The organism is [Limnothrix rosea] IAM M-220 (assembly GCF_001904615.1).
GTDB lineage: Bacteria > Cyanobacteriota > Cyanobacteriia > Cyanobacteriales > MRBY01 > MRBY01.
This window is the reverse complement of sequence record NZ_MRBY01000029.1, coordinates 1-49514: the sequence shown is the minus strand read 5'-3', so window position 1 is coordinate 49514 and position 49514 is coordinate 1. Positions and strand designations below refer to the sequence as shown.

At 45.2% G+C, this 49514-nt stretch carries 46 protein-coding genes and 3 pseudogenes; 29 read left to right on the top strand and 20 right to left on the bottom strand.

Features of this window, described 5'->3' with window-relative positions:
• The first annotated feature begins 988 nt into the window (after nt 1-988).
• Complete coding sequence (locus NIES208_RS12070) at nt 989-1372, top strand: hypothetical protein (protein ID WP_075893081.1); 384 nt, start codon at nt 989-991, stop codon at nt 1370-1372.
• 66 nt (nt 1373-1438) lie between these two features.
• Here NIES208_RS12070 and lspA read toward each other — a convergent pair whose 3' ends face one another.
• Genes lspA through bioB form a run of 3 tightly spaced genes read right to left on the bottom strand, consistent with a single transcriptional unit; the run spans nt 1439 to nt 3722 of the window.
• Nucleotides 1439-1933: a signal peptidase II gene (lspA, locus tag NIES208_RS12065; protein ID WP_075893079.1), complete on the bottom strand. Its 495-nt coding sequence runs from the start codon at nt 1931-1933 to the stop codon at nt 1439-1441.
• Nucleotides 1934-1967: 34 nt separating this feature from the next.
• Entirely contained in the window at nt 1968-2600 is a 633-nt protein-coding gene (locus tag NIES208_RS12060; RefSeq protein ID WP_075893077.1) for a biotin transporter BioY, read from the bottom strand.
• 27 nt (nt 2601-2627) lie between these two features.
• On the bottom strand, nt 2628-3722 hold the full coding sequence (bioB, locus tag NIES208_RS12055) for a biotin synthase BioB (protein ID WP_075893075.1): 1095 nt from the start codon (nt 3720-3722) through the stop codon (nt 2628-2630).
• A 174-nt stretch (nt 3723-3896) separates the two neighbouring features.
• On the opposite strand from bioB, the gene NIES208_RS12050 reads away from it, so the two are divergent.
• The 5 genes from NIES208_RS12050 to NIES208_RS12030 all read left to right on the top strand — a co-directional run bounded on the left by NIES208_RS12050 (nt 3897) and on the right by NIES208_RS12030 (nt 7407).
• Nucleotides 3897-4376, top strand: a complete 480-nt coding sequence (locus NIES208_RS12050; protein WP_075893073.1) for a DUF4079 domain-containing protein — start codon at nt 3897-3899, stop codon at nt 4374-4376.
• Between the two features lie 503 nt (nt 4377-4879).
• Nucleotides 4880-5206, top strand: a complete 327-nt coding sequence (locus NIES208_RS12045; protein WP_075893071.1) for a sll1863 family stress response protein — start codon at nt 4880-4882, stop codon at nt 5204-5206.
• A gap of 50 nt (nt 5207-5256) precedes the next feature.
• Nucleotides 5257-6081: a ChaB family protein gene (locus NIES208_RS12040; RefSeq protein WP_084176619.1), complete on the top strand. Its 825-nt coding sequence runs from the start codon at nt 5257-5259 to the stop codon at nt 6079-6081.
• Between the two features lie 149 nt (nt 6082-6230).
• On the top strand, nt 6231-6734 hold the full coding sequence (locus tag NIES208_RS12035; protein WP_171971761.1) for a Dps family protein: 504 nt from the start codon (nt 6231-6233) through the stop codon (nt 6732-6734).
• Nucleotides 6735-6888: 154 nt separating this feature from the next.
• Nucleotides 6889-7407 (top strand): Dps family protein, encoded by a 519-nt coding sequence (locus tag NIES208_RS12030; RefSeq protein WP_075893069.1) that lies wholly within the window; start codon nt 6889-6891, stop codon nt 7405-7407.
• A gap of 268 nt (nt 7408-7675) precedes the next feature.
• On the opposite strand, the gene NIES208_RS12025 is transcribed toward NIES208_RS12030, so the two are convergent.
• On the bottom strand, nt 7676-8089 hold the full coding sequence (locus NIES208_RS12025; RefSeq protein WP_075893068.1) for a CAAD domain-containing protein: 414 nt from the start codon (nt 8087-8089) through the stop codon (nt 7676-7678).
• A gap of 458 nt (nt 8090-8547) precedes the next feature.
• On the opposite strand from NIES208_RS12025, the gene NIES208_RS12020 reads away from it, so the two are divergent.
• Together NIES208_RS12020 and NIES208_RS12015 are read left to right on the top strand one after the other, a co-directional pair.
• Nucleotides 8548-10473, top strand: coding sequence for a hypothetical protein (locus NIES208_RS12020; RefSeq protein ID WP_225875303.1), 1926 nt, complete (start codon nt 8548-8550; stop codon nt 10471-10473).
• A 44-nt stretch (nt 10474-10517) separates the two neighbouring features.
• Nucleotides 10518-12203, top strand: a complete 1686-nt coding sequence (locus NIES208_RS12015; RefSeq protein WP_075893064.1) for a helicase HerA domain-containing protein — start codon at nt 10518-10520, stop codon at nt 12201-12203.
• Between the two features lie 12 nt (nt 12204-12215).
• Here the strand turns inward: NIES208_RS12015 and NIES208_RS12010 are convergent, their stop codons facing one another.
• Both NIES208_RS12010 and NIES208_RS12005 read right to left on the bottom strand, forming a co-directional pair.
• Complete coding sequence (locus tag NIES208_RS12010; RefSeq protein WP_075893062.1) at nt 12216-12485, bottom strand: Txe/YoeB family addiction module toxin; 270 nt, start codon at nt 12483-12485, stop codon at nt 12216-12218.
• Nucleotides 12466-12741, bottom strand: a complete 276-nt coding sequence (locus NIES208_RS12005; protein ID WP_235641383.1) for a type II toxin-antitoxin system Phd/YefM family antitoxin — start codon at nt 12739-12741, stop codon at nt 12466-12468. The genes NIES208_RS12010 and NIES208_RS12005 overlap by 20 nt, the downstream gene beginning before the upstream one ends.
• Nucleotides 12742-12855: 114 nt before the next feature.
• Here NIES208_RS12005 and NIES208_RS19685 point away from each other — a divergent pair.
• Both NIES208_RS19685 and NIES208_RS12000 read left to right on the top strand, forming a co-directional pair.
• Nucleotides 12856-13062: pseudogene (locus tag NIES208_RS19685) on the top strand (ATPase); the annotation flags it as partial.
• An 80-nt stretch (nt 13063-13142) separates the two neighbouring features.
• The gene (locus NIES208_RS12000) at nt 13143-13643 is read left to right on the top strand and encodes a hypothetical protein (RefSeq protein WP_075893058.1); all 501 of its coding nucleotides are present in this window, start codon (nt 13143-13145) and stop codon (nt 13641-13643) included.
• Between the two features lie 51 nt (nt 13644-13694).
• Here NIES208_RS12000 and NIES208_RS11995 read toward each other — a convergent pair whose 3' ends face one another.
• Nucleotides 13695-13883 (bottom strand): Uma2 family endonuclease, encoded by a 189-nt coding sequence (locus tag NIES208_RS11995; protein WP_075893056.1) that lies wholly within the window; start codon nt 13881-13883, stop codon nt 13695-13697.
• A gap of 116 nt (nt 13884-13999) precedes the next feature.
• Between NIES208_RS11995 and NIES208_RS11990 the strand changes: the two genes are divergently transcribed.
• A complete protein-coding gene (locus NIES208_RS11990; RefSeq protein ID WP_075893054.1) occupies nt 14000-14770 on the top strand; it encodes a hypothetical protein in 771 nt (256 codons plus the stop codon).
• A 154-nt stretch (nt 14771-14924) separates the two neighbouring features.
• Here the strand turns inward: NIES208_RS11990 and psbQ are convergent, their stop codons facing one another.
• Together psbQ and NIES208_RS11980 are read right to left on the bottom strand one after the other, a co-directional pair.
• Entirely contained in the window at nt 14925-15377 is a 453-nt protein-coding gene (gene psbQ / locus NIES208_RS11985; RefSeq protein ID WP_171971760.1) for a photosystem II protein PsbQ, read from the bottom strand.
• A gap of 119 nt (nt 15378-15496) precedes the next feature.
• Complete coding sequence (locus NIES208_RS11980) at nt 15497-16333, bottom strand: alpha/beta fold hydrolase (RefSeq protein ID WP_075893050.1); 837 nt, start codon at nt 16331-16333, stop codon at nt 15497-15499.
• A 180-nt stretch (nt 16334-16513) separates the two neighbouring features.
• On the opposite strand from NIES208_RS11980, the gene mraY reads away from it, so the two are divergent.
• The 6 genes from mraY (at nt 16514) to NIES208_RS11950 (ending at nt 23454) form a co-directional block, all read left to right on the top strand.
• The gene (gene mraY / locus NIES208_RS11975) at nt 16514-17599 is read left to right on the top strand and encodes a phospho-N-acetylmuramoyl-pentapeptide-transferase (protein ID WP_171971762.1); all 1086 of its coding nucleotides are present in this window, start codon (nt 16514-16516) and stop codon (nt 17597-17599) included.
• A gap of 64 nt (nt 17600-17663) precedes the next feature.
• Nucleotides 17664-19508, top strand: a complete 1845-nt coding sequence (gene mrdA, locus NIES208_RS11970) for a penicillin-binding protein 2 (protein ID WP_084176617.1) — start codon at nt 17664-17666, stop codon at nt 19506-19508.
• Nucleotides 19509-19632: 124 nt separating this feature from the next.
• Nucleotides 19633-22227, top strand: a complete 2595-nt coding sequence (clpB, locus tag NIES208_RS11965) for an ATP-dependent chaperone ClpB (protein WP_075893085.1) — start codon at nt 19633-19635, stop codon at nt 22225-22227.
• A gap of 132 nt (nt 22228-22359) precedes the next feature.
• The gene (locus NIES208_RS11960; RefSeq protein ID WP_075893046.1) at nt 22360-22593 is read left to right on the top strand and encodes a FitA-like ribbon-helix-helix domain-containing protein; all 234 of its coding nucleotides are present in this window, start codon (nt 22360-22362) and stop codon (nt 22591-22593) included.
• Complete coding sequence (locus NIES208_RS11955) at nt 22577-23002, top strand: type II toxin-antitoxin system VapC family toxin (protein WP_235641382.1); 426 nt, start codon at nt 22577-22579, stop codon at nt 23000-23002. Before NIES208_RS11960 ends, NIES208_RS11955 begins: the two co-directional genes overlap by 17 nt.
• A 272-nt stretch (nt 23003-23274) precedes the next feature.
• Nucleotides 23275-23454 (top strand): hypothetical protein, encoded by a 180-nt coding sequence (locus NIES208_RS11950; protein WP_075893042.1) that lies wholly within the window; start codon nt 23275-23277, stop codon nt 23452-23454.
• 30 nt (nt 23455-23484) lie between these two features.
• Here the strand turns inward: NIES208_RS11950 and NIES208_RS11945 are convergent, their stop codons facing one another.
• Complete coding sequence (locus NIES208_RS11945) at nt 23485-24648, bottom strand: response regulator (RefSeq protein ID WP_075893040.1); 1164 nt, start codon at nt 24646-24648, stop codon at nt 23485-23487.
• A gap of 241 nt (nt 24649-24889) precedes the next feature.
• Between NIES208_RS11945 and NIES208_RS11940 the strand changes: the two genes are divergently transcribed.
• Both NIES208_RS11940 and NIES208_RS11935 read left to right on the top strand, forming a co-directional pair.
• Nucleotides 24890-26368 carry a TldD/PmbA family protein gene (locus NIES208_RS11940; RefSeq protein ID WP_075893038.1) on the top strand — a complete coding sequence of 493 codons (1479 nt, stop codon included), beginning with the start codon at nt 24890-24892 and terminating at the stop codon, nt 26366-26368.
• 245 nt (nt 26369-26613) lie between these two features.
• Nucleotides 26614-26862 carry a hypothetical protein gene (locus NIES208_RS11935; RefSeq protein WP_075893036.1) on the top strand — a complete coding sequence of 83 codons (249 nt, stop codon included), beginning with the start codon at nt 26614-26616 and terminating at the stop codon, nt 26860-26862.
• A 367-nt stretch (nt 26863-27229) separates the two neighbouring features.
• On the opposite strand, the gene NIES208_RS11930 is transcribed toward NIES208_RS11935, so the two are convergent.
• Entirely contained in the window at nt 27230-27781 is a 552-nt protein-coding gene (locus tag NIES208_RS11930; RefSeq protein ID WP_075893034.1) for an FKBP-type peptidyl-prolyl cis-trans isomerase, read from the bottom strand.
• A gap of 59 nt (nt 27782-27840) precedes the next feature.
• The gene (locus NIES208_RS11925) at nt 27841-28164 is read right to left on the bottom strand and encodes a phasin family protein (protein ID WP_075893032.1); all 324 of its coding nucleotides are present in this window, start codon (nt 28162-28164) and stop codon (nt 27841-27843) included.
• 79 nt (nt 28165-28243) lie between these two features.
• Here NIES208_RS11925 and hisB point away from each other — a divergent pair, with 79 nt between their 5' ends.
• From hisB to NIES208_RS11910, 3 genes are all read left to right on the top strand, one after another.
• Nucleotides 28244-28852 carry an imidazoleglycerol-phosphate dehydratase HisB gene (hisB, locus tag NIES208_RS11920; RefSeq protein ID WP_075893030.1) on the top strand — a complete coding sequence of 203 codons (609 nt, stop codon included), beginning with the start codon at nt 28244-28246 and terminating at the stop codon, nt 28850-28852.
• A gap of 368 nt (nt 28853-29220) precedes the next feature.
• Nucleotides 29221-29757, top strand: a complete 537-nt coding sequence (locus NIES208_RS11915; protein WP_075893028.1) for a hypothetical protein — start codon at nt 29221-29223, stop codon at nt 29755-29757.
• A gap of 176 nt (nt 29758-29933) precedes the next feature.
• Nucleotides 29934-31748 carry a peptidoglycan D,D-transpeptidase FtsI family protein gene (locus NIES208_RS11910; RefSeq protein WP_225875302.1) on the top strand — a complete coding sequence of 605 codons (1815 nt, stop codon included), beginning with the start codon at nt 29934-29936 and terminating at the stop codon, nt 31746-31748.
• Nucleotides 31749-31774: 26 nt separating this feature from the next.
• Here NIES208_RS11910 and NIES208_RS11905 read toward each other — a convergent pair whose 3' ends face one another.
• Together NIES208_RS11905 and plsX are read right to left on the bottom strand one after the other, a co-directional pair.
• On the bottom strand, nt 31775-32776 hold the full coding sequence (locus tag NIES208_RS11905; protein WP_075893024.1) for a beta-ketoacyl-ACP synthase III: 1002 nt from the start codon (nt 32774-32776) through the stop codon (nt 31775-31777).
• A 67-nt stretch (nt 32777-32843) separates the two neighbouring features.
• Nucleotides 32844-33896 (bottom strand): phosphate acyltransferase PlsX, encoded by a 1053-nt coding sequence (plsX, locus tag NIES208_RS11900; RefSeq protein ID WP_075893022.1) that lies wholly within the window; start codon nt 33894-33896, stop codon nt 32844-32846.
• Nucleotides 33897-34049: 153 nt separating this feature from the next.
• Here plsX and NIES208_RS11895 point away from each other — a divergent pair, with 153 nt between their 5' ends.
• Entirely contained in the window at nt 34050-35381 is a 1332-nt protein-coding gene (locus NIES208_RS11895; RefSeq protein ID WP_075893020.1) for a D-alanyl-D-alanine carboxypeptidase, read from the top strand.
• Nucleotides 35382-35505: 124 nt separating this feature from the next.
• Nucleotides 35506-35640 carry a hypothetical protein gene (locus tag NIES208_RS19680; RefSeq protein ID WP_282956454.1) on the top strand — a complete coding sequence of 45 codons (135 nt, stop codon included), beginning with the start codon at nt 35506-35508 and terminating at the stop codon, nt 35638-35640.
• An 84-nt stretch (nt 35641-35724) separates the two neighbouring features.
• On the opposite strand, the gene NIES208_RS11890 is transcribed toward NIES208_RS19680, so the two are convergent.
• Nucleotides 35725-37323, bottom strand: coding sequence for an NAD(P)H-quinone oxidoreductase subunit 4 (locus NIES208_RS11890; RefSeq protein WP_075893018.1), 1599 nt, complete (start codon nt 37321-37323; stop codon nt 35725-35727).
• A gap of 342 nt (nt 37324-37665) precedes the next feature.
• On the opposite strand from NIES208_RS11890, the gene NIES208_RS11885 reads away from it, so the two are divergent.
• Both NIES208_RS11885 and hrcA read left to right on the top strand, forming a co-directional pair.
• A complete protein-coding gene (locus tag NIES208_RS11885) occupies nt 37666-38019 on the top strand; it encodes a rhodanese-like domain-containing protein (protein ID WP_084176616.1) in 354 nt (117 codons plus the stop codon).
• Between the two features lie 156 nt (nt 38020-38175).
• Nucleotides 38176-39231, top strand: a complete 1056-nt coding sequence (gene hrcA / locus NIES208_RS11880; RefSeq protein WP_075893016.1) for a heat-inducible transcriptional repressor HrcA — start codon at nt 38176-38178, stop codon at nt 39229-39231.
• A 53-nt stretch (nt 39232-39284) separates the two neighbouring features.
• Here the strand turns inward: hrcA and NIES208_RS11875 are convergent, their stop codons facing one another.
• Complete coding sequence (locus tag NIES208_RS11875; protein ID WP_075893014.1) at nt 39285-39692, bottom strand: DUF3110 domain-containing protein; 408 nt, start codon at nt 39690-39692, stop codon at nt 39285-39287.
• Nucleotides 39693-39948: 256 nt separating this feature from the next.
• On the opposite strand from NIES208_RS11875, the gene NIES208_RS11870 reads away from it, so the two are divergent.
• The gene (locus tag NIES208_RS11870) at nt 39949-43269 is read left to right on the top strand and encodes a CHAT domain-containing protein (RefSeq protein WP_075893012.1); all 3321 of its coding nucleotides are present in this window, start codon (nt 39949-39951) and stop codon (nt 43267-43269) included.
• Nucleotides 43270-43524: 255 nt separating this feature from the next.
• Nucleotides 43525-44010 (top strand): hypothetical protein, encoded by a 486-nt coding sequence (locus NIES208_RS11865; protein WP_075893010.1) that lies wholly within the window; start codon nt 43525-43527, stop codon nt 44008-44010.
• A gap of 366 nt (nt 44011-44376) precedes the next feature.
• Here NIES208_RS11865 and NIES208_RS11855 read toward each other — a convergent pair.
• Nucleotides 44377-46671: pseudogene (locus NIES208_RS11855) on the bottom strand (phycobilisome rod-core linker polypeptide); the annotation flags it as partial.
• Between the two features lie 129 nt (nt 46672-46800).
• Nucleotides 46801-47064: pseudogene (locus NIES208_RS19930) on the bottom strand (hypothetical protein); the annotation flags it as partial.
• A gap of 295 nt (nt 47065-47359) precedes the next feature.
• Here NIES208_RS19930 and NIES208_RS11850 point away from each other — a divergent pair.
• Complete coding sequence (locus NIES208_RS11850) at nt 47360-48556, top strand: class I SAM-dependent methyltransferase (protein WP_075893004.1); 1197 nt, start codon at nt 47360-47362, stop codon at nt 48554-48556.
• Between the two features lie 73 nt (nt 48557-48629).
• Here the strand turns inward: NIES208_RS11850 and aat are convergent, their stop codons facing one another.
• Nucleotides 48630-49208, bottom strand: coding sequence for a leucyl/phenylalanyl-tRNA--protein transferase (gene aat, locus NIES208_RS11845; protein ID WP_075893002.1), 579 nt, complete (start codon nt 49206-49208; stop codon nt 48630-48632).
• Between the two features lie 63 nt (nt 49209-49271).
• Nucleotides 49272-49493, bottom strand: a complete 222-nt coding sequence (locus tag NIES208_RS11840) for a hypothetical protein (RefSeq protein ID WP_075893000.1) — start codon at nt 49491-49493, stop codon at nt 49272-49274.
• Nucleotides 49494-49514 lie beyond the last annotated feature (21 nt).

Genomic DNA, 49514 nt, shown 5'->3' with positions numbered 1-49514 from the left:
CGTGTCTCTTTTTCTCTAAAGAATTTTGGCTACATTCTTATCCATAACTGACGTTGACTTAACAATTAACGTCAGTTTTGCTTAAAGATTACATCTGAAATTCTTTGAGACAAGGAGACATGGGGACGCGGAGACACAGGGAATATGGATATTATTCTCACGATATTTTTGTCCAAACTTATGGGCTGAGGTGATCTCCCCGCCACTTTCTCGGCTATTCATTGTGTCACCATGAAAAACTCAGGTTAATTAGGCGATCGCCCTAAATGCCCTTGTCACGCCAGTTTGGGTTGATGACAAGTTTCTATTAATACAAATCATGAAATCATGAGGCGATCGCTGATCCTAAAACCTGAGAAATAGTGACGATACAGCGCATAAGCTAAAGATAATCTATGACATTAAGTAAATAGTTTGCCAAAGAAAATAACCATTCTCAAACATCAAATATATTTAATGTATTTTTGTATTCGAGGTGTCATGATAACCTCATGGAGTATTTGTCCTTGAGAAATCGAAATACTTTCTAGCTTATTTACTAATGTGCGAGTGATTTAAGACAATAGGAAAATAATTTTATGGCGCTCCCAAAAAATAAAAGAGCGCTTCTTTGTAGAGACTTTCCCCTGCGGGCAGTCCCTGTAACTCCCTTTGGCTAATGCTTTTAGAGGGTGAATACAATAAAAAATACCCAAAAAAAACAAACAAACTGAAAAAGAGAATCCCTTCTAATCGAAGTCGTCCCTATCGACTTTAATAAAGGAATTTCAATATATTTCTTCTAGAACCGTATATAAACAAACAGAATCGCTTTTGCGATATCGAGCGAAGTTTATAGAACTTCAAAAACAATAAGAGTTTTACCTTGATTTCTGCAAGGTTTTCTTAAGGTTCACAAAGAGAATCTTAAAGATAGTTCGATCCTTGGATCATCTTCTAAAGATGGTACTAGCATAGTTGGAGTACAATTCGAAGGTTAGTCTGAACCATGAATGTTCAACACCATGTGATTGAGTTGAAACGTCAACTAGATCATTTATATAAAACTGTCGAGCAGCTTCAGGATAGTGTGCCGGAAAACACCGATTTTGCAGTTGAGGAAATCGCTAAGCTCGTACCTCAACTAACTAATGAAAACCTTGGCTTGGCCATGAATGTCGGTGACCATAATTTCCACCATAAGGATATTTTGTTTGATGAAACTGCCCTATTAGAAGGACATCCGATCAATGATCAGGTGATGACTCCTGATATACAGATTAAGCGACTCACTGCCCAGCTCACGGTGGCTTATAAGCGTATCGCTCAGTTAGAAGAACAGTTGCTTTCTCGCCAAAATCACCACAATGGCAGTGAGTATATTTATACGTAAGCTGAAATTCTGTTTTCTATATTTTTAGGGGCGCAAAGCAAAAAAGTAATCAAACTAATCGGTAAACTAATCGGAGTTTTTACCTGAAAGTCGTTCATAGAAAACGATATTGAGAAGGAGACAGGCAATCCCGATATTGATGCAGACATCAGCTATGTTGAAGACTGGGAAATTAATTAGTCGAAAGTCCAGAAAATCAACAACGTAGCCGAACAAAAAACGATCTACGCCATTTCCCATCGCTCCCGATAGGATAAAGCCATAACCTAGCTGCTCCCACATATTCAGGCGATCGCCAAACCAAGCAAGCGCCATGAGTCCGAGGCTGACGAAGAGGGACAGCCACCGTAACCAATGGACACCATCGGTAAAAATACTAAAGGCTGCACCTGTATTTTGGACATAGGTGAAATGGAATACGCTGTTCCAGAGGGGAATAGTGTCGCCAACCTCTGGAAATGTCTGTAGGACAATTGTTTTCGTCAGCTGGTCAAGGATCAGTCCAATCAGGGCAATGATCCAAAACCAGCGATTTTTTAGTAAATCTTTGCGGAGAGCCATAGAGTCGGTTGTTCGCGTTAAGGCGTAGAGGCTATTAGTAAAATAGAATACGCCTGATACAGTATGCCATGAACGCCACACCACAAACTAAGACAAGTTGACCCGCAAAAGGCTGCAATGTATACAGGGCGATCGCCCCACCGAGGGTGATATTTTCCGGTGCCAATCTTTCTAGCCATGCCATCCCCGTGAGATAGAGCACCCCAGACAAATGGACAACTAACAATCCACAAAATGCGCTGAGAGCAAGAGATTCGAGGGTCAGTACATAGCGAAAAGCGAGCCAGCCACAAACCCACGCCCCAGGGATAAACCCCAAAATATAGCCAAAGGTTGGTTCCATGACATAAGCTAACTTTCCCCCTTGGGTAAAGACAGGCAACCAAAATAAGCCAATGAAAATATAAGCAATTTGCGACAGCACACCAGCATTTTTGCCACCAAGACAACCCGTGAGTAATACCGCACCCACTTGGCAATAGATCCCAAGGGAGCCGACCGCAATGCCCTTCTCTGTCCAAGTCCATGGTGGACTCGTGGTGACATGAGCCTCAATAAAAGTCCCCCCAATAGTGAGCAAAACACCGATTAACGCCCATAAAAATTGATTAGGCGCAGAAACAGTAGTCTTCTTCTTGGGGGGCGGTTGTCTCAGGGTAGATTTCAATAATGTGTCGGCAAAAGAATTTAATCGCTATGCATGATGTCGAGAAAACTCACCGGGAATAGGTGCTTCTCCCCCTTGTAGGCCAAGGGATTCAAGCATCGCTTGATCCTGCTCAGGAGGTTGACCCATGGTGGTGAGATAGTGACCGATGAGCATGGCATTAATACCGGCTTTGAGGCCAAGGTGCTGAAGTTCACCCATCACCGCTTCTCTACCGCCAGCATAGCGAATAATCTGTTCTGGCAAAATAAACCGGAAAATTGCCATACATTTCAAGGCATCATACACATCCAATCTTTCATTCTCGCCGAGGGGAGTGCCTTCGCGGGGATTAAGTAAGTTTAGAGGAACAGATTCTACTTCCAGCTCCTGCAAGGCTAAAGCTAGATCAACGCGATCGCCCCAACTTTCACCCAGACCCATAATGCCGCCACTACAAGCTTGGATGCCCGCCGCCTTAAGATTTTTGATAGTTTGGACGCGGTCTTGCCAACTGTGGGTACCGACAATTTCAGGGAAATAATTCTCCGACGCTTCGAGGTTGTGATTATAGCGAGTCACACCAGCCTCACTCAGCTGTTGCGCCTGTTCCGGTGTGACTTCACCAAGGGCACAGCAGGGTTTAATCGACGTTTCGTCGAGGATACGATGTACCGTTTCTAGGATTTGGGCAAATTCGTCATTTTTCGGGCTGTTGTATTTGATACCGCGACCCTGACTCACTAAACAAAAACGTCTTGCCCCTGCGGCTTCTGCAGCTTTCGCTTGCTCAAGGATTTCTTCAGGGGTTTTGAGTTCGTAGGTGGGAGAGCCAACACCGGGATGGTGGGCGGACTGGGAACAGAAACTGCAGTTTTCAGAGCAGTTGCCCGATTTGACGTTGACGATACTGCAAAGATCAACTGTATTACCGCAGCATTCGCGACGAATCATATCGGCTGCGGCACAGAGTTTAAGAATATCTGCTTCGCCAGTAATTTCGGTGAGACGGAGGGCTTCGGAACGGTTAAGGCGTTTACCTTGAATAATATTGTGGGCGAGGTCATGGAGCCATGCGTCTAGAGCGGGACCATTAGGAATAACGTTTGTTTGTGGGGCGGACTTGATCGGTACTTGAACCACGTTGACCTTCTTTCTCTATCGCTAAAAGTATTCCAAATTTTATCACTCAGGTTTCCATGAACTACTGCTTGATGTTTCTAACTGTTACCTAAATGTCCTTGGCAAGCTTTTTAAGTAGGGTTTACGGATAATATATGCATTTGGCACATCAAGTTTTGTTAAGAGGAAAATGTAATGGGAGAAATAATTCGCCCCTATCTAGAGCCGATCGCCGACTGGTTTGGTTCTTTTCCAATTCCGGCGGTTGTAACTCATTGGGGACACCCTCTGATGATGGGGATCGTGGTTGTGGTGATTGGTGGATTTGCCACGACAAAGGGCTGGAAAATTCGCACCACTGAAGAGGTTGAAGTAAAGCAAGAAAGCGCCTATTGGCACAAAAAAGCGGCTTTGTGGCTGACCACGTTTATCAGTCTGGGTTGGACTGGTGGTGTGTTGTCCCTCGTGATGCAAGGGCAACCGATCTTTGAAAGCCCCCACTTCTGGACTGGCACGATCGCCATCGGTTTGCTGATGGCTAATGGTGCTTTATCTCTTACTAAGTTTCTCGGCAAAGATTCTCTGCGAACTGTTCATGCTTATCTTGGGTCTTCGGCGATCGCCCTTTTGGCTGTTCATGCTGTTCTTGGGTTGAACCTTGGTCTTTCTTTTTAAGTAGATACTTTGAAGTAGACAACTTAAAAAATTAATTGGGAAAATTAACTTGGTTTCAAGCTTTAAAGGCGTACTGTGGTACGTCTTTTTTTATTTGATGCTGACTATTTTGTTTCTTGGCGATCGCCACCCTTTAGAACAAATTTAGAGTAAAAAAAGTAAGTTGAAAGACTTGAGGATTTATTTTTTGATAATAGATAAAATACCAAAGCAACTTAATCAGCTAGAGGATGAGGCTAACCGTAAAAGATGGCCATGGAGAACCGAACAAGTAGCTGAAAACACTTGGAAAATATAGGCTTTTAGCTGTTTCTCCCTCGAAAGGGTGAGGCTTTCCCCCCTGATTTCCCTGTACTATTGTAAGTGTAATCGAGGCAAACAAATTGCTTTTTAAATAAATCAAAAGAGTGTTTAGAACTTATATTCTAATGATTAATAAAAAGTTTTGATGTTCTCGAATCCGATTAAATCAGTAAAAATAAAGGAGGTTTAAGCCTTAATTTATGGCTACCCAAACACCGACAAAAACAAATTGTTTCACGGATATAGAAGATCGCAAGCTTTACAAAGCGAAAGTGAAAGCCCAACTGGATAAAATTGATGCCAGCATTGATAAGTTCAAGGCAGAAGTCGCTAAAAAGAAAGCTGACGGGCGTATCCAATTTACCGAAACCCTTGAAGAGCTCAAGTCCAACCGTGACACCGTCGCAGAAAAGTGGGAAGAGTTACAAGATTCCACTGACTCTGCTTGGCATGATGTACAAAAAGGCTTTGAAAAAGCATGGAAAGACCTAGATAAGTCTTTTCGTAAAGCCAGTGACCGTTTCTAATATCCCCCTGTCTCAAGTCACAACAAGTAGACAAAATAGGAGGATATTACATGACTACCGCAACTATCGAAAAAACTCAAAATACCCAATCTGTCCCGGAAAGCCTTGGTTTACCTTGTACTGTCTCCGGTGTGTTTGACAACCGGGATGAGGCCGGCCAAGTATTACGCCAGCTTCTAGACATGGGCATTAGTCGAGATAATATCTCGATGATTGGTAAGAATTTACAGTCGGAAACGCAGATTACTGGTTTTGTTGGCCGTTCTGATGTCATTAAAGACGGTTTACAGTCTGGGGCAATTTTTGGTGCACTATTTGGGACTGTGATTAGTGCCCTCAGTGGCTTCGGCATTTTATTTGTGCCTTTTGTTGGTACAGTGGTCGCGGGTGGACCCCTTGGTGCTGCTTTGCTTGGTGCGACGAGTGGGGCGATCGCCGGTAGTGCCGGTGCAGGTATTGTCTCTGCCTTGGCGAGTTTAGGATTACCGAAAGAAAAAGCCGCGATCTACGAAACCAAGATTAAAGAAGGCGGCTTAATGATTACCGCAGAGGTGGACTCTGAGATGTCTGCTGACGTGGAGCAATTGTTCCGTGAACAGGGCGGCGATGAGATTTTATCTTGCAATGACTTTTTAATTACGCGATTTGATACCGGACGGGTCTCTTCGACCTCAGATTTACCGGAATCCGTAAAGTCTCGCCTTTCACCGGAAGCGCAAGAACGATTTGTAGAGGTTTTTAATCAAACCTATGCGTCGGAAAATAGCGAGAATGCAGCGGCTTACCGTGCTTGGATGACCATTGAGGACGAGTTTGACCAGAACGATAAAGGTGTCTGGGCGATCGCCAAAGCCCCTAGCGGCTCCGTAAGCTAATGACTTTTTTAAACCAAATATTCTGCTCCGTTGGGATGAGATTCCCGCTGAGCCAAAAAAATGGGACGGACTAGGTTTTTCGCCTAGCTCCCCCTCGCCTCATTAAATACAACTTTTGAATAACCTGAAAATAAGGAGAAAAAATATATATGGCTACCACAACAACACTTCAACCGAATACTGAAATTAATGGTTCTGTAACTGATAATCAGGAAGTCTCAATAGAAATGGCACATTCTTTATCGAATGTCCTTGCAGATACCTACTTGCTCTATCTCAAAACCCAGAACTTCCACTGGAACGTACAGGGTAATCTCTTCTACGGCATCCATAATTTATTGGAAGAGCAATACAAAGAGTTGGCAGCAGCAGTCGATGATATTGCCGAGCAAATTCGTGTACTTGGTTTACCTGCCCCCGGTTCATTCCGAGAATTTATGAATTTAAGTTCTCTGAGCGAGGCGAAAGGCTCCTACGATGCTGAAGAAATGATCGCCGAGTTGGCGGAAGACCACTTAACCCTTGCAGCAGCAGCGACCAAACTCCTGCAACAGGCCGAACGCAACAACGACATTTCTAGTGTAGAAATCCTCAGTGGGCGCATTAGTTGCCACGAAAAACAGTCTTGGATGCTGAAAAGTATTTTGCGATAAAAACAGTCAATTAATTGGGATCTTGGGCATCGACTGAGACGTAATAGGGTCTCGGCGATCGCCACCCATTCCAAATCACTAAAGTCTAATCTCGCGATTAGCTAATCCCCTCACACAAACTTATTAACCATTTGAAAATAAGGAAAAAAAGTATATGGCTACCACGATACTAAAATCTAACGCTACAACATTACAATCCAACGATCGTTTTAATGCCGACACAAGAAATGAGAGTGCGGCTGTCACCACGGCACAATCTTTATCTCACATTTTGGCAGATACCTATTTGCTGTACTTGAAAACGCAAAATTTTCACTGGAATGTCCAAGGTAATATGTTCTACGGCATTCACAACCTGTTAGAAGAGCAGTACAAAGCATTAGCTGCAGCAGTAGATGATATCGCTGAGCGTATTCGCTTCTTAGGCTTAACTGCACCCGGCTCTTTCCATCAATTCATCGAACTTAGTTCTTTGGAAGAGGCGAGTGGCTCCTACAGTGCCGAGGAAATGATTGGTGAGTTGGCGAATGACCATCTAACCCTTTCAGGCAAAATTGGTGCAATTTTGAAACAGGCTGAAGACAATAACGATATGGCTACCGTCGAAATCTTGAGTGGACGTATCAGTTTCCACGAAAAACAGTCATGGATGCTGAAAAGTATCTTGCGATAAACATTAATGAGCTATCAAATTTTACAAAGATTGCGGTTGATATTTCCCCTACTTCTAGTGATGTGCCGCCATCGGTACGAATCACTACCTAGTTGGAAATAGCTTGTGACACAACCCCACTACGATCTCCCTTTTCCTGAGGGGGGTCTTTTTTTATGTGATTTGTGTTTAAGGATGTGATCGGATTGAATTTTGGCAAAAAAAATCCCCGACGTAGTTCGTCGAGGCGATCGCCCTGTTTTTCCTTAGAAGAAATCACAGGATAATTTTACGAATCTTTTTTGCCGAGAACTTGGGATTTGAGAGCATCAAACTCACTAACCAATTCACTACGGTTAGAAGCCTTGAGTAAATAACGGTAAACAAACCAAGCCGTATAGGAAATTCCCACCAGCTCAAAAATAGGAGCAAGTAGAGGAATATCGTTAATTGCGCCGATGAGGGCAAAGGTAAGCTTGACAGTAATGAAAGCGGCGACAATCAAACCGACAGTCACGAGGGGCTGTTTATAATCAGAGAAAAACTTCCCCAACTCATCCGGTAGATCAGAGAGAAAATCTGTGACAGGCTGAACCCATTCTTGCCAAGGCTGCTCAGCTTCAGGGGTTGCCATAGGGCCGGGGGCTTCGTTGTTAAACGGAGAAGTTCCGGTTTCTACTTGGGTTTCAGGCTGTTGTTCCATCTTTTAAAACCTATCCTTAAAATCTAAAAATCACAAAGTGTTTGTGGTACTCCAGCACCCAGAGGTGAGTGAGGAAACCGAATATGAGTGATGGGAGACGAATGATGCCATATTATCAGACATATCTGAATATCTCTCTACATCTGTCCTACCAAAGATCAAGAATAGCTAATATAAAATACTCTTGTTGATATCCCTTGCTTAATTAAATATTTGCTCGTTGGGCGATCGCCGCAAGTTACTCTCCGGATTTATTCAAAAAGATCTGACTATTGCAATATGAAAAGGACACCCGGAAAGTGAAAAAATTGTCAAATAGTGATCATGTTATGATCGGGCAGCTTTTAATGAATTAGACTGCCTTTAAACCTGATTATTCTGTCTGTTTGCAGTCAGCCCCTATGACTCAAAAGCGAAATGTTTCTTCTTCCCCTGTATCCGCTGGCGCTCCAAGTACTATGAAGACTTCTTCTGATCAGCAAAGTTTATCGAAACAGGCGGCTCGTCCCAAGTCCGTCGAGCTGGTTGAGGCGGAGAATAGCACAAAAGAATTTCAAGGAAAGCGGACTATTCCCCTCCCCAGCTGGCATTTTTTGGGGATTTTACTGATTTTCCTGTCCGGCGGTGTTGGTTTTGCTGCAACGTCAATTTTGCTGAGTTTCAACGGCAGTAGCAACTGTAGTGCCCTTTATGTTCCCTTAGCCTCCGCCACGACGAGATTATATTGCGCCCAGCTAGAGGCAGAAAAACAAACCCTAGGGAGTTATCTTAAGGCCATTCGAATGGTGGATGGTTTCCCCCAAGATCATCCTTTGCGTCCGGATATTGACCGTAATATTCAAGTCTGGACAAATGATATTTTGGAGCTGGCAGAGGTGCAGTTTCAAGAGGGTAATCTTGATGAGGCGATCGCCATTGCAGAAGAAGTGCCTGTAAATTCTAGTGGTCGCTTATTAGTAGAAGAGCGCATTGAAGCGTGGCGCTTGGAGTGGCGGGATGGCGAAAGGATTTTTGCCGCAGTGGAACGGGAAATTCGGGATGGTGATCTGAATGCGGCAATGCGGACAGCGGTGCAGTTGAGTTATCTCGACAATATTTACTGGTCAACGGTGAAATATGAAGATGCCCGTAACCAAATTCAGCTGGCTCGTAAGGAAAATGAAGAGCTGGATGTGGCCTATGTCGCCCACCGCCGCGGTGGTATTGAAAATTGGCTGAAGGCCATTGAGCAGGCGAGTAAAATTTCGCAAAATAGCACTGCCTATAAGCAGGCTCAAAATCTAATTGATGATGCCCGCCAAGATATTATTCGCTATATCGAAGGTCTTGTGGAAAAACGGCAGTGGACTGAATTGTTATCCCTCAGCGATCGCCTGCCCGGTCGTTTAAATCTCGACAATATGGTGGTGGACTGGAAGATTTTGGCGCAAGCGGGTATTAGCGCCGAGCGGGGTAGTGTGACTGATATTAAGACTGCGCTGGTACAAATCCAAAGTATCCAACCGAGTAGTTCTGTCTATGATCAAAGCCAGAGGCTGATGCGCCGTTGGCAAGATGAAATTGCTGATGTGACAATCCTTGAACAGGGTGATGCCATTGCAGCTGGGGGGACAATCTCGGAACTCCAACGGGCGATCGCCAAACTAAATCTCATTGAGGAAGGAAATCCCCGATACCGTGAGGCCCGCCAAAAAATTGCTCGATGGCGTGAGCGCATTGAAATCGCCGAAGATACCCCAACTTTGCAATATGCTAAAGACTTGGCTGCCTCCCGTCGTAATGATTCCCTCAGCGAGGCGATCGTCCAAGCCCGTAAAATTCGCCCCGGTCGCGCTTTATATAGTGAGGCTCAAACTAAAATCCGTGAATGGCAAAGAACCCTAGAGCGTCGCGAGGATCAGCCCATCTATGATCAGGCGATCGCCCTCGGCAATAGTCAGCGCTATAGTGAGGCTATTAACGTTGCTAACCGCATCACTGCGGGTCGAGCACTTTACCCTGAAATTCAGGAAAAAGTCAGTATTTGGCAGCGAGAGCTAACCGCAGCCTCAAAACTTCAAGATGCCTATGCCGCTGCTGCCCGTGGCAATATTTCTAGCCTAGTGGAGGCGATTCGCCTGACCCAAGAAATTCCGCGTAGTGCAACTGCTGCCCGTTCTGAGGGACGCACCGCTGCCGATAAATGGAGCTATGGCATTCTCAACGAAGCTCAACGACAGGCCAGTGCTCTGTCTATTCCTGAGGCGATCGCCACCGCAGAACTCATCCCTTCCGGTACAGCCGCCCATACCGCAGCCCAAACCCAAATCGAAGCATGGAAACGACTCATGCGTCCCGTTCAGCCCATTGAAACCAGCGAGCCATTACCCGACCCACAAGCATAGTCACTTTTTCTTTTTTTCCCCATTCCCCTTCTGAAATACGATTAATGACCCAAGAACATCCCCTCGGCTCCGTCATTCAGGGTTCCCTCAGCCAAGGTCTCGAAGTCCGTCTCCACGGCGATATTTCCGTTGAAGAGATGCGTGTCGGTAAATTTCTAGTGGTACAGGGGACTCGTTCCAAATTTTTCTGCCTACTCACCGATGTTTCCCTTGGCACCTCAAGTCAGCGTATCCTTGCTGATCCACCCAATCCAGCTGATGATTTTCTCCAAGCCGTTTTAACGGGAACGAGTACCTACGGCACGGTTGAGCTCGCACCGATGCTCATGTTTACTCCCACCCACAGTGACGATCTGAATTCCCTCAATGGTCATTATGACGAGGCTTACGACGATCTAGAACTTTTGCCTGTTAAAACGATTCCCAGTCACTTTAGTCAGGTTTTTGATGCCGGCGATCGTGATTTTCGGATGGTCTTTGGTTGGGAAGAGGATCCCCAGCACAACAATTTTGCCATCGGCCAACCCCTCGACACCGACGTGCCCATTTGCCTTGACCTAGATCGCTTTGTCGAACGGAGTAATGGCATTTTCGGGAAATCTGGAACCGGTAAATCTTTCCTAACCCGTCTTTTACTTTCGGGCATTATCAAAAAACGTGCTGCTGTGAACCTGATGTTTGATATGCACTCCGAGTATGGCTGGGAGGCAATGCAGGAAGGCAAAGGCGTAAATACCGTTAAAGGTTTAGGGCAATTATTTCCGGGCGAAGTAGAAATTTATACCCTCGACTCAGACTCCACCAAACGGCGTGGAGTGCGCGGCGCACAGGAAATGTACCTCAGCTTTGATCAAATCGAAATTGAAGATATTCGCTTAGTGGGATTTGAGTTGGGTTTATCCGAAGCCAGCCTCGACAATGCCAATGTGCTGTATTCCGAATTTGGGAAACATTGGATCAGCAGTCTCCTGAACATGAGTAATGAAGATATCAAAATTTTCTGTGAGGAAAAGCAGGGTCATGCCGGATCGATTATGGCGTTGCAGCGGAAACTAAAACGTCTTGAAAACCTCAAATATATTCGTGGCGCTTGTCCGTTTAACTATATTGACCAAATTTTAGAATCTCTCGCGGCCGGAAAGCACGTCATTATTGAGTTTGGTTCCCAGTCCAATATGTTGTCGTATATGTTGGCGACCAATATGATTACACGGCGCATCCACTCGGCCTATGTGAAAAAAGCGGATCATTTCCTCCAAACAAAAAACCCCCAAGATAAGCCCCGCCAACTCGTCATTACGATTGAAGAAGCACACCGCTTTCTAGATTCAAAGATTGTCCATCAAACCATCTTTGGAACCATCGCCCGAGAGATGCGGAAATACTATGTGACGTTGTTGGTGGTAGACCAAAGACCATCGGGCATCGATAACGAAGTCATGTCGCAAATTGGGACGCGGGTAACTTGTTTACTCAATGACGAAAAAGATATTGAAGCAATTTTTATGGGCGTTTCTGGCGGCGGAAATCTCCGCTCAGTTCTCGCCAAACTGGATTCCAAACAACAAGCCCTAGTTTTAGGTCATGCGTTACCGATGCCTGTTGTTGTCCATACTCGTTCCTATGACCAACAGTTTTACCGAGAAATTGGTATCAGTGACTATCAAGATATGGATGACCAAGAACTCTTTGCCGAAGCAGAACTCGCTAAATCTGACCTAGGTTTTTAAAAGCATCTTTGATCAGAATTGATCGTAATGACCGCCAATCGCAAAGATATAAATATATTCTTCATCGTATTTGTAAATAACACGATCTTTCTGGCTGATGCGCCGCGACCATAGGCTAGATAGATTATGTTTCAGGGGTTCTGGTTTACCAGTGCCAATAGCGGGATTATCTCGGAGCATTTCCTTCAGGATGCGACAAAGAGATTTATAGATCTTCTTGTCTTTCTGTCTCAGTGCTTCGTAGGCTTCCCATGTGTTGCCTTCAAAGAATAATGATCTCATCTAATTCTTCAGCATTAGGTGAATATCCTGTCTTTTCTGTATGAGTAATACTAGAAGCAACAATCTGCTGCATTAGAGCATTATTTTGCAGAATATATAGAGTTTCTTGTTCTCGCTCCCAATCTTCCGCACTGATGACAACAAAATCTTCCCCTGAACGGCGGGTAACTTTTAAGGGTAAATGACTGTTAATCACTTGTTCCACAAGGGTTTTAAGGTGACTTCTAAATTGATTAACGCTAACTGAATCCATCATCTTGGCTATGAAACGTACGGCACATCCGTACATCATAACAATGCTTGCGGGGCTCTTAACTGTCCATGGGTTTAAAGTAAGCTAAATTTCTGGAAGACATATTTCTGCTAGAACAGTGTCTATTCTGTGCTTATCAGGCTAGATTCTAAACAATAAGCGCTTGTTTTAGGAGGTCATGCCTTACCGATGCCAGTCGTTGTCCGAACTCGTTCTTATGACCAACAGTTCTATCGAGAAACTGGTATTAGTGATTATCAAGACATGGATGACCAGGAATTATTTGCCGAAGCAGAACTCGCTAAATCTGATCTTGGATTTTAATTCGATGATTTGAGCCTACACTTTGATAAGCTTCAAAAGCTTAAATTTTTTTAGTCTCTTCATATTTATTCACTTCGCTTATGTATCCAGTTATATATGGTTATCAAGAAGCTACTAAAAAGGTAGAAAAACTCATCGAAGATGAATACTATCCAGAAGCTCTAGTTGTTAGTATGTTTATTGTTGAGAAAACGCTTCGAAGAACTTTAAAACAGCTCATTGTTTCAGCTGGTTTTACCTCGAAGTATGCAAATATAATTTTACGTGGACTTAAAGGGTTTGCCTCAATCAAGAAAGCATGGGAACTATACGATCCAGCTCATGCAAAGTTATCTAATATCATTCAACCTACGGACTTGAAATTGTTTCAGGATGTTGCTACTCAAAGAAATAAATTGATTCATGGAGAGCGAACATATGATGAGCTAGTTTGTAGACAACAAGCAGAGAATATCATGCGTGCTCTTGGTAGAGTAAAAGTAACCTTTGACACTAGATATGGATACAGTGGGTGGTCAAAGCCTTCTATCAGGAGAAAAAGTACATTACATAGTGACCCAAAAGTCAGAGTTGATTATTGATCAAAAACGTGAATCGAATGCTGTTGAGAATTTCGGCTGACTTTCTTTTAATTAAAAAATATCTGCAACTTTAAACTTGAAATCAGAGAATAAAGGTGACGTTAATTCATCCTCTGCGTAAAGAGTAAATACAAGTTCTAAACGGGCTTGCGATCGCCGATAAATTTCGATTGTTTGTTGTTGCCAATCAATGATCCAATATTCTCTAGTTCCAACCCGCGAATATAGCTTCAATTTCACTTGGCAATCTTTTTTGATTTAATGCAACTCAGGCGATCGCCGAATAACCGACCAACGACAAAGACAAATAATCTTGTCCCATTGAGTATTATCGACATAGTACTCAACACCGCTGTATGGCCAAACAGGATACGACACAGCCTAAAGATGGCTTATGTACTTTTCAAGAGTTACCAAAGCCTTACCAATTAGCCTTTCAGCAAGGTTTAGTCCATGAGCTATCGGGGAAATTTTTTCCTGTCGAAGTGGATTGGTTTACGCAGATTTTTATGTTGCCATTTGCGTTGATTTACGCTTTACCACCCGTGCTTATCCCAATTGCATTACTCAATCAATTGTTGTTTGAACCTGCAAGCTATATCCGCTTTTTTCAGATAATCAGGCAGCAAAATGCAGTTGAAACATTATTAATGCTGGGTTTGTTTTCGTTGCTCGGTGCGTTGTTGATTTATTGTGCTTGGTTTGCGTGGCATGGCTGCTTATCTTTTGTCCGGACTTGGCAGGCGCACCGGTTTCAGAAACAAGGTAAATATGGGTTTGGTATGGTCTTGCTTGAGGAGGGGCTAGTGGCACGCTTAATCAATAATATCGACGCATCCCATCATTGTTTTTGGTTACCAAGGGAAACTATTACAAATGTTATCTGGCATCGTATTCGCGAGGAAGGAGCAAGGCATTCACGTTGGGTGAACCGGACTCAGATCGCCTACCTTAAAGAACATCAGGGTAAACAGCGAAAATATTGGTTAACCCTTAAGGCTTATATGTTTAAAACTGGTTATTTATCATGGGATGAAAAAGGTGATCGCCGATTATTTGAGCAGCTTTATCGTTGGTGGCAAGGAGCCGAAAACTCAAAATTTCTCGATGATTCTACAGACATTTAGACAAAGTCTGAAACTCCCACAAAATCAGCGTGACTATTGTTCTGAGCACAACAAATCTGAGGGCAACAAATTAGTAACAAAAAAGGCGATCGCCAGACCGCCTACAAAACAAAAATAACAACATTTAAAATATAAAATCCTAGCCTTAACCTATCTAGCTAGCTTCCGTCGGCACAAGGTCAAGGTAAGCATCGAAATCAGCTAAAGCATTGCGATATTCGTTGTTAGTGACCGCAGAATTATTGTCCTTCGCCGCCGCATCGAGGCGCTCTAGATGAGCAAAAATTTCATCAACTAACTCTTTTGCTTTTGCCTTGTCGCTCGGAAGAAGAGTATTCGCTAAATAAGTAAGATCACGGCGCAAGAAGCCAAAGGGGCCGTGGATGTAAGTGCGAGTGTCGATCCAGTTATCATCCTTGACGAATTCACCTAGGGTATTCATACCTTTGCGGGCTTCATCAACGGGGATTAAGAATGTTTCGATTTGGGACAGGCGATCAGGAGTGTAAGTATCAGGTACTTTAACCGTGGGGCTAGAGCAACTAACGAGAAAAGTGGTAATAACCACTAACAGCAAGGATAAGACAGACCGTAGACGTAACATCATGGTGATATGTGTAAAGCTCTTTGACGTTATCAGAATTTAAATTGCCCTCATCATCTCATAAATAGGACTGAGGGAAAGGGTTCGCAGTAATGAGATTTAATTTTTTCTATAATCTGGGACTAACCCGCGAAAAATCTGCTCAGTTCTGGCGCAATTTCATCAGCGAAATGTTCTTGGGGATAATGCTTCGCCTCATTAAGGGAAACCCATTGATGGGAAGTTTCAGATTTTACCCACTTTTTTAAACCCTCATTATCGAGCCATTCGTCTTGCATTCCCCAGAGGAATAATGTTTTTTCTTGACGCTCTTTTAAGCCTGTTAGAGTCGGGGGTAAAACGGTAGATAAATCCATGCGTTTAACTGTCGCCATCAGCGATCGCCCAGCTGCCGATGTTGTGAGAAAAGGTTTACGGTAAACATCAAGATTTTCGTCGCTAATCACAAAACCACTGCCCCCTTCAAGGGTACGGTCAACGAGTAAGGGATCTTGGGTTAGCATATCCCCCACAAAGGGGATGCCCCACTGTTTCATTTTCCAGGGTAGTTTGCTGGAGGGAAGTAGCGGCGAATTCAGGATGGCAAGGCGATCGCAGATATCTGGATTATTCAATGCAAAAATAATCCCGACATGGCCAAGATACCCCTGAACAACAATGTGGCAGCGCTCAATATTTACAGCTTCTAAAAAATCTTTGAGGGCATCACAAAAAGCCTCAGGAACATAGGAAAATTCCCGCGTGCTAGGAAACCCTGAAAAACCAGACCCAATCCAGTCCGGCGCAATACTGTAAAAATTAGCGGCTTCTAGCTTTGACATCACCTCACACCAGCTAAAACTTTGGGAGGGTAAACCATGCAGAAAAAGAATTGGTAACCGTTTTTCAACCTTAGTTTCCGTCTCTCGGTAAAACCATTCCAGACCGTTAACCGTAATCTTTTTTTCAACGAGTGTCATTGATTTTTCGCTTTCCTCACAGCATTGGGTCTCAATATAGTAATGCGTGGCATAGCGACAGATTATGATCTTTCCCGAAAAAAATAGGAAATACTACGGGGTCATTACATCGTTTGACTATTTAGATTCGGGCTTTTAAGTGATATCTTTTGAGTAATTTCATCAACCACCGTGGCAATAGTGGACGCAAAATTTTCTCCTACCAATACAATCTTTCAGCCAACTGGCAATCAATTATTAGGGTTATTAACGGCTCTTTTAGTGGGTTTAACCTTCGCGGTAAAGCTGTTTGAAACATCGGTGACGATGCCATTATGGTTACCCCTGATTGTCTCTGGGGCGATCGCCGCCGCCTTTGGTTTTTGGGTTGTACCGTTACTACAACGGTTGAAAACGGGACAAATTATCCGTGAGGAAGGCCCCCAAGCCCATCTCAAAAAAGCCGGCACGCCGACAATGGGAGGCTTGATTTTTCTGCCCGTTGGAATTATTTCTGGCCTCTTTTTTTCTGGCTTTAATGGTGAGGCGATCGCCGTTGCATTGGTGACGACTGCCTACGGTTTAATTGGCTGGGTTGATGATTGGCAAGTCTTGCGTCTGAAATCCAATAAGGGTATTTCCCCCAAAACAAAACTCGTTTTACAAATTGCCGTTGCTGTTGTCTTTTGTCTTTGGCTGGCGTTTACTCGTCCGGAACTCACAACCATTGAATTTTTTGCAGGTTTGACTTTGCCTCTGAGTTTTCTTTTTTGGGCATTGGCTGGCTTTGCGATGGTTGCAGAAAGTAATGCCACAAATTTGACTGATGGTGTTGATGGTCTCGCTGGCGGCACTGGGGCGATCGCCTTACTCGGTATCGGTCTTTTAGCCTTACCAGAACATCCTGCCCTAACCCTGTTTTGTGTTTGTATGGGTGGCGCTTGCCTCGGCTTTATCGTCCACAACCGTAACCCAGCAAAAGTCTTTATGGGCGATACCGGTTCCCTCGCCCTTGGTGGCACCCTCGCCGCAGTCGGTATCCTGAGCGGCAACATTTGGGGACTACTTATCATTAGCGGTATTTTTTGTCTTGAAACCCTCTCCGTCATTGCCCAAGTCAGCTATTACAAAGCCACAAAAGACGCAAACGGCATCGGTAAACGCCTCTTTAAAATGGCTCCTATCCACCATCACCTCGAACTGAGTGGTTGGGCCGAAACTCAAATTGTGGGAAGTTTTTATCTTGTGAGTACCCTACTTGTGATTGTCAGCTTTTTTATCACTTAAAAAATAAATTGAAATCCCACGAGCTAAAATCGATGTTGATCCTCGTTAGCTGTGCTGGCTCCCTATGACCCTCATTTCTCCCATTGCCAAAGTCAAACGCAAAGAAAATGGTCGCACCGTAGGGCAAGGTGCAAGACCTTGGACAATTATGTGTATGGTTACCCTCGCTTTACTGGGTGGTATGGGAGCACGGCTTGCCTTTTTGCAGCTCGTTCAGGGTCAAGAACTCCAGCAAATTGCCCGGAAAAATAGTGTGCGCTTAGCGCCTAAACCGCCGGTTCGTGGCAATATATTTGACCGTCATGGCAAAATTTTGGCGACCACAAAGCTGGCTCACTCTGCCTATGTTTGGCCCGTTGCCCGCACAAAACCGAATTGGGAAACGACGAGAAATCTCCTCGGTGAGTTGATCGGGATGACCCCCGATGAAATTGAGACTTTTCTGGATGAGCATAATGTGTATTCCACAGAGCCCATCCCCATTGCCCGGAATCTAACGACGGCTCAAATTACGGCGATCGAGGAATTCCATTCGGAGTTAGATGGTGTCGAAGTCATTATCGAACCGATTCGCGACTATCCAGAGGGCAATGCAGCATCCCATGTGTTGGGCTATACCCGTGAGCTAACACCCGAAGAGTTTGAAAAGCGTAAGTCAGAAGGGTATCGATTACAAGATTATATTGGCAAACTCGGTTTGGAGGCAGCGCTAGAGCCGCGACTGCGGGGTGAATGGGGCGGACAGGAAATTCAAGTTGACCGCGATGGTCGTTTTGTGAAAGTCTTGGGAGAAGTGCCGTCTAAGGCTGGTGAAGATATTACGCTAACCATTGATCTTGAGTTGCAGAAGGTAGCCCAGCAAGTTCTTGGTGAACGCCTAGGAGCTATTGTTGCCCTCGATCCGCGTAATGGGGAAGTTTTGGCGATGGCGAGTTTTCCGGGCTTTGATCCAAATATTTTTTCCCGACGTATTTCGCCAGAGGAATGGGAAGAGGTGACAGCCCAGGGTGATCCTTTTATTAATCGGGCAATCCGGGGTTTTCCGCCGGCTTCAACTTATAAAGTCGTCACGGCGATCGCCGGGATGGAGTCAGGGAAATATCCCCCCAATACAGTGCTACAGACAACCCCTTATCTCGCAGCGGCGGGGGTGCAATTTTATGAATGGAATAAAGCAGGTTTCGGGGCAGCAGGCTATGTGCGTTCCATGCAATGGAGTAGTAATACCTTTTATGGGCAAATTGGTCGCGGTGTAAAAGGTGAAACCCTCATTGATTGGTCACGGCGTTTAGGATTTGGCTCACTGTCAGGGATTGAATTGGAAGAAGAAACCCCCGGACTCATTCCAGACAATAGCTGGACAAATGAACGACTGGGTCGTGATTGGCATGTGGGCGATACCATTAATATGTCCATTGGCCAGGGTTTGACCTTGGCAACGCCGTTACAAATTGCCCGGATGTTTGCTGTGCCTGCGAATGGTGGCTATCTTGTGACCCCTCATTTAGTGAAGACAGCTGACCTACCGAAAGAAAATTTAAATCTGAAAAAATCAACAATAGAAACACTACAAAAGGGTTTAAGAGCTGTGGTTAGTGGTGGTACAGGTCAAGTCATGAATGCGAGTGGTATCCCTCCCTCGGCGGGCAAAAGTGGTACGGCGGAAGCGCCACCCCGGGAAAATCATGCTTGGTTTGGTGCCTATGCGCCCCACGATAATCCTGAAATTGTAGTGGTGGTTTTTGCGGAACACTCTGGTGGTGGTGGTGGCTCTGTGGCTGGACCGATGGTGCGTGATGTGACGAAAGCTTATTTTGATCTCAAGAAAAAACGGGCGGCTGGTGCATTGGGAGAGACGGCTGCTTCTGGGGAAACGGTGGATGTCACAGCTTCTGATCCGGAAACCTAGGTGTTTTTGTCGGATTCCCCTACTGTCTAATGGGTACGGTGCAAAAATAAAATAGATGTAAGCTCAAGGTTCAGGTTTGTACTGGGTTTCGAGCTGTGTTGAACGTTATTTTTATTTTTTGGCGATGCAACCCAATAATCCGAATCAATTTACTGAAAAGGCATGGCAGGCGATCGCCCAAACCCCGGACATCGCCAAACATAACCAGCAACAACAAATCGAAAGCGAACACCTCATGCAAGCATTGCTCGAACAGGGCGGGCTAGCAAAAAGTATTTTCTCCAAGGCTGAAATTTCGTTGCCCCGTCTTCGGGATCGCACCGACGCATTCATCAAAACCCAGCCGACAATTTCTAAACCCAGTGAATCGGTTTATCTCGGACGCAGCTTAGATACCCTCTTAGATCGAGCCGATAATCATAAAAAATCCTTTGGTGACGAGTTTATCTCGGTAGAGCACCTTGTATTGAGCTATGCCAAAGATGATCGTTTTGGGAAGAAGCTTTACCAAGAGTTTAATCTAACGGAAAGTAAATTAAAGGAAATCATTACCCAAATACGAGGCAATCAAAAGGTGACCGACCAAAATCCTGAAGGCAAATACGAATCCCTTGAAAAATATGGTCGTGATCTAACAGAACTAGCCCGCAACGGTAAGCTAGACCCCGTAATTGGTCGGGATGATGAGATCCGCCGCACGATTCAAATTCTTTCTCGCAGAACTAAAAATAATCCTGTTCTTATCGGTGAACCCGGTGTCGGTAAAACGGCGATCGCCGAAGGATTAGCCCAACGAATTATCAACCATGACGTGCCAGAGTCTCTCAGAGATCGCACTTTGATTACCCTCGATATGGGTTCTCTGATCGCTGGCGCAAAATATCGCGGTGAATTTGAAGAACGTCTCAAAGCAGTTTTGAAAGAAGTGACCGATTCTGAAGGGCAAGTGATCCTCTTTATCGACGAAATCCACACCGTTGTCGGTGCGGGTGCAACCCAAGGGGCTATGGATGCAGGGAATTTGCTCAAACCGATGTTGGCGCGGGGCGAATTGCGATGTATCGGAGCGACCACCCTCGACGAGTACCGCAAATACATTGAAAAAGATGCCGCTTTGGAGCGTCGTTTCCAGTCGGTAATGATCAACGAACCTACCGTGATTGATACGATTTCAATTTTGCGGGGTTTAAAGGAACGTTATGAAGTACACCATGGTGTAACAATTGCAGATACAGCTTTGGTAGCAGCGGCGGTGTTGTCTAACAGATATATCAGCGATCGCTTTTTGCCAGACAAAGCCATTGATTTGGTAGATGAATCTGCTGCCAAATTAAAAATGGAAATCACCTCCAAACCAGAGGAATTAGACGAAATTACTCGGAAAGTGATGCAATTAGAGATGGAAAAACTATCCATCCAAAAGGAAAAAGATGTAGCATCCCTCGACCGTCTAGAGTTACTCGAAAAAGAACTAGCTAATCTGAAAGAGGAACAATCTAATCTCAATGCCCGCTGGCAATCAGAGAAAAAAATTCTTGATCAAATCCGTTCTCTTAAAGAACAAAAAGAGCAAGTAGACATAGAAATTGAGCAAGCTGAACGGGATTATAACCTTAATAAAGCTGCTGAACTACGCTACGGAAAACGCACAAAAATAGAAGCAAAAATTCAAGAAGTTGAAACCAGTCTTGCCGAAAAACAAGACTCTGGCGAACCATTATTGAAGGAAGAAGTTTTAGAGTCAGATATTGCAGAAATCATCTCTAAATGGACTGGTATTCCCATTAGTAAGTTGATTGAGTCTGAGAAGGAAAAACTGCTCCATCTCGAAGATGAGCTGCATGAGAGAGTGATTGGTCAAGAAGAAGCTGTTACGGCCGTTTCCGAAGCGATCCAGCGATCGCGCGCCGGACTTGCTGATCCCAATCGTCCTACTGCAAGCTTTATTTTCCTTGGCCCCACCGGAGTCGGCAAAACGGAGCTGGCAAAGGCTTTAGCACAATTCCTCTTTGATACTGAGGATGCCCTTGTGCGCATCGATATGTCCGAATATATGGAGAAGCACGCGGTTTCCCGATTAATGGGAGCGCCTCCGGGATACGTCGGCTATGAAGAGGGTGGTCAGCTCACAGAAGCGATTCGTCGTCGTCCTTATTCTGTAATTCTCTTCGACGAGATCGAAAAGGCTCATGCAGATGTCTTTAATGTGATGCTGCAAATTCTCGATGATGGTCGCCTCACCGATTCCCAAGGTCGCACGGTCGATTTTAAAAATACTGTGATCATTATGACCAGTAATATTGGCTCGAATTTTATTCTCGATGTGGCAGGGGATGACACTCGCTACGAGGAGATGCGATCGCGGGTGATGGAGGCTATGACGGCTAGTTTCCGCCCAGAATTCCTTAACCGTATTGATGAACTGATCATTTTCCACGGTCTCAAAAAGGATCAACTCCGCGAAATCGTCAAACTACAGGTAAATCGCCTCGCTGAACGCCTCGCTGACCAAAAACTTGGTGTGACTCTCTCTGATGAAGCCTATGACTTTATTGCAGATATTGGCTATGACCCGGTTTACGGCGCGCGACCTCTCAAACGGGCGGTTCAAAAATATGTCGAAACGGCGATCGCCAAAGGTATTCTAAAAGGCGAATTTGTGCCCGGTGAAACCATTAATGTCGATGTCAAAGACGAACGACTTACTTTCATCAAATAAGCGAAAAGATTAAAAGGGGCAATTTTTAGCTCCTTTTTTTGTACCTGAAAAGTAAGCCATACATCTGTATGTGATATCAATGCTATCATCCAAATAAATTCCTCTAGTTCAATCCTGTTTAGAGAAAAGATCATGGCGAATCTGATTGTCCGGAATATTGATGATGCAATTGTGGCGGCTCTTAAGCAGCGAGCTAGTCGTAACGGTGTGAGCGCAGAAGCTGAACATCGAAAAATTCTTGCTCAAGTACTACTTCAGCCTGCCAAAAAATCTTTTGCGGAAGTTCTTGCTCTAATGCCAAATGTTGGTCAAGATTCTGATTTTGAGCGTGTACAAGACGACATTACTGATGATGTATTTGCTTGATACGAATGTCATTAGTGAGTTGCGCAAACGGGATAAAGCAAACCCTGGCGTTTTGAAATTTTTTCAGGAAGCGACTCAACAGGAAGTTCGTCTGTTCATCAGTGTGATCACGATTGGTGAACTTCGTCGTGGCGTTGATTTGATTCGTTATCGTGGCGATCGCCCGCAGGCAGATTTACTAGAGACTTGGTTGCAAACAATCCTCGATGAGTATGCCGATCATATTCTTGATTTCACTGCAACAGAAGCTCAAGTCTGGGGAAAGTTGCGAGTACCTCACCCTCAAAACGCTATCGATAAACAAATTGCGGCAATCGCCCTTGTTTGTGGACTGACCTTGGTTACTCGTAACGTCAGCGACTTTACAGAAACAGGAATCTCTTTATTCAACCCGTTTAATGGTGACTAATATTGGCGATCGCCAAAGGCATTTTTAAAGGCGAATTTGTGCCCGGCAAAACCATCAAAGTCGGAGTTAAAGATGAACAACTAACATTTGCACAGCAGAGTCAGCTCAAGGGTTAGGCAATTTTAACCCCTTTATTGATGGCAAAGATTTGAGTTTGTGTCCAGCCGTTAGGTGTTGTGACAGTCCAAAGACTGTACTATTTCTACTTAGACTACGTACGTATTGGCTATAGACTTAAGGCATACCAAAGAAAATGCATCTTGTGTCCTGCTATGTCTATCACCGCTGCGATCGCCGCCATCTATGCCGAAAAAATGGTCACACCAAAAATGGAAGCTTTTTTAAACCAAGCCATCAAGTCCCGTCGGCTAACCCATGCAGAAAAATGCGCCATGCAGAAGCTGGTGAATAAAATTAAGTCCGGCGAAATTCTTTTACTCTCCGCTCAATAGGCGATCGCCACAAAAATATCTCGCGACAAACTACAAGACAGATAATGTCTCGACAGCTTGCCAGTTATGGGACAGGGACTTTTTTGCGGTGGCCGTGACCTCATATAAATCAATAATTTGTTGTTTACCACGCGGTTTAAGCTGATCCAGTAAATGCCACTGCACAGGCAACTCAGAAGTGAGATGGGCACGAGTTTGGCCGCTCACAATAATGTTGCACCCATAGGTTTTTGTCAGCTCTTCGAGGCGAGAAGCTGTGTTCACGACATCACCAATGACCGTCGAATCCATCCGTGAGCTTGCCCCGACAGTACCGATAACAGCTAAGCCTGTGTGAATCCCCACACCCATCCGAATTGGCTTAGTGATCAAAGCATCTTGGTAAGTATCATTTAAAAGTTGGAGATTTTCTTCCATCATCAGCGCCGCAAAAATGGCATCTTCCCCATGGTGATCCGTCCGGTCAAATACCGCCATAATGGCATCGCCCAAGAATTTATCAATAAAACCGTGGTGGCGGTCGATCGCCTCATTCATATGCTCAAAAAAGCCATTCAGCCAAGCAAAGGTTTGTTTCGGGTCTTGGTTTTCGGCGATCGTCGTAAATTCGCGAATATCACAAAACAAAATCGTTAATTCTTCCTCACGAGCATTGCCCACCTGAATCGAATCCAAACCATCCGGGGCAATCCGTTGTAGAAACTGGTCAGGCACAAACAGGCGAAATTTTTCCGTGAGACTTTCGCTGACATTCCAAGCTGTATCAATCTGCTTCTGTAGCTTTTTCTGGAAACTCTGTTGCCGCATTTTCTGAAGCTTCAGGATGTTGCGCACCTTTAAGAGCAAAAGCTCACTGCGAATAGGCTTCGTTAAATAGTCATCCGACATCATCTCAATGCCCGTGAGACGAGATTCTTCATCATCTAAAGCCGTTAAAAAAATAACTGGAATGGCATTATACTCATCGTTTTCTCGCAGATGGCGGCACACCTCAAAGCCATTCATCCCCGGCATCATCACATCCAGCAAAATAATGTCCGGCAACTCACATTCCACAGCAGCAAGGGCTTCAATGCCAGATTTCGCGGCATAGGTTCTGTATCCCTCTCCCGCTAAAAGCTCCTCTAGCAAAAACAAATTATTTGGTTCGTCGTCTACCAGCAGAATATAAGGTCTGGGTGGATTAGTGGGCATAGGGAGAGCACATTACAGCGGCAAAAAAATCTGGACGACACACTCTGAGAAACAAATTGACGGTAAATTTCTGTGATCTAAAACACGTTTTGTTTTGATCTTGATTCTTTTTATCTTAACTATATTCACCGTTTTTTTTGCGGAACAGGGGGATTTTTATTAATCGAGGCGATCGCCCCAAATTTATTGACAGTGTTACCCTAAAACAAATATTCCATAACGCTTTCACACAGGTTGCCCCATGGTTCAAGCTCCCCTAAAAAAGACGAATGTCAAAGACCTTGCCCAACTAGCAATGCAGCAAATTCAGCAGTTGGGATGTGAGTACGGCGAAATCCGGTTGTGTACCTACCGTCGCCAAAGTTTGTGGGCACAGGATTTGTCGTTAAAGCGCCTCAGCGACAACGAAAGTTCAGGATTTGGAGTACGAGTGTTGTGGCGAGGCTCATGGGGCTTTGCCGCCAGCCATCGTAAAACACCCGCAGAAATTGAGCGAGTCGTGCAGCTTGCTGTGGAAATTGCGAAGGGCAGTCACCTCAGTCAGCGGGAACCCGTGCGCCTTGTGCCTGTACCGACTTACCAAGATCGCTACGAAACACCCATTGAGCAAAATCCCTTTAATATTCCCCTCACCGACAAAACAGAGCTGTTGCTTGATGTCAGCAGTAAATTGTTGGCTTACAAAGATGTCATCAAAAAATCCTACAGCTACCTCGGTTTTACCCAAGAAGATAAGTTATTCGCTTCCACAGAAGGCTCGATTATCGAACAACGTATTTATCGCAGTGGCGGTGGCATGGGCTGTACGGCAGTAGCGAATGGTGATGCCCAAGGCCGTAAATACGAGCGATCGCCGTTAAATAAGGGTTATGAACATATTCAGCCAGAGTTGTTCTACGCAAACTTAGACCGGATCGCAGAAGAAGCCATCGAAAAAGTCCATGCTCCCGAAGTCCCCAATGGCAAAGCAACTCTTGTTTTAAAGCCAAGCCATTTGTGGTTACCGATCCACGAATCTGTGGGACATCCCACCGAGCTAGACCGGGTGTATGGCTACGAAGCGAATTTTGCCGGGACAAGCTTTGCCACCACCGAAAAACTCAATAATTTTCAGTATGCCGCCCCCTGCGTGAATTTCAAAGCTGACCGCACCCAGCCCGGTGGCCGCAGTACCCTCGGCTACGACGATGAAGGGGTCAAGGCCGAAGATTGGTACGTGGTTAAAGACGGTATTTTGGTGGACTACCTCACCGACCGTGAAACCGCCTATCGTCTCGGACGGGACAGCAGTAATGGTTGTGCCTATGCCGATAATTGGGCGAGTGTCCCCATGGTCAGAATCCCTAATTTAGGTCTTGAAGCCGGTAAGGAGGGCGGCGATCGCACGGCAACTCTTGAAGAAATGATTGCCGACACCAAAGACGGTTATCTCGTGGATGGTGACGATACTTTCTCTATTGATCAGCAGCGTCGTAATTTCCAGTTTGGGGGCGATGCCGTGTGGCGAATTAAAGACGGCAAATTAGCAGGCATGGTCAAAAATCTCACCTACCAAAGCATGACCACTGATTTCTGGAATAGTGTGACGGCGATCGGCACAGCAGCGGAACGGGAACAAAGAGGCACATCCATGTGTGGCAAAGGGGAACCTATGCAAGTTGCCCAAATGACCCATGCTTGCCCACCGATCCAAGTGCAAAATATCACAATTGGACGCTAGGCAAATTCGATATTTGTATGCTAGTAAACCCTTAAAAACAGCAAGTATTTTTATCTAAAAACCGTTTCAACTGAAAAATCCACTAGAGTTTACCCAAGCAGCAAGATAAAATTTCAAAACAACTTTATACTTCACAAATATCATAAGCGTACATAAGCGTATTTCAAGATCTTTACAAAAGCTTCTCATTTTCTAGGGATGTCTCTTATAACGGTAAATGAAGTTAGTGTTGGGGTGAATAAGACATGGTTGCTTATAATCCGCCCGTTGAGGTGACTTTTTTTGAACAAGTGGGGTACGGCAAGGTGACATTGCCTATTTCACTGCATCAAACAGGTCAAATCTTCTTTGGAGGAAGATATTACTCAGCTGATCTTCTAAAACCTCGTCCAGTAGAGTTGAAAGTGGGCACTTTCGTTTTGGTGTTTGGGGAGCGGGGTTTTGCCCTAGTTGTAGAAAAAGATGAAGCGGTGAGCGGGGAGGGACAAGGCTAAAAATGACAAGTTCTGGAAACGTTTTGATAAGATGCCAAATAATTGGTATTCACTTTTAAGGAAAGTTATTGGATTTTTGTTGAGGCTTTAGCGCTGGAGACTCAAACTTTTATCCAATGATTTTTGCTGGAGTGACAAAGATATTGTGGTAGATATTGGGCATAAATTTTATTGTGTTGTTTTGAAAATAGTGGATTTTTTCTGAACGGAATTTATTTGGATTTTTGCTATTGTTTAGACGGTGTGTGCTAGGAATTTCTGAAATTTTGCAAAAAAAATTGAGAGTTCGTCCAGTTCAATGTTCGAAACTCTCAAGCTATTGTTGTTGAATTTTTAAAATCGAATAAACGTTGAGTAAATATTTTTTTTAGCGAATACCTAGTAGTTCAACGTCAAAAACTAGGGTTGCATCGGGAGGAATAACGCCACCAGCTCCACGGGAGCCGTAGCCTAGTTCTGCTGGAATAACTAATGTTCTTTTGCCACCGGGCTTCATGGCGATCACGCCTTCGTCCCAGCCTTTAATGACTTGACCAACGCCAATGACGAAGGAAAAAGGTTCATTTCGCTTCAGGGAGCTATCGAAAACTGTGCCATTGAGCAGTTTGCCTGTGTAGTGGACAGTCACCATTTCTCCTTCCATTGGTGTGTCGCCTTCGCCGACTTTTTCTTCGATGTATTCTAGTCCGGACTCGGTTGTTTTAAGCTCTGATACTTTTATTCCTAAAGCTTTCAATGCTTCTTGTTTGTCCATTTCTACAGTTTCCTCTGCGGGGTTTGCCGCAATTTTTACAACCTCTTGTATTGGTATCGTCTCGTCGGCGATCGCCGGTTGACTGCCAATATTGAATACAGCAGAGGTAATGAGCATTACGCTACAGATCACAACGATGCCAAAGCTTATCCAGATTTCTCGCATAAATTTTTATACTTGTTTGTATACTCCTGAGATCTCAAATTCTTTTATATATTAGCGAGCTAACGCCATTGCTTATTTTCTAATTCTCGCACCTGGCGTTCAAGGCGATCAATGCGTCCCCGTAGTTCATTCATTTCTGCTTGGTTTGGTACACCAAGATCCTGGAGCACATTGCGAATTTGTCGCTCAAAGTAAGCCTCTGCATTGCCCTGCTCCATTTTGAGCTGATTCATCATGTCATCGATCATGTTTTTGGCTTGGTCTGGGTTGATGGTACCGTCTTTGACCCATTGATCGCTTGCTTCTTTGACCTTTTCGGCCACAATTGAGGTTGTGCCAATGCCGAACATAACCATCTGTTGCAGCCAGTTGTTGTTATCCATGATGTGAGCGTTGTCTTCCTAAAAGTTTGCAACCGTAAGCTAGAATAGCTTAGCGAAATTGAGGGTTGTTCTTTTTATTATGCCTGCTTCTTCTGATTCCAATCGTACGGCTTTTGTCACTCGTGTTACGGGTGAGACGGATGTTAAAGTGCGGGTCAATCTCGATGGAACTGGTAAGTGCGAGGTAGAGACTGGTGTGCCTTTTTTAGATCATATGTTGCACCAGCTTTGTTCCCACGGGTTACTCGATTTGGAGATTGATGCTAAGGGTGATTATGAAATTGATGATCATCATACTAATGAGGATGTGGGCATTACTCTCGGTCAGGCGATCGCCAAGGCAATTGGAGATCGTAAAGGCATTCATCGTTTTGGTCATTTTCTTGCGCCGTTAGATGAGGCGCTCGTGCAAGTGGCCCTGGATTTTTCGGGTCGCCCCCATTTGACCTATGGCCTAGACATTCCCACTGAGCGGGTGGGAACCTACGATACGCAGCTTGTGCGGGAATTTTTTGTGGCGATCGTTAACCACACTCAGATGACCATTCATATCCGTCAACTGGATGGTATTAATTCCCACCATATTATTGAAGCCACCTTTAAAGCCTTTGCCCGGGCAATGCGGATGGCCTTAGAAATTGACCCCCGTCGAGCGGCCACTATCCCTAGCTCTAAGGGTGTGCTTTAAAATCTTAAAAATTGAGTCAATCTGGTTGAGGCAATGGGATTAAAAGTTGCGAAAAAAAAATCAACGGCGATCGCCCTAACCTTTGCACTATTTTTTTAATGTCAAACAATAACAAACAGTAAAGGAAAACAAAAATAAAACATTTGTTCTGTTTTAAGAAAACGATAAATTGGCTTCTATGAATACGCTCGTACTAAATTGATACATTTCTAAATTTTTTGGGCGAAAAACAAGTACATAAATATTGATAGTTGCAAAATACGCGCAAGAATAGACGAAAACATGCCAAAAAATGCTGAAAAGTTAAAAGACGTGATTACAATGGCATTTATTGGTAATCCGTTGTTTCTGGAATCCGAAATATCAGCATGGCAGTCGCTCCTAGACCTTGGCAAACACCTCAGCTTCCGGCTCAGCCCCGTAGGCGAAAGTTTGTGCAGCGAAGCTCTAATTTTAAACCTGCTAAACCTGCCAAACCTGCCATTGCTCCCACGCCAGTTATCCCCCTCAAGGCTTCCACTGCATCGTCCAAACAAAGTCCTGCGCAAGCACCTCACAAGCAATTAAAATTATTGGGTATGGGTCAACGATTTACACAATTTTTGGCGATCGCCACCATCGGCACAGCCATAGGACTATACGCCTCCACAGTCTATAACCAAAAAGCTTGGGGCGATGCCTATGCCAAGCTTGATCGCCTACGAGATGACGAACAAGGATTTGTCACCAACAACGAAAGCATCAAGCAGCAACTCGTGGAACAGTCAGAAGAACCGGACGTGCCACTAGAGACACCAAAACCTGACCATAACGTTTTTGTCCCAGCCCCACCCTCAGTAAAATTGCATCCCCAAACAAAGCCTAGCTTGCAGCCGATCAACAACCAAGCACCCATTGGCTACTAGGGATTGCGCTGTTCTCTTAGGAGAAAGAGATTTCTTGAACTAAGATCAGTAATGTTCAAACTCGACGTACTATCTTCGCTGATATGACCGTTAACCGATCTCGCCCCTCAAGGTCTCAGCAACTCAAACACTCGGCTCCGCATCGCCGTACCAATGCAACAAAAAAGCGCAAAAAGATGAAAACCGTTGGCGGTAATACGCTGCAATCACGATTAGTTTTGATTTGGCTAATTTTCTTTTGCGGTATTACTGGTCTCATTGGTCGCGTTTTATATCTCCAAGTGTTCCAATACGAACGCCTCAACACAATGGTGGAGAATCAGCAACGGGTGACATTGCGTCCTTATATCCCTCGTCGCACGATTATTGACCGCGATGGTAATGCTTTAGCCATTGATCAAATTGTCTATAGTCTTTACGTTCATCCCAACGGTTTTAATCTGCCAACTAGGCTTAAAGAAGGTACACCAGAGTATGCCTCCCAGGACGTTTATCGTTATGTTGCCTACCATCTTGCGGCAGTTCTGCCGGATCAAGATGCGGCCGAGCTTGAACAAAAGTTTCGCAGCGAAGAAAGTGGTATCTTACTCACCCATTACCTTGAGAGTGATGTGGCTAATACAATTCGCGATCTCCGCTTAGATGGTGTGGAGCTGGTTAATCGTTTTGCTCGTTTTTATCCCCAAAAGGAGGTGGCGGCAGAGGTGATTGGCTTTGTGGATTTTGACCATGTTGGCCAAACGGGGGTAGAGTTTAAACAAAAGCATCTCATTCAGCGGGATCCCGTTGTGCTTCAGCTGACGCGTGCGGGTAATGGTGCGTTGTTGCCATCGAATTTGGAGGCTGGTCTTCTGAAATATGATGATTGGCAGGTAAAGCTCACCCTTGATTTGACCTTGCAGCGAGTGGCGCGGGACTCTTTAAAAAAACAAATGGCGGCCTACAATGCGAAGCGGGGTGCTGTCATTGTGATGGATGTTCATTCTGGGGATCTGTTGACTTTGGCGAGTGAACCTACCTATGACCCGAATAAATATTTTTCCTATTCGCCGGAAGAGCAAATTAATCTTTTTAAAAACTGGGTTGTTTCCGATCTCTATGAACCGGGCTCTACGTTTAAGCCGATTAATGTGGCGATCGCCCTAGATGCCGGCGTAATCCAACCGGAAACCATCGTTTACGACGCAGGTCAAATGATCATTAACACTTGGCCAATTAGAAACCATGACTTCGACCAGCGGGGTGGTTATGGCTATGTCGATGCCGCCAAAATTTTACGTGTATCAAGCAATATCGGCATGGTGCAATTAATGCAAAAAATTAGCGTCGATGACTACTATGACAAATTACAGGCACTGAATATCGAAAAAGGAACAGGTGTAGATTTGCCCGGGGAAGCCGTTGGCTTTATTAAAAATCGCGAGACCTTTACAGCGGGTCAAATTGAGGCCGCCACAAGCTCCTTTGGCCAGGGCTTTACGCTGACCCCCCTAAAGCTTGTTCAACTCCATGCGGCCTTAGCAAATGGCGGTAAATTAGTGAAACCTCGTGTTGTACAGGGGTTGATTGATAGTAAGGGGGAATGGCAAACTATCGAGAATGAAGCAGAGGCCACCGATGCAACTCCGGCAGCACCAGTGCAGATCTTTTCACCGACAGCGGCACGGCAGGTGGTAGAGATGATGGAAACGGTCGTTGATGACGGTAGTGGTAAAGCTTCGAAAATTGCGGGCTATCGTATTGCGGGTAAAACGGGTACGGCACAAAAGGCAAAAAACGGTGTCTATTTGGTGGGTAAAAAAATTACGAGTTTTGTTAGTATTTTTCCCGTTGAAAAGCCACAGTATGTAGTGTTGGCCATTGTGGATGAACCGACCGCGCCCAATTCCTATGGTGGAACGGTTGCCGCGCCCATTGTGCGAGATGTCCTAGAAGTCTTGATCGCTAAGGAGGCGATCGCCCCAGTAACAGGAACAAGCGCCTCAGATTGAATCAAAGATCTATTCAGCTAAAAAAACTAAGATTTGCCCCACCGGAAAATGGCACAGCCCCAAGATAACCCTGCACCAAAACCAGAAGTCACAATGGTTTGACCCACTTTGATTTTTCCTGCTTGGATCGCTTCGTCTAGGGCAAGGGGAATCGAGGCTGCAGAAGTATTGCCGTACTCATGTAAATTGGCAATTACCTTTTCAGCAGGGAGTTTTAAGCGTTTAGCGACGGCATCAATAATCCGTTGATTAGCCTGATGTAAAATGAGCCAATCAATATCATCCACACCAATCTCAGACCGAAACAATGTTTTTTCGACAACCTCTGGGACTTTAGCCACCGCAAAGCGATAGACTTCGCGCCCATTCATGGTGACAGCTTGGTATTCGCCTTTTTGAATTGTCAGATCATGGACGAGGTACTTGGGGTTTGCCTGATAAGACAAGTTAAGGCAATGATTTTGACTGCCATCGCTATACATTTCAAAGCCGAGGAGTTGGTCTACTTCATCCCGCTGACAGACCACAGCGCCAGCACCATCGCCAAATAAAACACAAGTCGTGCGATCGCCCCAGTCAACCCAGCGAGACAAAATATCTGCACCAATGACAACGACATTTTGAAAAGCACCTGTCCGGAGATACTGGGCAGCCGTCACTAAACCAAACACGAAACCAGAACAAGCCGCCGTTAGATCAAAAGCAACCGCATTTCTCGCGCCGATCAAATGCTGTACTTTAGCCGCACTACCAAACAAGTCATCAGGTGTTGATGTGGCCAATAGCACCAAATCAATATCTTCCGGTTGGAGATGGGCCGAGGCGATCGCCCGTGTTGCCGCAGTTGCCGCCAGCTCACTTAAACTACCGCCCTCTTCAAGCAAATGCCGATTGCGAATACCCGTACGCGTCCGAATCCAGTCATCCGAGGTTTCTACTAACTGGCTAAGATCATCATTTTGGACAACCGCTTGGGGAGTCGCAGAGCCGCTCCCCGTAATGGCAATACCTGCCCCATCAAATTTCAATGCTCGACTCCCTTACTTCCTCGGAGATGAATCACTTGATAGTAATTCATTAAATGCCTTTTTTCTATTATCCTTCCTTGGCGACGGCTTGTTTCACGAGCTCCTGATGCTCCTCCGTGTAGCTTTGAATCCGTTGAATAACTTCATTGTCGATCGCCTCTTTCGCTAAGCGAATGGCATTAAAAATTGACGGAGCCTTCGAGCTACCATGGCTAATAATACAAACACCCGCGACACCAAACAGCAGTGCACCACCATGCTCTGCATGGTCGACCCTTTGTTTAATACGCTTGAGATTCGGCTTTAAAACTAACGCCCCAGCCTTACCACGGATACCCCGGGGGAGTTCTTCCTTCAGGATTTGCAAAAGTACAGAACCAACAGATTCGGCAAATTTCAGAAGAATATTTCCTGTAAAGCCATCACAAACAACGACATCAAAATCTCCAGAGAGTACATCACGGCCTTCGGCATTGCTCTTAAAGGGGATCGCTGGATTGTTTGTCAACAGCTCATGGGTCTTTAAAGCCAGTTCATTGCCCTTCGAAGGTTCCTCACCAATATTTAGCAGACCGACCTGAGGCTCTTTATTGCCCAGTACATATTTGCTGTAAATCGTTCCCATTAAGGCAAATTGCTCTAAATATTTGGGTTTACTATCAACATTGGCACCAACATCAAGGACAATCACGGATCGATCGGGGTCTAATGTCGGGAAAACAGCACCGATCGCCGGACGGTCAATACCTTTAATGCGTCCAAGTTTTAAAAGGGCTGCCGCCATTGCCGCACCAGAATGTCCCGCTGAAACCACAGCGTCAGCTTGCTTTTTACGGACAAGCTTCATGGCGAGGTTGATCGACGCTTTGGGTTTACGACGAATGGCCACAAGGGGCTCTTCACACATTTCAACAACCCCTTCTGCTTCAATAACATGCACAAAATCAGTAGGGATTTTCGCATGTTTATCTAGATATCTTTTTATAAGTTCAGGGTCACCAACGAGGAAGACTTCCACCTCAAGTTCTTCTACTGCTCTAATTGCTCCAGCAACGATTTCTTCGGGAGCATAATCTCCCCCCATAGCGTCTATAGCTATTCTCACGCGTGTTGATGACATATTGGTCTGGAATAAATGCCTCCCACATATTACCAGAAGGCTGATTCGTCCTTAGTGTAAGTAGTGAAGAATTTTCGATGATATTATCGGTGGTCAAATGGCATCTTTTTTTCTTGCCCTTATACTGCTGTAGAAATGGTTTAGCTGCATCTCATGTTAAAAGCGATTAGTTTCGGACTTGCTGGTTTTGTGACAAATTTCCTGCAACCGGATGTACCGCCAGATATTATTCCCTATCGTCCGTTGGTTTGGGAAAGTGCTGCCGTTTTTCAGCTTAGTTATCAAGATGATCCTACGGTTCAACAGCTTGTGGAACGCTACATTAATCAGCTAGGGGAGCAGGGTAAGTCTATTAATCGTCAAGGGATTTGGATTCAGTCCCAGTGGGTTCCCCTTGGTCAACATCAAGGAACCCAAGCTCTGTCTGCGGCTTCGCTCACCAAAGTGGCAACGACTTTAGCCGCCATTAATAAATGGTCTCTCACCCATCAGTTTCAAACGGCTATTTATCGGACAGGCTCGGTCAATAATGGTGTACTAAATGGCGATTTGATTATTGCAGGGGGCAGTGATCCGTTGTTTGTGTGGGAAGAGGCGATCGCCGTTGGTAATGCCCTGAATGCAGCAGGTATCCGTCAGGTACAGGGCAACCTCATTGTCGTGGGTGACTTTGCGATGAACTACGCCATTGACCCGATAGTGTCTGGCCAAACGCTACGCATGGGCATAGATCATCGTCTGTGGAATGATGAGGCTAGTCGTCAACATCGCAGTATGAAAGCAGGCACAGCTAAGCCTCAAGTGGCGATTTCAGGCAATGTCCAACGGGCAGAAGCCTTGCCGGGTAATGCAGCAAAAATACTAGTACATCGATCATTAGTGTTATCAGAAATTCTAAAACTGATGAATATCTACAGCAACAACGCGATCGCCGAAATGATTGCCCAAAATCTTGGCGGTGGCCCCCAAATGGGTAAACAAGTTGCCCAAGATCTAGAGATTCCCGAAAACGAACTACAGCTGATTAATGGCTCTGGACTAGGCGTTGAAAATCGCATCTCCCCAAGAGCAGCAGTCATGATGTTTCAGGCAATTGATCGTTCCATCGACTCCGAGACCCTTGCCATTTCCGATTTATTTCCCGTTGCCGGACGAGATACACGCGGCACCATGATTGACCGCAAAATGCCAAAAGGAATTATTGCCAAAACCGGAACCCTCAACCAAGTCAGTGCCTTGGCGGGCATGATTCCGACAAGTGAACATGGCGACGTTTGGTTTGCCATCATTAATAACGGCACATGGGATATTCGCGGCTATCGCAAGCAACAGGATCAACTATTACAAAGTCTCGATGGCCATTGGCAGCTAACACCACTAGCTTCTATGTTGATCGATATTTCTAAAGACTTTTTCGGTAATCCTGAGCGTATCGAACTGGTTTCCAGTGCTGCTCTAGTGAACGATGGGACTTCATCTGAGTAACGGGATCGACTAAAACAAGACTATTGAGAGTGCTCAATATTGCATAGACCTCTTCCATAAGCCTGTAAATTGAACAAATCAATAATGGTTTCGAGTTAAAAAAGAAGATTTTGCAAAAATCCTAATGAGAGCAGCTTGTCGCAGTATTACGCAAAATCAAACCTTAATCCCCTGTGCCAATGATGGGGCTTTTGCTCTAAACGCCGTCAATAGCAACGAACCCGTGACTTCAGCTGAACAAATTTCTCCGTTGCCCTGATTTGACGCAAAAAGAAAATCCCCCGCCAACGCAGCAGAGGATTTTGAAAACAAGCCATTAAAGACTTTGTGGCTTTATAAATGGCTATTTATATTGTGAGATTGGCTCAATTTCCGGCGCGCGGAAAAATGCCAGATCAGACGCATTGGCCTTAGCCATCTGATTTAAGCTGGGCACGGAAGCACGCAACACTTCTGTTAGGTGCTCTGTGGTGGAAGCATAAATCTGGGTGACGGCTTTTGGATAAAGGCCGATACCAATGATTGGAATGAGTAAGCAGGCAACAATAAACACTTCCCGTGGCTCTGCATCTACAAGGGCTTCGTGTTCGACCAGCTCTTTATTCTCCGGGCCGTAAAGGATTTCCCGCAACATGGAGAGGAGATAAATAGGCGTAAGAATAACACCGATCGCCGCCAAGATAACGACAATGACACGGAAAGTGGGGCTATAGGCATCACTGGTGGCAAAACCGACGAAGACCATCAGCTCTGCCACAAAACCACTCATACCCGGCAAGGCGAGGGAGGCAAAAGAGCAGGTTGTCCACATGGCAAAGATTTTTTTCATCTTCTTACCAACGCCGCCCATTTCATCAAGCATGAGGGTGTGGGTGCGGTCGTAGGTAGAACCGACCATAAAGAAGAGGCTGGCTCCAATTAAACCGTGGGAAATCATTTGCAGCATTGCGCCGCTGGTTCCTAGGTCAGTGAAGGATGCCATCCCGATGAGCACAAAGCCCATGTGGGAAATGGAGGAATAGGCAATTTTGCGTTTGAGGTTGCGCTGGGCAAAGGATGTCAAGGCAGCATAAACAATGTTGACAACACCTAAAATGACGAGCACTGGGCCAAAAAGGGCGTGGGCATCGGGTAACATCCCGGCATTCATCCGCAATAGGGCATAGCCACCCATCTTAAGGAGGATCCCGGCGAGGAGCATGTGTGCTGGTGCTGTTGCTTCACCGTGGGCATCGGGCAACCAAGTGTGTAGTGGAAAAATGGGAAGTTTTACGCCGTAGGCGATGAGTAAACCGCTGTACAAAAGAAGTTGGAGGTTCAGACCAAAGTCTTTGTTGGCGATCGCCGTCATGTCGAAGGTGACCGTATCACCGTGGAACGCCATGGTGAGGGCTGCGATTAAAATAAAGAGCGATCCCCCGGCGGTGTAAATAATAAACTTAGTCGCTGCATAGAGACGTTTTTTACCGCCCCAAATGGAGAGAATGAGATATACCGGGACAAGCTCTAGCTCCCATGTAAAGAAAAACAAGAGCATATCTTGTACCGCGAAGACCGCAATCTGACCGCCGTACATCAGCAGCATCAGAAAGTAGAACAATTTTGGCTTAAAGGTAACCGGCCAAGCTGCAAGGGTGGCAAGGGTCGTAATAAAACCAGTAAGCAAAATCAGGGGCATGGACAGACCGTCTGCACCGACTGACCAACGGAGGCCGATCGCCTCAACCCAGGTATAGCTTTCAGTGAGTTGCAGCTCAGAGCTACTAAAGTCATAGCTCGTGTAGAAGGCGGCAACGATAATGGTGAAATTGATAAGACCTACAGTTAGGGCGAACCATCGTACTGTTTTACCGTCTTTATCTGGGATGATCGGCAGAAATAAAGCTGCAACGATGGGAAATAGAATAATCGTGGATAACCACGGAAAATTGGCAAAATCCATACAAACTCAAGTAATGGCTGTTTTCTTAAACAAATAAAACGTCTAATCAGATGTCGTGCTGGGAAGGTGAGGCGATCGCCAACGGCTAGGGCATATTAGGATGTCCTCCACTGCTTCGATAGACCTCTACTGTTACTTGTACCATTCTGAAATTGGGGTGAGCACTTGATCGCAGGAACTGCAATACTCCTTAACTTTGAACAGTTTTGTGACAAACTGAAACACCGACAACATTGGCATAACCCCCCTAAAACTTTCTAAATTATTAATGAAATTTTCCCGCTTTTTGTGCAGCTGTCATTACATTTGCTAACACGATAAAAACATCAAAAAAAAGACCCTATGACTACGACCTTCCAAGAAATTTCGGTACAAACCCTTGCAGAAAAAATGGCGATCGCCAAAGAACTAGACCAAGATTTACAGCTCATTGATGTGCGAGAACCCCAAGAAATAGAGATCTGCTCCATCGACGGCTTTAAAGTACTTTCTCTGAGCAAATTTGAAGAGTGGTCCCCCACAATTACCCAAGACTTCGACCCCACCATGCCAACCTATGTCCTTTGTCACCACGGCATGCGCTCTGCCCAAATGTGCCAGTGGCTACAACAAAATGGCTTTACCAATCCCATCAATATTATGGGTGGCATCGATGCCTATTCCCTAAGCGTTGACCGCAGCGTACCCCGCTACTAGTCAAAAGGAAGAAATCAGCTATACTAGCTGCCACAGATTGAGTTTATTTCTTAAAATAAAGCAATCTTTTTTATGGATCCTATGACGAACAAAATTAATATTTCTTTAACACTTGCCACATAATTTACGGGCTTAACCTGTTCCCCATTACACTTTATGGCTGCTCAAAATATTCTTAATCCGAGATACCAAAATATTTTTCGGGCAACGGTCAATCACTATATTTCTACCGCTGAACCCGTTGGGTCTAAAACCCTAGTCAAGGAATATGATTTTCAGGTGAGCTCAGCCACGATTCGGAATGTCATGGGGAAACTCGAAAAGGCAGGTTTTTTGTATCAACCCCACGTATCTGCGGGGCGTATTCCGTCCGATTCTGGCTATCGTTTTTATGTCGATGAATTGTTAACACCAAATCACCAGACACGCCAAAAAGTCCGTCAGACGCTCCATCAACAGTCCGATGAACAGCTTTGGGGTCTAGAAGCGACCCTAAAGCAAGCTAATCAGATTTTGGCGACTTTGAGTGGCTATATTGCCTTAATTACTGTTCCCCAGCAACACCATGCCAGATTGCGACATTTGCAGTTACTGCCTCTCTCGTCAAACAAAATTATTATGGTTGTGGTGACTGATACGTTTCAGCCCCAATCTGTTGCCCTAGAGCTAGAGTCCGATCCCGATGAATTGGCAATTCTCGCGAATTTTTTAAATCATCATCTCCAAGGGCGATCGCTGGAAGAGATTTCTAGACTAGACTTAGAAGCGCTAGATCAGGATTTTCGCCACTGTGCCGAGGTGTTACAAACGGTGTGCCAAACGGTTGCCAAGGTGAATCAGAGTAATATTTCGACACCGATTTTAGTCCATGGCATTTCTGAAGTACTGCGCCAACCTGAATTTTCGCAACTGACGCAACTACAGACACTTTTGCATCTCATCGAGGCGCGCCAGGAGCAGCTCGTCCCGGTAATGTTTAACCGTGATGGCGATGAGCGTACAACGCTGATCCACATTGGTGTAGAAAATCCCCTAGAACCTATGAAAACCTGCGCCATGGTTTCCGCCAACTACTACCAAGAAGAAGTCCCCGTTGGTAGTGTCGGTGTGATTGGCCCAACGCGGATGTTCTATGAAAATGCGATCGCCCTTGTGGAAGCTACCGCCGACTATATTTCTGCCAGCCTCACAGCCCAACCGGAATTAGCCTAAACTCTGGTGTGTAATAAACACGGTGGCTCCATAGAGTGAGACCAAAGATAGACCTAAAGTAACCCTTCTAATTGCTGACGAATACGCTCTAGCTCATCATCAGACAGATCACTTTCATCTTCACTTTCTGTTTTTTCTGACTTTTCTGCTTTTGCCTCATAGCTACCAGACTCGCTCCAGTCAGTTTCGTCGACATTATTCTCTGGTGGTACAGCTAATTGTCCGGGGGCGATGCGATCATAGCCGTAGTCAGCACCTTCACAAAATTCGATAATGTCTCGATCTTCCATGCCTTCTACCGTCACTGGCGGAAAATCTTGAGCCTCCAACATTAGAGCAAAGCGAGTCGCATCATCTTTATCTTCAAACATTAAGATCTTGTTGCGATCGCCCTCTTGGAGCGTGTGAATACCCTCGTTTTCGGTACGGGCATTAAATAAAAGGACGTAGACTAAACTCATAGATGATCTTCTCACTAACTAACATTTTCTCAAATCGAAGTTATTGCAAAGATTAAAGCGGGGATTCCGTTTGAGGTTGGCTTAAATATCATAATCATAGGACGGCGTGGGTGTATTGAAAAACTCGGGACTACTTGCCCCAATTAAAAGTGCTAACTAGACTATTGTGTTGGCGGGTAACCTGTTGCCATGGTCATTTTCCCCATTAGAAAAAAGAGTTCTAATCAGTCATCTCAGCCAGCTTGAGGAGTTTTACGTGTCTTATTTTCGCTTATTGTTTGCCACCATTGGCTTGAGTTTTAGCTGTTTGACAATACCGGCGATCGCCCAGATTACGCCCACGGCAAACACAACCAATACCGTCGTTACAAATAATGGTGAAAACTGGAATATTTCTGGCGGGATCACTTCTGGGGATGGTCATAATCTATTTCACGATTTTCAGGATTTTAATGTCGGTACAAATCAAAGTGCGACATTTGTCAGTACGCCAGCGATTCAAAATATTTTGTCTAGGGTCAGTGGCGCTAATCCTTCTCTAATTGATGGTTTGCTTAGTGTTGGTGGTAGTAATGCCAACCTATATTTAATCAATCCTAGTGGCATTGTTTTCGGTGAAAATGCCCAATTAAATTTATCAGCGGACTTTACTGCAACTACGGCTACAGGAGTCGGTTTCGGTGATGCTCCTTGGTCAGGGGCAACGAATTATGCAGAGCTTGTTGGTACGCCCAACCAATTTTTCTTTGATGGTACTGGCGGCATTATTAATGGCGCAGATTTAGCGGTTAATGCAGGCCAAAGGATTAATCTTTTTGCTTCACAGATTATCAACACAGGTTCACTGACCGCGTCAGGGGGAACGATCAATCTCACGGCTGTACCGGGTACAAATACGCTACGACTATCCCAAGCTGGTCAATTGCTTAATCTCGAATTTAATCATGGTGCGCCGACAACTTTTGTTGATATTCCTCGTTTGTTGACAGGACATGATTTAGAGACGGGTGTCACTTTAAATAATGGCGCGGCCAAGCTAAGCGCTACGAATGTAACTATTTCCAGTGATTCTGGGGATTTATTTTTTAGTGGGGCGCTAGATGTCAGTGGTAATACTGGTGGTGTAGCCACATTACTGGGTCAAGAAATGATTCTCACCGGAGCCAATATCGATGGGTCTGGCTTGAATGGCGGCGGTGAAATCTATATTGGAGGCGATCGCCAAGGACAGGGCTTATTCACAAATGCCAATAATGTTTTTGTTGACCAAAATTCGAACATTACAGCGGCGGCGATCGCCGCAGGAGATGGCGGTAAAGTCATTGTCTGGTCTGACCAATCGACATTTTTCTATGGCAACATCAATGCAAAAGGCGGACGACTGGGTGGCGACGGCGGTTTTGTCGAAGTCAGCGGTAAACAATATCTTGATTTTCAAGGGCGAGTTGATCTGCGATCGCCCCTAGGCCAAGACGGACAACTGCTTTTAGACCCCACAGATATCACCATTTCCAACAGCACAACAAGTCCAAGCCTCAATTTTGCTGCCGGAACCTTTAGCGATCCCAGTAACAGCCCCTCAAACCTCAACATTATCACCCTACAAAACCAACTAGCTCTAGGCAATGTCCTAGTCACCACCGCCTCCGGTAACACTGATTTAGGCAACATTACCGTCACCGCCCCCATTACTTGGTCCAGTGGCAACGCCCTCGAACTCAGAGCAGACAACGACATCATTGTCAGAGCAGATATCACCAGTACAAATCAAGACTCAGCACTGACCCTCACCGCAAATAACGACATTAAGCTCGAAGGAACCATTCAAATTGGGGCATTTGATAGCTCCACCATGACCATAAACTTCGTCGCCGATGCAGACGGTAATAGCACAGGCACAGTAACCCAAGGCAATAACGTCATCTTAGAAAATGGGTTTGACTTTGACGAATCAGATTTTGATGGTGAATTTGGAGATGAAGAATTCGGAGATGAATTTGATGATGAATTTGGCGACGACGAGTTTGATGATGAATTTGACGATGAGTTCGGCGACGACGAGTTTGATGATGAATTTGATGATGAATTTGGCGATGATGACGAAGAATTTGGTGAAGGAGAAGAAGACGACGAATTTGACGAAGACGATGAAGAATTTAGTGAAGGAGAAGAAGACGACGAATTTGACGAAGACGATGAAGAGTTTGCAAGCGATTTTGACTATGAATACGAATATGAAGATGGCGACTGGAGCGATGAAGAATATGAGGATTTAGAAGACGATTTTTTTGATGACTATGGTGATCACTTTGGTTTATCGGCGAAACCAAGTACAAACTTTGACGCAGTGCAATCAAAACTGGCTGAGATTCAATCTTTACTCGATATTGAGCCTGCCATTATCTATGTGGCATTTCGAGAAAAAGAATCGCGAGGCACAAAACAATCGTCAAAACAGACCATTGGCAAAGACAACAATATTCTGTGGCAATTCGACGAAAATGCCCGCCAAAATTATCTTGATGTGGGTCGAGAAGTCCGCGATGATGATGAATTAGAACTCGTGATGCTGACTGCTAGTGGCAAAGTTGTGCGTCGCCGCATCGTTGGCAGTAGTAGAGAAGCTATTTTGCAAGCGTCACGCTCCTTCCACCGCAGCGTTACGGCTCCCCGTTTAGGTAAATCCTATTTACGTTCTGCGCAGTATTTCTATGATCTGCTGATCAAACCCCTTGAGGCGGAGCTCAACGAATCTCAAATCGACAATTTGACGTTTGTAATGGATCGTGGGCTGCGGACTCTACCTTTGGCGGCACTGCATGATGGTGAAGAGTTTGTCATCGAAAAGTATAGTGTGGGTATGATGCCTAGCTTTGCTTTGACCCAAACGGACTATGTCAATTTACGAGAAAGTCAGGTGCTGGCCATGGGGGCTTCGGAATTTCAGCAGCAAAGTGATTTGCCTGCGGTGCCTGTGGAGTTGTCGGTCATTGCCGATCGCCTCTGGGAAGGTGATGTTTACTTGGAAAATCAATTTACAGTAGAGCGTTTACTAGCGGCGCGCGATCGCCAAGAGTACGGCATTTTACACCTTGCCACCCATGGTGAATTTTTGCCGGGAGCACTGGATCGTTCCTATATTCAGTTTTGGGATCAACGCTTATCCCTAGCTGAGTTGCCACAATTACAACTCAATAATCCACCGATCGAGTTGCTGGTTTTATCTGCTTGTCGAACGGCGTTCGGTGATCCCAATGCGGAACTCGGTTTTTCTGGTTTGGCGATCGCCTCTGGTGCTAAATCGGCGATCGGGAGCCTCTGGTATGTCAGCGACGAAGGAACCTTGGGACTAATGACGCAGTTTTATCAAGAACTACAATCTGCACCAATTAAAGCCGAAGCACTACGACAAGCACAGTTAGCTTTGCTGAAGGGAGAAGTGCGGCGAGAAGGAGCCAATCTCATTACACCCGAAGGCACAATTCCACTACCGGATGCCGTGGCACGCCTGCGAACGACAGATCTAACCCATCCCTATGTTTGGAGTAGCTTTAGTTTGGTGGGAAATCCTTGGTAAGACTGGTTGCTCAGGTCTAACAGTTTTTAAACTGACACAAAGCCTCCGCCAAGGTTAATCAAAGGACGTTATAACCGAGTAAATAAGCATAAACAAGGGAGACTTCCCCAAACCAGAGCCGCTACTCTAAAACTAACTCCGTCATCAACTGTCCATTGGGAACTTTTTACAGCGCCTATTCATCTAGATGACTAGGGAGGGATCTCCTCGGAATATAAACTCCTCAATTAATAAGCCTTTGAGCTTAGCAAAACCATGACAACATTCTCTTCTAAACTTACCTTCGCTGCGGCAGCTTGTGGAGCGTTTTTACTTGCCGCAGCGCCGGCGATCGCCCAAAGTGAATTTACTATTACCTCCACTGGCTCTGGCATTAGCATTTCAGCAAATGGTCAACCAATATCAGGTCAAATTAGTGGCACAGCTGGCGGTAACAAAGATAGTGGCGGCTGTGGTTGGATCAGTAATCAAGCAAACCATACCTTCTCTGTTAATGCCAACAGTATGGTTTCCATGAAAATCCAAGTAAATAGCCCCAGTGGTCAAACAAATATTCCCTACACACTCATGATTAAAGATGCCAATAATCCTGAAGCAAGTTCTTTTTGTGCGATCGCCGCTCCCGGTATTCCCGCTGAAATCAGTGGTGTTTGGAGTCAAGAAGGCAATTACCAGATTTTTGTAGGTAACTTTGAAAGCTCTTCCAACCGTGATTCCTATGTTTTGAGTATTTCCGACTAATGACTTCGTTTTCCCCACTAGGATTGAGAATATCGTTATTTCACCTTAAAGCGAAACAGGAATATCCTCTAAAACTTTTATCTATAAACCATAAAGCTTAAGACACTGGATAGACTGCTAACCCTTGTCCTATAGGGGTTTAAACCCTTAAGCCCCTAGCAATCTTGCTGACAGTGACCATAGCAGAAGATAACCTGCTAACCCTTAAAAAAATCAGTCAGAATAACCAAAAAATTTGCCACACTCCTCGATTCAGTGATTCAGTGGGGCAGCCCAGAATCCTTGCACAAAAACAATACTCTGACAAAAAGAAAAACCTCCCAGAACTAGGAGGCTTTTTTAATGAATTTAGTTTAATGGGCGTTTTTAGCGCTTAACCGCAGGCTCAAAGCTGGGCACGACAACATCTGCATTTTGCTTAGTCAAAGTGTTGTATAGCTTCTCTGTGTTGGGGAAGTTCGCCGCCGGAAGCGTTGGGAAGCGACGATAAGGCACAACATCCTCACCAAAGTTCTCTGCATACTCTACACTATTCACCATTGCACCGATAAAGGCCTTAAGACCCTCTGCTGCAAGGATTTGGTTGTACTTTTGAATTTCCTTTTGATCCTGAGGTGCACGCCCCAAGAAATGCTTTGTACCCATCTCAATCACCTTAGTGTTGGGATATGGAGTATAAAACTCTTTCTGGTAAAGCTCGGAACAACCTAAACCTTCAATGAATTCCTTCATGTTGATCTCGCGATTGCCGAGACGGCTCTCAAGACCGGTGAATTGAGCCTCAACAATATATGGGTCAATATCACGCTCAAAGACCTGACGATATGCCGCCGCAATCGTCGCTTTAAGTTCTACCTTATTAAACGTATCGCGGAGCTTGAAAGTCTTAACCTGCTCGCGCTGCACCGTAACCCCTTGCTTGAGGCGATCGCCGACATCCGTGACCGGGAGGTTACTCGTGCTAGAAGTCCCAAGCTCAATAAAGCGAGGTGTCTTCTCAACCTGAACATTCGCACCAATATCTGCACGAATCGCACCCGGACGAGTCTGGCGGAGAGAATAGCCACCGGGCGTTAAATAGCGCTCATAGGGAACCGTATCCTCACCAAACGCTTCCTCATACTCCTTACTATCAATGATTGCATCAATCAAAGCATAGAAACCTTGCTTCGCGCAGAGGTCAAAATAGCTGTTGATTTCCTTACGACCGTAGGTAGGACGACCAAGAAGACGACGGTGCGCATACTCAACTGCCTTACAGACATATAGAGAAGTCCAGTAGGTTTTCCGATACACATCCGATTTTGCAAGGGCACGGATAAATTCGCGCAGGGTAATATCGCCATTCTCTAGCTGAATTTCAGCGACTTTTTGGCGTTGACCGTCATAGACCATGCGACCGAATACCTGACGGTAGGCAGCAGCAATAACCTTTTGAGTTTCCGTCTCAGAAAAGCTAACACTAGGATTTCCTTTCCCAGAAACAGGCAACTCATTGTTGAGACGGAATACCTTCGCGCCAAGGGTTCCCGGCTGAGTCGGTCTTGCTTTCGGATTACTGAGCTGGTTATTGATACCGGGGCCACGGTGAATCAATATGCGGCGAGTATCTTTACTAAAGGGGGCAGGACTGCTGCTGGGATTGCGAGTTTCTTTCGGGAAGATAGCGCCGAATTGAATTTCGAGAGGATCATTGCCAGAGCCGTAAACATGCTGATCCGGCAGGGGATTGTTATAGCTGGCGTAGGTTGTGACAAACTGAGGCACTTTACGGAAGGGAGCACTGTATCTGAAAAGATCCTGTTGCATGCCCCAGTTGCGGCATTCTTGGGCTTCTTGGCCTAGACCGCGAATATAAGGAACTGTCTCTTCGCCGAAATAATCGGAATACTCTTGGGAATCAACCAAAGCATCTACTAATGCAGGTAGACCGCCGTCAGAAACAATGGAGAAGTACTCTTGGACTTCTTCACGGGAGGAAGGCCCTCGACCGAGGATGTGACGGAACGCTAATTCGAGGGCACGACTGTTAATAAAGGGCTCAAAGAATTGCTTTCTGTAGAGGGGAGATTTTGCGAGGCGACGAACAAATTCCTTCATGGAAATGTCGCCATTCTTCACCTGGGACTCTAGATAAGAAATTGATTGGCTATAGGCGCGGGTAATATCACGCTCAAAAATCTGACGATAGGCGGCCTTGACCACAGAGTTTTTCTCTAGGGTGGAAAGGCCTGTCTTCATGACAAACTTTTGACGATTTTCAGAGGCATTGAAATAGCTTTGGGGTAGCTCTAAACCCTGTTGGTCTGATTTTGGACGCTGACGTAGCTTGTTGTTAGGAGACTGGGTCTGAATTTCTGTTACTAAGACACCGAAGTATTGGTCGACGATATCTTGGGCACCACTGTCGCCTCGGAACAAGTCACGACAAGCTGCTTTCATTTCTTGTAGTGCAACAACGGTGGCTGGGATAGAACAAGCGTTTTCTAAAACTTCCTTTAAGCCGCGGGTGTTAACGACAAGAATACTGGGATCACCTGCGATGATGGCGTAGGTTGTGTAGCGCAAAAACCAAGCCATATCCCGCAGAGATTTTGTCATGTTACGGGGACCATAGCGAGAAACGCTAATCGGTCGGAAACCGGCTGGGATTGTGCCACTTGCTGAGCCCGTAAATAAACTGCGCACGCCGGAGAAGAGGTTGCCGTCTTTATTTTTTGTCTCGTCGGAGCCTGCGAAGCTGATTTCGTCTCCTAAATCGAAGGATAGTTTTTCGTCGGGATCAAAGGCGGGCTTCTCTAGGTATGCAAGGGGAGAACCACCTGTAAAGATACGGTTCGCTGCCCGGGAAACAATGAGCTGAGAACTCTGTTTTATCGCTTCGGCGATCGCCAAACGTTTGAGTCCAGAAGTGAAATAGGTATCAAGAGAGGTTAATTCACCAGTCTCGAGGAACCGATCTTGCTGCTCTGCTTGGGAAATATTAGAGAGGGGAACGGTTTGATATAACTGGGGGCGGGCCAATGAGCTACCACCGCTGGCTCTAATCGTCATGGACTTTCAACTATCTCCAATCAAAATGTTCAATTTATACGGGCTGGCTGGGAGAGAGTTAGCAAAAGTACTAGATATTCTTGTGCGATCGCTTCTCCCAAAGGCTTTATTAAATGTGATGTTTATCTATTAGCTAGCTCTTAGATTAGAACGTTTCAGGTAGGGAGATGGGGTTTATTAAAAAATATTTCAAAAAATCAACAAAAGCGGGGATCGAAGTTGCACAATACGCGCTGTCCTGTTTTCCTGATACTTTACCTTGCCAAATTCTAAGGATTGAGTGGCTCTTTCTAAGATGAACACCCCCGAAGCACGTCAACAAGCTGTCCGTGAACTTTACAATACTTACCCTTTTCCGCCGGAACCTTTGCTAGATGAACCACCGCCGGGGTACAACTGGCGCTGGCATTGGCAAGCGGCCTACAATTTTTGTACAAATCGTAAGCCGATTCGGAATGATGTTCGTATCCTTGATGCAGGTTGTGGCACTGGTGTAGGTACTGAGTATTTGCTCCATCTCAATCCTGAGGCGGAAATTGTCGGTATTGACCTGAGTGAGGGAGCCTTGGAGGTTGCCCAGAAGCGGTGTAGTCAGTCTGGTGTGCGGGAAAGTCATCAAGCGCCTGTTACTTTTCAACGATTACCCATTGAGCAGGCGGCTGAGCTTGAGGGTGAGTTTGATCTGATTAATTGTGTTGGGGTGTTGCACCATATGCCTGATCCTGTGCAGGGCATTAAAGCCCTCGCGAAAAAGGTTGCGCCGGGTGGGCTGTTTCATATTTTTGTGTATGCGGAATTAGGTCGTTGGGAAATTCAGCTCATGCAGGAGGCGATCGCCCTATTTCAGGGAGAGAAGCGAGGGGATTATGTTGATGGCGTTAAGGTTGGCCGCGATATCTTTGGGAGTTTGCCAGAAAATAGCCGCCTAGTGCAATACGACAAAGAGCGCTGGTCTTTAGAAAATCATCGGGACGCGTCTTTCGCTGATATGTATGTGCATCCGCAGGAAACGGACTACAACATTCACACGTTATTTGAATTAATCGATGCGTCAGGATTAGAGTTTGTCGGGTTTTCTAATCCACCGGTTTGGGATCTAGAAAGACTCGTGGGTAAATCGCCGGATCTGATGGCGCGGGCACAACATCTGGGTGAACGGGAGCGTTATCGCTTGATTGAATTGTTAGACACAACGATTAGCCATTATGAATTTTTCTTGGCGCGACCTCCCCTCGAAATTACGGATTGGTCCGATGATGCGCTACTAAGGGCGGCGATCGCCGAAGTTCATCCCTGTCTTAACGGTTGGCCAAGCAAATCTTTTTTTGATTTTGATTACCGCTTGATCTCTATCAATGACGAGGAATATGAATTTATGTCTGCCTGCGATCGCCAACATACGATTGGATCTCTGCTAGAAGGGTCTGATTTTACCCTCGATGATGTGCGATCTCTTCAAAAAAGACAGCTGATTATGTTAAGTCCTGCCTAAGCCAGATCGACCCTAAATTTAAGCCCTAAATTTAAGCCCTAAATTTAAACCTGTGAGCTGGAAAAATCTTTGGTCAAAATTGGCAGGGTAATTTAATCGCTTGCTTCAACATTTGACGGTACTCATTGTTGTGAATGATGTAGGAACCAAACCTTTCAAGGTGAGGGTTTTGGAGCTGTGCGTCAAAGAGTTGAAATCCCTTTTCTCGGAGGTGATTTACCAGTAAAACCATGGCCACTTTGGAACCATTGGGAATATTGAAAAACATCGATTCTCCAATAAATGCCCCACCAATCACAATCCCTAAAATACCGCCAGCAAGGCGATCGCCCTGCCATGTTTCAAAGCTATGAGCCCAACCCGCACGGTGGAGTGCTAAATAAATATCCGCCAGCTCCGGTGAAATCCAAGTCGTATCACGATCTGCACAGCCATAACAGACTTCCTTAAAGGCTTGGTCAATGGCAGGAGTGAATTCCTGTTTATTTAAAGTCCGACGGAGAGATTTCGGGTAACGAAACCGATCATCAAGGGGAATGAGAGTACGCTGCCGACTAGAATACCAACCGAGATTGCCATCATCATCCGACATTAAAAAATATCCTTGGGAGTAGCCCTCAAGAATGACAGGAATATTGAAGCGGCTGATCATAAAATGTGTCTTGTTGGCAAGTTCTAAGGGTATGAAACTTGGGTCTAACTAGAGAAAGAGATATTAGGATTGTAACCCTTTGAAATGCTCTTGTTGTGCTGAGTTAACTTTTTGAGCTTTTTGCGGCGAAATGGATTTTAATAAATGGTCATTTAAAACCCATGCGGCTTCGACTGCGGCATCTCGGAACGGCATCAGAACAAGATTTGCCCCGGCTTTTTCGAGGGGATAACTATGGGAAAAATTTTTCGTAACGTCAGTTATGGATAAGAATTTAGCTGACATTCTTTAGAGAAAGGGAGACAA

Excerpts from the sequence above, each read along its gene's own strand:
- NIES208_RS12020 (WP_225875303.1), top strand. The coding sequence starts at position 8,548 with ATGAAGACTTCTTCTGATCAGCAAAGTTTATCGAAACAGGCGGCTCGT.
- NIES208_RS12045 (WP_075893071.1), top strand. The coding sequence starts at position 4,880 with ATGGCTACCCAAACACCGACAAAAACAAATTGTTTCACGGATATAGAA.
- NIES208_RS11950 (WP_075893042.1), top strand. The coding sequence starts at position 23,275 with ATGTCTATCACCGCTGCGATCGCCGCCATCTATGCCGAAAAAATGGTC.
- NIES208_RS11945 (WP_075893040.1), bottom strand. The coding sequence starts at position 24,648 with ATGCCCACTAATCCACCCAGACCTTATATTCTGCTGGTAGACGACGAA.
- NIES208_RS12040 (WP_084176619.1), top strand. The coding sequence starts at position 5,257 with ATGACTACCGCAACTATCGAAAAAACTCAAAATACCCAATCTGTCCCG.
- NIES208_RS11850 (WP_075893004.1), top strand. The coding sequence starts at position 47,360 with ATGAACACCCCCGAAGCACGTCAACAAGCTGTCCGTGAACTTTACAAT.
- NIES208_RS12030 (WP_075893069.1), top strand. The coding sequence starts at position 6,889 with ATGGCTACCACGATACTAAAATCTAACGCTACAACATTACAATCCAAC.
- NIES208_RS11955 (WP_235641382.1), top strand. The coding sequence starts at position 22,577 with ATGATGTATTTGCTTGATACGAATGTCATTAGTGAGTTGCGCAAACGG.
- NIES208_RS11865 (WP_075893010.1), top strand. The coding sequence starts at position 43,525 with ATGACAACATTCTCTTCTAAACTTACCTTCGCTGCGGCAGCTTGTGGA.
- NIES208_RS12050 (WP_075893073.1), top strand. The coding sequence starts at position 3,897 with ATGGGAGAAATAATTCGCCCCTATCTAGAGCCGATCGCCGACTGGTTT.
- NIES208_RS12070 (WP_075893081.1), top strand. The coding sequence starts at position 989 with ATGAATGTTCAACACCATGTGATTGAGTTGAAACGTCAACTAGATCAT.
- NIES208_RS11890 (WP_075893018.1), bottom strand. The coding sequence starts at position 37,323 with ATGGATTTTGCCAATTTTCCGTGGTTATCCACGATTATTCTATTTCCC.
- mrdA (WP_084176617.1), top strand. The coding sequence starts at position 17,664 with ATGACCCTCATTTCTCCCATTGCCAAAGTCAAACGCAAAGAAAATGGT.
- NIES208_RS11930 (WP_075893034.1), bottom strand. The coding sequence starts at position 27,781 with ATGCGAGAAATCTGGATAAGCTTTGGCATCGTTGTGATCTGTAGCGTA.
- NIES208_RS11915 (WP_075893028.1), top strand. The coding sequence starts at position 29,221 with ATGGCAGTCGCTCCTAGACCTTGGCAAACACCTCAGCTTCCGGCTCAG.
- NIES208_RS11885 (WP_084176616.1), top strand. The coding sequence starts at position 37,666 with ATGACTACGACCTTCCAAGAAATTTCGGTACAAACCCTTGCAGAAAAA.
- NIES208_RS11990 (WP_075893054.1), top strand. The coding sequence starts at position 14,000 with ATGGCCAAACAGGATACGACACAGCCTAAAGATGGCTTATGTACTTTT.
- NIES208_RS12010 (WP_075893062.1), bottom strand. The coding sequence starts at position 12,485 with ATGAGATCATTATTCTTTGAAGGCAACACATGGGAAGCCTACGAAGCA.
- NIES208_RS11875 (WP_075893014.1), bottom strand. The coding sequence starts at position 39,692 with ATGAGTTTAGTCTACGTCCTTTTATTTAATGCCCGTACCGAAAACGAG.
- clpB (WP_075893085.1), top strand. The coding sequence starts at position 19,633 with ATGCAACCCAATAATCCGAATCAATTTACTGAAAAGGCATGGCAGGCG.
- hisB (WP_075893030.1), top strand. The coding sequence starts at position 28,244 with ATGCCTGCTTCTTCTGATTCCAATCGTACGGCTTTTGTCACTCGTGTT.
- aat (WP_075893002.1), bottom strand. The coding sequence starts at position 49,208 with ATGATCAGCCGCTTCAATATTCCTGTCATTCTTGAGGGCTACTCCCAA.
- NIES208_RS19680 (WP_282956454.1), top strand. The coding sequence starts at position 35,506 with ATGAGAGCAGCTTGTCGCAGTATTACGCAAAATCAAACCTTAATCCCC.
- NIES208_RS12035 (WP_171971761.1), top strand. The coding sequence starts at position 6,231 with ATGGCTACCACAACAACACTTCAACCGAATACTGAAATTAATGGTTCT.
- NIES208_RS11895 (WP_075893020.1), top strand. The coding sequence starts at position 34,050 with ATGTTAAAAGCGATTAGTTTCGGACTTGCTGGTTTTGTGACAAATTTC.
- NIES208_RS11980 (WP_075893050.1), bottom strand. The coding sequence starts at position 16,333 with ATGACACTCGTTGAAAAAAAGATTACGGTTAACGGTCTGGAATGGTTT.
- NIES208_RS11925 (WP_075893032.1), bottom strand. The coding sequence starts at position 28,164 with ATGGATAACAACAACTGGCTGCAACAGATGGTTATGTTCGGCATTGGC.
- NIES208_RS12005 (WP_235641383.1), bottom strand. The coding sequence starts at position 12,741 with ATGATGGATTCAGTTAGCGTTAATCAATTTAGAAGTCACCTTAAAACC.
- plsX (WP_075893022.1), bottom strand. The coding sequence starts at position 33,896 with ATGTCATCAACACGCGTGAGAATAGCTATAGACGCTATGGGGGGAGAT.
- NIES208_RS12025 (WP_075893068.1), bottom strand. The coding sequence starts at position 8,089 with ATGGAACAACAGCCTGAAACCCAAGTAGAAACCGGAACTTCTCCGTTT.
- NIES208_RS12000 (WP_075893058.1), top strand. The coding sequence starts at position 13,143 with ATGTATCCAGTTATATATGGTTATCAAGAAGCTACTAAAAAGGTAGAA.
- NIES208_RS11960 (WP_075893046.1), top strand. The coding sequence starts at position 22,360 with ATGGCGAATCTGATTGTCCGGAATATTGATGATGCAATTGTGGCGGCT.
- lspA (WP_075893079.1), bottom strand. The coding sequence starts at position 1,933 with ATGGCTCTCCGCAAAGATTTACTAAAAAATCGCTGGTTTTGGATCATT.
- hrcA (WP_075893016.1), top strand. The coding sequence starts at position 38,176 with ATGGCTGCTCAAAATATTCTTAATCCGAGATACCAAAATATTTTTCGG.
- NIES208_RS11840 (WP_075893000.1), bottom strand. The coding sequence starts at position 49,493 with ATGTCAGCTAAATTCTTATCCATAACTGACGTTACGAAAAATTTTTCC.
- NIES208_RS11940 (WP_075893038.1), top strand. The coding sequence starts at position 24,890 with ATGGTTCAAGCTCCCCTAAAAAAGACGAATGTCAAAGACCTTGCCCAA.
- NIES208_RS11935 (WP_075893036.1), top strand. The coding sequence starts at position 26,614 with ATGGTTGCTTATAATCCGCCCGTTGAGGTGACTTTTTTTGAACAAGTG.
- psbQ (WP_171971760.1), bottom strand. The coding sequence starts at position 15,377 with ATGATGTTACGTCTACGGTCTGTCTTATCCTTGCTGTTAGTGGTTATT.
- NIES208_RS11910 (WP_225875302.1), top strand. The coding sequence starts at position 29,934 with ATGAAAACCGTTGGCGGTAATACGCTGCAATCACGATTAGTTTTGATT.
- NIES208_RS12015 (WP_075893064.1), top strand. The coding sequence starts at position 10,518 with ATGACCCAAGAACATCCCCTCGGCTCCGTCATTCAGGGTTCCCTCAGC.